Source organism: Pseudomonas delhiensis (assembly GCF_900187975.1).
Classification (GTDB): domain Bacteria; phylum Pseudomonadota; class Gammaproteobacteria; order Pseudomonadales; family Pseudomonadaceae; genus Pseudomonas; species Pseudomonas delhiensis.
This window is the reverse complement of record NZ_FZPC01000035.1, coordinates 1-55,807: the sequence shown is the minus strand read 5'-3', so window position 1 is coordinate 55,807 and position 55,807 is coordinate 1. Positions and strand designations below refer to the sequence as shown.

General features: G+C 69.5%; 50 protein-coding genes and 1 tRNA gene (1 of these 51 cut by a window edge). 35 read left to right on the top strand and 16 right to left on the bottom strand.

Annotation, left to right across the window (positions count from 1 at the left end; genetic code table 11):
* The 14 genes from recB to CHC02_RS25695 form a co-directional block, all read left to right on the top strand.
* Window positions 1-1,273, top strand: the end of a protein-coding gene (gene recB / locus CHC02_RS25760) for an exodeoxyribonuclease V subunit beta (protein WP_089394232.1). The gene continues 2,408 nt to the left of window position 1, outside the view; 1,273 of the gene's 3,681 nt are visible here — the last part of the coding sequence; its start codon lies off the left edge, out of view; it ends in the stop codon at window positions 1,271-1,273.
* On the top strand, window positions 1,270-3,312 hold the full coding sequence (gene recD / locus CHC02_RS25755) for an exodeoxyribonuclease V subunit alpha (protein WP_089394231.1): 2,043 nt from the start codon (window positions 1,270-1,272) through the stop codon (window positions 3,310-3,312). Before recB ends, recD begins: the two co-directional genes overlap by 4 nt.
* 75 nt (window positions 3,313-3,387) lie before the next feature.
* Complete coding sequence (locus CHC02_RS25750; protein ID WP_089394230.1) at window positions 3,388-6,180, top strand: ATP-binding protein; 2,793 nt, start codon at window positions 3,388-3,390, stop codon at window positions 6,178-6,180.
* Window positions 6,177-7,376, top strand: a complete 1,200-nt coding sequence (gene pvrR / locus CHC02_RS25745) for a response regulator cyclic di-GMP phosphodiesterase PvrR (protein WP_371921186.1) — start codon at window positions 6,177-6,179, stop codon at window positions 7,374-7,376. The genes CHC02_RS25750 and pvrR overlap by 4 nt, the downstream gene beginning before the upstream one ends.
* A gap of 108 nt (window positions 7,377-7,484) precedes the next feature.
* The gene (locus tag CHC02_RS25740) at window positions 7,485-10,709 is read left to right on the top strand and encodes a hybrid sensor histidine kinase/response regulator (RefSeq protein ID WP_089394236.1); all 3,225 of its coding nucleotides are present in this window, start codon (window positions 7,485-7,487) and stop codon (window positions 10,707-10,709) included.
* A gap of 62 nt (window positions 10,710-10,771) precedes the next feature.
* A complete protein-coding gene (locus CHC02_RS25735; RefSeq protein WP_089394229.1) occupies window positions 10,772-11,422 on the top strand; it encodes a response regulator in 651 nt (216 codons plus the stop codon).
* A gap of 248 nt (window positions 11,423-11,670) precedes the next feature.
* Window positions 11,671-12,222: a fimbrial protein gene (locus CHC02_RS25730; protein WP_089394228.1), complete on the top strand. Its 552-nt coding sequence runs from the start codon at window positions 11,671-11,673 to the stop codon at window positions 12,220-12,222.
* Between the two features lie 7 nt (window positions 12,223-12,229).
* Window positions 12,230-13,018 carry a fimbrial biogenesis chaperone gene (locus tag CHC02_RS25725; RefSeq protein WP_244160999.1) on the top strand — a complete coding sequence of 263 codons (789 nt, stop codon included), beginning with the start codon at window positions 12,230-12,232 and terminating at the stop codon, window positions 13,016-13,018.
* Between the two features lie 46 nt (window positions 13,019-13,064).
* Window positions 13,065-15,674 (top strand): fimbria/pilus outer membrane usher protein, encoded by a 2,610-nt coding sequence (locus CHC02_RS25720; protein WP_089394227.1) that lies wholly within the window; start codon window positions 13,065-13,067, stop codon window positions 15,672-15,674.
* A gap of 26 nt (window positions 15,675-15,700) precedes the next feature.
* On the top strand, window positions 15,701-16,702 hold the full coding sequence (locus CHC02_RS25715; protein ID WP_089394226.1) for a fimbrial protein: 1,002 nt from the start codon (window positions 15,701-15,703) through the stop codon (window positions 16,700-16,702).
* A 105-nt stretch (window positions 16,703-16,807) separates the two neighbouring features.
* Entirely contained in the window at window positions 16,808-17,179 is a 372-nt protein-coding gene (locus CHC02_RS25710) for a YciI family protein (protein WP_089394225.1), read from the top strand.
* 45 nt (window positions 17,180-17,224) lie between these two features.
* Window positions 17,225-18,007, top strand: a complete 783-nt coding sequence (locus CHC02_RS25705) for a DUF899 domain-containing protein (protein WP_089394224.1) — start codon at window positions 17,225-17,227, stop codon at window positions 18,005-18,007.
* Window positions 18,008-18,022: 15 nt separating this feature from the next.
* Complete coding sequence (locus CHC02_RS25700; RefSeq protein WP_089394223.1) at window positions 18,023-18,451, top strand: YybH family protein; 429 nt, start codon at window positions 18,023-18,025, stop codon at window positions 18,449-18,451.
* A gap of 9 nt (window positions 18,452-18,460) precedes the next feature.
* Entirely contained in the window at window positions 18,461-19,714 is a 1,254-nt protein-coding gene (locus CHC02_RS25695; protein WP_089394222.1) for an RNA polymerase sigma factor, read from the top strand.
* 303 nt (window positions 19,715-20,017) lie between these two features.
* On the opposite strand, the gene CHC02_RS25690 is transcribed toward CHC02_RS25695, so the two are convergent.
* Window positions 20,018-20,710, bottom strand: a complete 693-nt coding sequence (locus CHC02_RS25690) for a Crp/Fnr family transcriptional regulator (protein ID WP_089394221.1) — start codon at window positions 20,708-20,710, stop codon at window positions 20,018-20,020.
* Window positions 20,711-20,873: 163 nt separating this feature from the next.
* Between CHC02_RS25690 and CHC02_RS25685 the strand changes: the two genes are divergently transcribed.
* The 3 genes from CHC02_RS25685 to copD all read left to right on the top strand — a co-directional run bounded on the left by CHC02_RS25685 (window position 20,874) and on the right by copD (window position 23,108).
* The gene (locus CHC02_RS25685; RefSeq protein WP_089394220.1) at window positions 20,874-21,737 is read left to right on the top strand and encodes an SDR family NAD(P)-dependent oxidoreductase; all 864 of its coding nucleotides are present in this window, start codon (window positions 20,874-20,876) and stop codon (window positions 21,735-21,737) included.
* A 125-nt stretch (window positions 21,738-21,862) separates the two neighbouring features.
* Complete coding sequence (gene copC, locus CHC02_RS25680; protein WP_089394219.1) at window positions 21,863-22,228, top strand: copper homeostasis periplasmic binding protein CopC; 366 nt, start codon at window positions 21,863-21,865, stop codon at window positions 22,226-22,228.
* A gap of 19 nt (window positions 22,229-22,247) precedes the next feature.
* A complete protein-coding gene (copD, locus tag CHC02_RS25675) occupies window positions 22,248-23,108 on the top strand; it encodes a copper homeostasis membrane protein CopD (protein ID WP_089394218.1) in 861 nt (286 codons plus the stop codon).
* Between the two features lie 143 nt (window positions 23,109-23,251).
* On the opposite strand, the gene fahA is transcribed toward copD, so the two are convergent.
* Both fahA and hmgA read right to left on the bottom strand, forming a co-directional pair.
* Complete coding sequence (gene fahA, locus CHC02_RS25670; protein WP_089394217.1) at window positions 23,252-24,556, bottom strand: fumarylacetoacetase; 1,305 nt, start codon at window positions 24,554-24,556, stop codon at window positions 23,252-23,254.
* A 5-nt stretch (window positions 24,557-24,561) separates the two neighbouring features.
* Window positions 24,562-25,851: a homogentisate 1,2-dioxygenase gene (hmgA, locus tag CHC02_RS25665; RefSeq protein ID WP_089394216.1), complete on the bottom strand. Its 1,290-nt coding sequence runs from the start codon at window positions 25,849-25,851 to the stop codon at window positions 24,562-24,564.
* Between the two features lie 101 nt (window positions 25,852-25,952).
* Between hmgA and CHC02_RS25660 the strand changes: the two genes are divergently transcribed.
* Window positions 25,953-26,741: an IclR family transcriptional regulator gene (locus tag CHC02_RS25660; RefSeq protein ID WP_089394215.1), complete on the top strand. Its 789-nt coding sequence runs from the start codon at window positions 25,953-25,955 to the stop codon at window positions 26,739-26,741.
* Between the two features lie 449 nt (window positions 26,742-27,190).
* Here CHC02_RS25660 and hppD read toward each other — a convergent pair whose 3' ends face one another.
* From hppD to pobA, 3 genes are all read right to left on the bottom strand, one after another.
* Window positions 27,191-28,267 carry a 4-hydroxyphenylpyruvate dioxygenase gene (gene hppD / locus CHC02_RS25655; protein WP_089394214.1) on the bottom strand — a complete coding sequence of 359 codons (1,077 nt, stop codon included), beginning with the start codon at window positions 28,265-28,267 and terminating at the stop codon, window positions 27,191-27,193.
* Window positions 28,268-28,434: 167 nt separating this feature from the next.
* A complete protein-coding gene (gene maiA / locus CHC02_RS25650; protein ID WP_089394213.1) occupies window positions 28,435-29,064 on the bottom strand; it encodes a maleylacetoacetate isomerase in 630 nt (209 codons plus the stop codon).
* A gap of 128 nt (window positions 29,065-29,192) precedes the next feature.
* Entirely contained in the window at window positions 29,193-30,377 is a 1,185-nt protein-coding gene (gene pobA, locus CHC02_RS25645) for a 4-hydroxybenzoate 3-monooxygenase (protein ID WP_089394212.1), read from the bottom strand.
* Window positions 30,378-30,540: 163 nt separating this feature from the next.
* Between pobA and CHC02_RS25640 the strand changes: the two genes are divergently transcribed.
* From CHC02_RS25640 to pcaC, 6 genes are all read left to right on the top strand, one after another.
* Window positions 30,541-31,413 (top strand): helix-turn-helix domain-containing protein, encoded by an 873-nt coding sequence (locus CHC02_RS25640; protein ID WP_089394211.1) that lies wholly within the window; start codon window positions 30,541-30,543, stop codon window positions 31,411-31,413.
* Entirely contained in the window at window positions 31,410-32,339 is a 930-nt protein-coding gene (gene pcaQ / locus CHC02_RS25635) for a pca operon transcription factor PcaQ (RefSeq protein WP_089394210.1), read from the top strand. Before CHC02_RS25640 ends, pcaQ begins: the two co-directional genes overlap by 4 nt.
* Before the next feature lie 120 nt (window positions 32,340-32,459).
* Window positions 32,460-33,179 (top strand): protocatechuate 3,4-dioxygenase subunit beta, encoded by a 720-nt coding sequence (gene pcaH, locus CHC02_RS25630; RefSeq protein WP_058072712.1) that lies wholly within the window; start codon window positions 32,460-32,462, stop codon window positions 33,177-33,179.
* Window positions 33,180-33,190: 11 nt separating this feature from the next.
* Window positions 33,191-33,796 (top strand): protocatechuate 3,4-dioxygenase subunit alpha, encoded by a 606-nt coding sequence (gene pcaG / locus CHC02_RS25625; RefSeq protein WP_009618058.1) that lies wholly within the window; start codon window positions 33,191-33,193, stop codon window positions 33,794-33,796.
* A 105-nt stretch (window positions 33,797-33,901) separates the two neighbouring features.
* Window positions 33,902-35,251 carry a 3-carboxy-cis,cis-muconate cycloisomerase gene (locus CHC02_RS25620; RefSeq protein WP_089394209.1) on the top strand — a complete coding sequence of 450 codons (1,350 nt, stop codon included), beginning with the start codon at window positions 33,902-33,904 and terminating at the stop codon, window positions 35,249-35,251.
* Window positions 35,252-35,280: 29 nt separating this feature from the next.
* Entirely contained in the window at window positions 35,281-35,676 is a 396-nt protein-coding gene (gene pcaC / locus CHC02_RS25615; RefSeq protein WP_089394208.1) for a 4-carboxymuconolactone decarboxylase, read from the top strand.
* A 445-nt stretch (window positions 35,677-36,121) separates the two neighbouring features.
* Here the strand turns inward: pcaC and CHC02_RS25610 are convergent, their stop codons facing one another.
* Entirely contained in the window at window positions 36,122-37,528 is a 1,407-nt protein-coding gene (locus CHC02_RS25610) for a DUF2252 domain-containing protein (RefSeq protein ID WP_089394207.1), read from the bottom strand.
* 171 nt (window positions 37,529-37,699) lie between these two features.
* Between CHC02_RS25610 and CHC02_RS25605 the strand changes: the two genes are divergently transcribed.
* Window positions 37,700-38,794, top strand: a complete 1,095-nt coding sequence (locus tag CHC02_RS25605) for a DUF1615 domain-containing protein (protein WP_089394234.1) — start codon at window positions 37,700-37,702, stop codon at window positions 38,792-38,794.
* A gap of 19 nt (window positions 38,795-38,813) precedes the next feature.
* Here CHC02_RS25605 and CHC02_RS25600 read toward each other — a convergent pair whose 3' ends face one another.
* From CHC02_RS25600 to CHC02_RS25590, 4 genes are all read right to left on the bottom strand, one after another.
* Window positions 38,814-39,242, bottom strand: coding sequence for a hypothetical protein (locus CHC02_RS25600; protein ID WP_089394206.1), 429 nt, complete (start codon window positions 39,240-39,242; stop codon window positions 38,814-38,816).
* A 124-nt stretch (window positions 39,243-39,366) separates the two neighbouring features.
* Entirely contained in the window at window positions 39,367-39,498 is a 132-nt protein-coding gene (locus CHC02_RS30815) for a hypothetical protein (protein WP_279615564.1), read from the bottom strand.
* Between the two features lie 213 nt (window positions 39,499-39,711).
* Window positions 39,712-40,752, bottom strand: a complete 1,041-nt coding sequence (locus tag CHC02_RS25595) for an aldo/keto reductase (protein WP_089394205.1) — start codon at window positions 40,750-40,752, stop codon at window positions 39,712-39,714.
* A 138-nt stretch (window positions 40,753-40,890) separates the two neighbouring features.
* The gene (locus CHC02_RS25590) at window positions 40,891-41,328 is read right to left on the bottom strand and encodes an Lrp/AsnC family transcriptional regulator (protein WP_089394204.1); all 438 of its coding nucleotides are present in this window, start codon (window positions 41,326-41,328) and stop codon (window positions 40,891-40,893) included.
* A 133-nt stretch (window positions 41,329-41,461) separates the two neighbouring features.
* Here CHC02_RS25590 and CHC02_RS25585 point away from each other — a divergent pair, with 133 nt between their 5' ends.
* Both CHC02_RS25585 and CHC02_RS25580 read left to right on the top strand, forming a co-directional pair.
* The gene (locus tag CHC02_RS25585; RefSeq protein ID WP_089394203.1) at window positions 41,462-42,382 is read left to right on the top strand and encodes a DMT family transporter; all 921 of its coding nucleotides are present in this window, start codon (window positions 41,462-41,464) and stop codon (window positions 42,380-42,382) included.
* A gap of 60 nt (window positions 42,383-42,442) precedes the next feature.
* Entirely contained in the window at window positions 42,443-42,844 is a 402-nt protein-coding gene (locus tag CHC02_RS25580; protein WP_089394202.1) for a hypothetical protein, read from the top strand.
* 478 nt (window positions 42,845-43,322) lie between these two features.
* Here the strand turns inward: CHC02_RS25580 and CHC02_RS25575 are convergent, their stop codons facing one another.
* The 4 genes from CHC02_RS25575 to CHC02_RS25560 all read right to left on the bottom strand — a co-directional run bounded on the left by CHC02_RS25575 (window position 43,323) and on the right by CHC02_RS25560 (window position 47,931).
* Window positions 43,323-44,132, bottom strand: coding sequence for a gamma-glutamyl-gamma-aminobutyrate hydrolase family protein (locus tag CHC02_RS25575; protein ID WP_089394201.1), 810 nt, complete (start codon window positions 44,130-44,132; stop codon window positions 43,323-43,325).
* 390 nt (window positions 44,133-44,522) lie between these two features.
* Window positions 44,523-45,737: a GGDEF domain-containing protein gene (locus CHC02_RS25570; RefSeq protein ID WP_089394200.1), complete on the bottom strand. Its 1,215-nt coding sequence runs from the start codon at window positions 45,735-45,737 to the stop codon at window positions 44,523-44,525.
* Window positions 45,738-46,050: 313 nt separating this feature from the next.
* Window positions 46,051-47,151, bottom strand: coding sequence for a polyamine ABC transporter substrate-binding protein (locus CHC02_RS25565; RefSeq protein WP_089394199.1), 1,101 nt, complete (start codon window positions 47,149-47,151; stop codon window positions 46,051-46,053).
* 216 nt (window positions 47,152-47,367) lie between these two features.
* Window positions 47,368-47,931, bottom strand: coding sequence for a COG3904 family protein (locus CHC02_RS25560; RefSeq protein WP_089394198.1), 564 nt, complete (start codon window positions 47,929-47,931; stop codon window positions 47,368-47,370).
* A gap of 160 nt (window positions 47,932-48,091) precedes the next feature.
* On the opposite strand from CHC02_RS25560, the gene CHC02_RS25555 reads away from it, so the two are divergent.
* The 7 genes from CHC02_RS25555 (at window position 48,092) to CHC02_RS25525 (ending at window position 53,655) form a co-directional block, all read left to right on the top strand.
* Window positions 48,092-48,165, top strand: a tRNA-Gly gene (locus CHC02_RS25555).
* A 186-nt stretch (window positions 48,166-48,351) separates the two neighbouring features.
* Complete coding sequence (locus CHC02_RS25550; protein ID WP_089394197.1) at window positions 48,352-48,636, top strand: type II toxin-antitoxin system HigB family toxin; 285 nt, start codon at window positions 48,352-48,354, stop codon at window positions 48,634-48,636.
* A gap of 8 nt (window positions 48,637-48,644) precedes the next feature.
* Window positions 48,645-49,046 (top strand): helix-turn-helix domain-containing protein, encoded by a 402-nt coding sequence (locus CHC02_RS25545; RefSeq protein ID WP_089394196.1) that lies wholly within the window; start codon window positions 48,645-48,647, stop codon window positions 49,044-49,046.
* Between the two features lie 272 nt (window positions 49,047-49,318).
* A complete protein-coding gene (locus tag CHC02_RS25540) occupies window positions 49,319-50,734 on the top strand; it encodes an amino acid permease (RefSeq protein ID WP_089394195.1) in 1,416 nt (471 codons plus the stop codon).
* 124 nt (window positions 50,735-50,858) lie between these two features.
* The gene (locus tag CHC02_RS25535; protein ID WP_089394194.1) at window positions 50,859-51,395 is read left to right on the top strand and encodes a 2,4'-dihydroxyacetophenone dioxygenase family protein; all 537 of its coding nucleotides are present in this window, start codon (window positions 50,859-50,861) and stop codon (window positions 51,393-51,395) included.
* A gap of 56 nt (window positions 51,396-51,451) precedes the next feature.
* Complete coding sequence (locus CHC02_RS25530) at window positions 51,452-52,339, top strand: LysR family transcriptional regulator (protein WP_089394193.1); 888 nt, start codon at window positions 51,452-51,454, stop codon at window positions 52,337-52,339.
* A gap of 62 nt (window positions 52,340-52,401) precedes the next feature.
* Window positions 52,402-53,655, top strand: a complete 1,254-nt coding sequence (locus tag CHC02_RS25525; RefSeq protein WP_089394192.1) for an aspartate aminotransferase family protein — start codon at window positions 52,402-52,404, stop codon at window positions 53,653-53,655.
* A 309-nt stretch (window positions 53,656-53,964) separates the two neighbouring features.
* On the opposite strand, the gene tatA is transcribed toward CHC02_RS25525, so the two are convergent.
* On the bottom strand, window positions 53,965-54,192 hold the full coding sequence (tatA, locus tag CHC02_RS31010; protein WP_089394191.1) for a twin-arginine translocase TatA/TatE family subunit: 228 nt from the start codon (window positions 54,190-54,192) through the stop codon (window positions 53,965-53,967).
* A gap of 305 nt (window positions 54,193-54,497) precedes the next feature.
* On the opposite strand from tatA, the gene CHC02_RS25515 reads away from it, so the two are divergent.
* Window positions 54,498-55,403, top strand: a complete 906-nt coding sequence (locus CHC02_RS25515) for a SphA family protein (RefSeq protein ID WP_089394190.1) — start codon at window positions 54,498-54,500, stop codon at window positions 55,401-55,403.
* Window positions 55,404-55,807 lie beyond the last annotated feature (404 nt).

The window sequence follows — 55,807 nt, the reverse complement described above, 5'->3', positions numbered from 1 at the left end:
CAAGGTGATCGAGCTGGCGCGCGGCAAGGACCTGGCCGAGGCCGCCTACCGCCTGGCCAACGACGAACGCCTGGGCGAGGACATGCGCCTGCTCTACGTGGCCCTGACCCGCGCCCGCCACGCCCTGTGGCTGGGCGTGGCGCCGCTGGTGGCGGGCAACGCGAAGAACCCCGAGCTGCACAAGGGCGCCTTCGGCTACCTGCTGGGCGGCGGCGCGGCCATCGCCCTGGACGGCTTCGCCGGCTGCCTGCAGGCCCTGGGCGGGGCGTGCCCCGGCATCCGCATCGAGCCGTTGCCGGCGGTGGACGCCACGGCCTACGACGAGACCCGCGCCGGCCAGCTCGGCCAGGCCCGCGAGCCGCAGCGGCGGGTGGCGGAGAAATGGTGGATCGCCAGCTATTCCGCCCTGGCCACCCTGGACGCCGAAGGCGAGGCGCCGGCGCCGGCCAGCGAACCCATCAGCGCCGAGGAGGCCACCCTGCGCGAAGGCGACGCCGACAGCGCCGCGGCCGAACTGGCCCAGGCCGCGCCGGCCGCCGGCAGCCTGCACGCCTTCCCGCGCGGGCCCAACCCCGGCAGCTTCCTCCACGGCCTGCTGGAATGGGCCGCCGACGAAGGCTTCGCCGCCGTGGCGCAGCAGCCCGAGGCCCTGCGCGACCTCATCGCCCGGCGCTGCCAGCTGCGCGGCTGGGAAGCCTGGATCGAACCCCTGGCGCAATGGCTGCCGGCCTACCTGCAGGCCGGCTTCGCGCTGCCCGATGCCGCGCCGGTGCGACTGGCGGCCCTGGCCAGCTACCAGAAGGAAATGGAGTTCTGGTTCGCCGTGAAACCCACCGACAGCGCCCGCCTGGACGCCGCCGTGCGCGCCCAGGTGCTGCCCGGCGAGGCGCGCCCGGCGCTGCAGCCGACGCAGCTGGGCGGCATGCTCAAGGGCTTCATCGACCTGGTCTTCGAACACGAGGGGCGCTACTACGTGGCCGACTACAAATCCAACTGGCTCGGCCCGGACGCCGCGGCCTACACCCCGCCGGCCCTGCGCGCGGCCGTGCTGGAGCACCGCTACGACCTGCAGTACGCGCTCTACCTGTTCGCCCTGCACCGCCTGCTCAAGGCGCGCCTGGCGGACTACGACTATGACCGCCACGTGGGCGGCGCGCTCTACCTGTTCCTGCGCGGCGGCGAGCAGGGCGTGTTCCACGAACGCCCGCCCAGGGCGCTGATGGAGGCGCTGGAAGCGCTGTTCAGCCACGCCGCCGAGGAGGTGCCGGCATGACCCGCGACCAGCTGCTCGAACTGCTCGGCCAGTGGGCCGGGCGCGGCTGGCTGCGCGAGCTGGACCGTGCCTTCGCCGCCTTCCTGGTGGAACAGGCGCCCGACGCCGAGCCGCTGCTGATCCTCGCCGCCGCCCTGGCCAGCCACCAGCTGGGCCGCGGCCACGTGTGCCTGGACCTGGCCGCGACCCTCGCCGACAGCCGCTTCGCCCTGTCGCTGCCGCCGGACGGCGAGCTGGAAGGCACGCCGCTGACGCTGCCCGGCGAGCTGCTCGACGGCCTCGACCTGGCCGCCTGGCAGGCCGCCCTGGCCGACCCGCGCCTGGTGGGCGAGGGGCCCGGCGCCACGCCGCTGGTGCTGGCCGGCCCGCGCCTGTACCTGCGCCGCTACTGGCAATACGAACGCGAGGTGCGCGCCGGCATCGACCAGCGCCTGGCGCGCGGCGAGGCCCTGCGCGCGGCGCTGCCGGTGGGCGCGCTGCGCCAGGCGCTGGATGCGCTCTTCCCGAAAAAGCCGGGCGCCCCGGCGGACTGGCAGAAGCTGGCCTGCGCCCTGGCCGCCGGCAACGCCTTCGGCATCGTCACCGGCGGCCCCGGCACCGGCAAGACCACCACCGTGGTGCGCCTGCTGGCGCTGCTGCAGAGCCTGGCCCTGGGCGGCGAGGGCGGGCGGCCGCTGCGTATCCGCCTGGCCGCGCCCACCGGCAAGGCCGCGGCGCGGCTCAACGAGTCCATCGCCAACGCGGTGGACCGCCTGGACCTCGGCGCCTTCGCCAACGGCGAGGAAGTGCGCAAGCAGGTGTCCAAGGAAGTCACCACCCTGCACCGCCTGCTCGGCAGCCGCCCGGACAGCCGCCAGTTCCGCCACCACCCCGGCAACCCGCTGGCGCTGGACCTGCTGGTGGTGGACGAGGCCTCCATGGTCGACCTGGAAATGATGGCCGCGCTGCTCGGCGCGCTGCCTGCCAATGCGCGGCTGATCCTGCTCGGCGACAAGGACCAGTTGGCCTCGGTGGAGGCCGGCGCGGTGCTCGGCGAGCTGTGCAGCCGCGCCCGCGAGGGCCACTACCGCCCGGCCACCCGCGACTGGCTGCAGGCGGTCAGCGGCGAGCCCGTCGACGACGACCTGCTCGACCCCCGGGGCCAGCCCCTGGACCAGGCCGTGGCCATGCTGCGCCACAGTCACCGCTTCAGTTCCGCCAGCGGCATCGGCCAGCTCGCCGAGGCGGTCAACGCCGGCGACGTGGCGGCCATGCGCGCGGTCTGGGAACAGGGCTACGCCGACCTGGCGCGCCTGGCCCTGGACGCCCGCGACGACCGCGGCCTGCGCGAACTGGTGGTGGAGGGCGGCGGCCGCTACTTCCTCGACGCTGCCGGCCGCGAAGGCGTGGCGCCGCCCCAGGGCTACCGCCACTACCTGCAGGTGCTGCGCGACACCCGGCCGGCCCTGGACGCCGCCCAGGCCGACTTCGACGCCTGGGCCGCGCGGGTGCTCGCCGCCCACGGCCAGTTCCAGGTGCTCTGCGCCCTGCGCCGCGGGCCCTGGGGCGTGGACGGGCTGAACCTGCGCATCGCCGACCTGCTGCAGGACGAAGGGCTGATCCAGCCCCACGGCGGCGCCTGGTACCTCGGCCGCCCGCTGCTGGTCACGCGCAACGACTACGGCCTGGGGCTGATGAACGGCGACATCGGCATCACCCTGGCGCTGCCCCGGGAAGAGGCCGGCGAGCGCAAATGGCCGCTGCGCGTGGCCTTCGCCGACGGCCGCGGCGGCATCAAGTGGGTGCTGCCCAGCCGCCTGCAGGCGGTGGAGACGGTGTTCGCCATGACCGTGCACAAGTCCCAGGGCTCGGAATTCAGCCATGCCGCCCTGGTGCTGCCCGACGCCCTCAACCCCATCCTCACCCGCGAGCTGGTGTACACCGGCATCACCCGCGCGCGCAGCTGGTTCAGCCTGGCCAGCGCCGGGCGCGGCCAGTGGGTGCTGGAAGCGGCCATCGAGCGGCGGGTGCAGCGGGCCAGCGGGTTGCTGGAGGGGTGAGCACAGTGTTGTGATGGCTATCACAATTAGAATTGTCTGATGGCAGAGTGAGGTCAGTGCCTACAAGCTGGCCGGATGAAGTTAGGACAATTCCTTCGGCCGCTGGACACTTCCTTTTCCACCCCCAGCGCCGCCCGCAAGCTGCTGCGCCTGCTCAGCGGCGCACTGTTGCTGTGCCTGTTGTGCAGCCTGGCGTTCGCCCTGAGCATGGCCTTCAACCATGAGGTGTCCATCCGCCGCCGCGAGATGAACGCCGCCATGTACGAGGCGCAGCTGTATTTCAGCCAGCACGAGGCCCTGCTCGAGAACCTGGCGCGGGGGCTGGTGCCGGTGGCGGCGCGCACCGCCGGCGCCGAGCTGCCCGCCTGGCCGGACGAGCCGCGGGCGCCGATACTCCTGCCGCTGCCCGGCGCCGTCCAGGCGCTGCTGCTGTTCCACCGGGACCTGGCCGAATTGCGCGAGAAGCGCCTGGGGCTGCTCCACGTCATGCCCGGCGCCGCCCCCCAGGTCAGCCGCCTGAACGAGGCTGGCCAGCCGGAATCGCCCCTGCCGGGCGCTGTGCTCCAGGCGCTGGCGCGGGCCACTTCCGGGCAGCCGGGCATACGCTGGCTGTCCGATGCCGGCGACCCCCTCGGCCGGCTGTTCCTGTTCACGCGCCTGGATACCGGCTGGCTGGGGCTGGAAATCCGCGGCGACGACCTGGACGCGGCGCTGCGCACGCCCGCCGCCGGCGACTACCTGCTGCTCGACGGGCGCCACCGGGTGGCCTTCGCCGCGGCTCCCGGCGCCGACGCCCGGGCCCTGCGCAGCTTGTGGGACAGCGACAACTTCGACTTCATCGGCATCGGCCCGATCCCCCTGCAGGTGGCCCTGCTCAAGCACCTGGGGGGCTCGAACTGGGCCCTGGTCTACCAGCAGGGCGTGGGCCAGCTGCTGGCCGCGCTCTGGTTGCCGATCCTGCTGGCGGCCGTCCTGGCGATGGTCGCCGGCCTGCTGCTGCAACGCCTGGGGCGGCGCATCGACCACCGCCTGATCCGCCCTGCCCAGCAACGCCTGGCGGCGCTGCTGGAGAGCGAGGCGTTCTCCCGCGCGGTCATCCGCGCCGCGCCCGTGGCTCTTTGCGTGCTGCGCCGCGCCGACGCCTCGGTGGTGCTGGAGAACCCCCAGGCCGAGCAATGGCTGGACGCCGGCCAGGTGATCCCGCGGCATGCCTCGCGCTGGATCACCCAGGCCTTCGCCGGGGACGGCGGCGCGGCCTGCGAGGAGCTGGCGGTGGATGGCGGGCGCCACCTCTACCTGAGCTACACGCCCACCCGCTACAAGGGCGAGGACGTGCTGTTCTGCGCCTTCAGCGACATCAGCACGCGCAAGCAGGCCGAGGCCGAGCTGTCCCGCGCCAAGCAGCTGGCCGATGCCGCCAACGCCGCCAAGACGCTGTTCCTGGCCACCATGAGCCACGAGATCCGCACCCCGCTGTACGGCGTGCTGGGCACCCTGGAGCTGCTCGGCCGCACCACCCTGGACCAGCAGCAGACCGGCTACCTGCAGGTGATCCAGCGCTCCTCGGCGACCTTGCTGCAACTGATCAGCGACGTGCTCGACGTGTCCAAGATCGAGGCCGGGCAACTGGTCCTGGAGCCGGTGGAATTCTCCCCCCTGGAATTGACCGAGGAGGTGGTCCAGTCCTTCGCCGGCGCGGCCCGCGCCAAGGGCCTGCAACTGCTCTGCTGCATCGATCCGCAACTGCCGCTGCGGGTATCCGGCGACGCCGCGCGCATCCGCCAGATCCTCAACAACCTGCTGAGCAATGCGCTGAAGTTCACCGACAACGGCCGGGTGCTGGTGCGGGTGCGCCAGGATGCCGAGGAGGGCCGGCGGCTGAGGCTGTCCTGGCAGGTGATCGACAGCGGCATCGGCATCGCCGCCGAGCAGCAGGGCCACCTGTTCGAGCCCTTCTACCAGGTCGGCGGCAGTGCCCGCCAGGCCGGCGGCACGGGCCTGGGCCTGTCGATCTGCCAGCGCCTCACCCAGTTGATGCACGGCCGCCTGCGGGTGGTCAGCGACCTGGGCCTGGGCAGCAGCTTCACCCTCGGCCTGTCGCTGGAGCGGGTCGCCGCGCTGGTGCCGGCGCCGCTGCTGGAGGCCGCGCCGGTGCTGGTGATCTCGCCCATGCGTGAGCTGGGCGAGGCGCTTTGCGGCTGGATAGTGCGCTGGGGCGCGCGGGCGCGCCTGGCGACCCCCCAGTTGCTGGCCGAGGCCGATGCCGAGTGCGTACTGGTGGAGGTCCGCCTGCACGATGCGGCGGCGCAGCCGGTGGCGCGCTGGCCCGGCTGCCGGGTGGTGCTCAGCGCCGAAGGCCACCTGCAGCCCGCGCTGCAGGGCTGCGACTGGCTGGTGGGCCTGCACAGCCTGGAGGCCTTGAGCCGGGCCCTGTGCCTGGCCCAGGGCTGCCACGGCGGCGGCGCCCCGCGCGAGCGCCCGCCCGGGGCCGTGCGCGACCTGGATGGCCTGCGGGTGCTGGTGGTGGAGGACAACCAGATCAACCAGTTGATCCTCAGGGACCAGCTGGAGGCCCTGGGCTGCCAGGTGGAACTGGCCGGCAATGGCCTGGAGGGCCTGCAGCGCTGGCGCGCCGAGCGCTTCGACGTGGTGCTCACCGACCTCAACATGCCGCACATGGACGGCTACCGGCTGGCCACCGAGCTGCGCCTGCGCGGCTGCCACCAACCCATCATCGGCGCCACCGCCAATGCCATGCGCGAGGAGCGCGAGCGCTGCCTCGCCGCCGGCATGGACGATTGCCTGCTCAAGCCGGTCGACCTGGATTCGTTGTATTGCTGCCTGGCGGCGGCAAAGGAGATTTCATGAACATCCTGCCTTATCGCGTACTGGTCGTCGAAGACCAGGCCTTCCAGCGCGAGTACCTGCTGGAGCTGCTCCGCGAGCAGGGCGTGGCCCACCTGGAGGCGGCCGCCGACGGCGCCGAGGCCGTCGAGCGCCTGGAGCGCCAGCACTTCGACCTGGTGCTCAGCGACCTGCTGATGCCGGGCATGGACGGCGTCCAGCTGATCCAGCACCTGTCGGCCCTGGAGTACCGCCCGCAGCTGGCGCTGATGAGCTCGGCGCCGCGCCGCGTGCTCGGCGGCGCCTGCCAGGCGGCCCGGGAACTGGGCCTGACGGTGGTCGACCTGATTCCCAAGCCGGCGATGCCGGCGGCCATCGCCCGGCTGCTGGAGCGCCTCGGCCGGCGCCAGGGCCATGAGCCCTCGCCGGCGCAACAGGTGCCCGGTTTCAGCCGTTCGCAACTGCTCCTGGGGCTGGCGCGCGGCGAGCTGCAGGCCTGGTTCCAGCCGAAGAAGTCACTGCGCGACGGGCGCATAGTCGCGGCCGAAGCACTGGTGCGCTGGCTGCATCCGGAGCACGGCCTGCTGCTGCCCGGCAGCTTCATCGACGACCTGGGCCGCTACGGCCTGGAGCAGGTGCTGCTGTGGACGGTGGTCGAGCAGTCGCTGCGGGCCCAGGCGACCTGGCGCGAGCAGGGCTACCACATCCCGGTGTCGGTGAACCTGCCGCCGCACCTGCTGGACGATCCCGGCCTGCCGGACCGCCTGGCCGACTTCGTGCTCCACCAGGGCGGCGAGCCGGCGGCGCTGTGCTTCGAGCTGACCGAGGGCAGCACCACGCGCCAGCCGGGCAGCTACCATGCCGGCGCCTGCCGCCTGCGCATGAAGGGCTTCGGCCTGGCCCAGGACGACTTCGGCCAGGGCTACAGCTCGCTGTACAACCTGGTGTCCACGCCCTTCACCGAACTGAAGATCGACCGCGCCCTGGTCCATGGCAGCGTCGAGGACGAGGCCCTGGCCGCCGCCCTGGAAAGCACCGTGGCGCTGGGCCGGCGGCTGGGCCTGGAAGTGGTCGCCGAAGGCGTGGAGAGCGCCGCGGAGCTGAGCCTGCTGCGGCGCCTGCAGTGCGACCGGGTGCAGGGCTTCCTGATCTCCGAGGCGGTCAGCGCCCAGGCCTTCGATCGCCTGTTGCGCGAAGACGGTCCGGCGGTGGCGCCCTGAACCCTTTCCGGCGCCGCCGTGGCGGCACCCCCTCGCAGGCTTGCCGCGGCCCATCTACAGTCAGCGAATCATGCGCGGGATGTTTTTGTGTGCGAGGCCAACGGCACCATGGAACATGACGACGGCTCGATCGGCAAACTGGCCAGGACTTCGCAGCGCCTGAACCTCTGGCTGTTCGGGTTGCTGCTGCTCAGCCTGGCGCTGGTCGGCATCAGCTTCTGGGCGATCAAGCGCGTCCTGCAGGAAGAACAGGACAAGATCGACTTCCACTTCGCCCGCCTGCTGGGCGATATCCGCGAGCACGAGGCGTTCCTGCAACGCATCGCCCGGCAGAGCGACGAAGCCACGCGCCGGCGCGACCAGGACGTGGTGCCGCTGCAGCTCACCCTGCAATGGCGCGAGGGCCCGGTGGAGGTCTACGAGGGCCGCGAGTTCTCCTTCGCCATGCCCTTCGCCCTGGCCACCCGCGACCATTCCCCGGCGGAGGGCGACTCTGCCGGGCCCTTCACCCTTGGCATCATGCTGGCGAACTTCTATTCCAGCTTCTGGAGCACCTCCAACTACCCGGCGCCCCAGTCGCTGGTGTTCGACCTGGATGGCGCGACCAGCATCGCGGTGCCGGCGCTGGACAGCTCGCCCGGGCGCGGCGGGCTGGCCCGCGACACCTTCCTCGAAGTGGTCGAGCGGATGCTCGGCGGCGTCCGCGAGTACCCGCCGGGGGAGCAGGACTACCAGGTGCGCTGGGGGCGCGCCGACACCTACCACGGCGACGGCCGCTCGCTGCTCGGCTACGTGACCGTCGACCTGCCGGACAGCCTCTGGTGGGAGGGCCGGCAGCGGCGCCACGTGATCGCCGCCAGCCTGCTGGACCTGAACCGCATCAACGACTACGAGCAGACCCTGGCGCGGCCGCTGTTCGGCGAGCTGAGCCTGCTGGCGCCGGATGGCCGGCAACTGCTCGGCCCGCCGCGCGACGCCAGGCTGGCCGACGGCCTGAGCCTGGGCACCGAGGGCATGCTGTTCAAGCTGCACAGCCAGGCGCACGGCGGTTGGGTGGCCGTCTACGGCATCAGCTACGCGCTGTTCTTCCGCAACCTGAAATGGATATTGCTGAGCCTGCCGGCCCTCCTGCTGGTGGGGTTGGCCGGCGGCTGGTATTGCCTGCGCTGGTACTCGCGGCGGGTGGTGGGGCCGGCCAGCGTGGCGCACCGCCAGGTGGTGGAGAGCGACGCCTTCAGCCGCACGGTCATCGACACCGCGCCGGTGGCCCTCTGCGTGCTGGGCTGCGAGGGCCGCCAACTGGTCATCCATAACCAGCTGGCGGCGCAGTGGCTGGGCAGCGAGGCGGATATCCTCGACCTGGCCCGCGGCTGGCACATGTTCGACGGCGCCTGGCACAACGGCGAGGTGTGCATGCGCAACGACGGACGCTACCTGCAGGCTTCCTTCGCGGCCACCCGCTACCACGGCGAGGATGCGCTGCTGTGCGTGTTCCGCGACATCACCGCCTACCAGCAGGCCCAGGGCGCGCTGGCCGAGGCCAAGCGCGCGGCGGACTCGGCCAACGCCGCCAAGACGCTGTTCCTGGCCAGCATGAGCCATGAGATCCGCACGCCGCTGTATGGCGTGCTGGGCACCCTGGAACTGCTCGCCCTGACCGACCTCGACGTGCAGCAGCGCGGCTACCTGCAGGCCATCCAGGGCTCCTCGACGACCCTGCTGCAACTGATCAGCGACATCCTCGACGTGTCCAAGATCGAGGCCGGGCAGATGCTGCTGACCCAGGAGGACTTCAGCCCCCTGGAACTGGCCGAGGAGGTCATGCGCGGCTTCGCCGTGGGCGCCGCCGCCAAGCACCTGCAATGGTACGCCTGCATCGACGCCGAGGTGCCGGCACGGCTGTACGGCGACGCCGCGCGCCTGCGCCAGGTGCTCAACAACCTGCTGAGCAACGCCCTGAAGTTCACCGACGTCGGCCGCGTGGTGCTGCGCCTGAAGGTGCTGGGCCGCTCGGGGCGGCAGGTGCAGCTGCAATGGCAGGTCACCGACACCGGCATCGGCATTCCCGAGCACCTGCAGCCGCGCCTGTTCGAGCCCTTCTTCCAGATCGCCGACGGCCAGGGCGGGCTGGGTGGCACCGGCCTGGGGCTGGCCATCTGCTGGCGCCTGACGCAGCTGATGGGCGGCGAGCTGCGGGTCGTCAGCGAGCCGGGCCTGGGCAGCAGCTTCTCGCTGTTCCTGGGCCTGCCCGACAGCAGCGACGGCAGCGGCGCCCTGGCCGACGTGCAACTGCAGCCCGGCCCGGTGTACCTGCGCAGCCCGCTGCGCGAACTGGCCAGTTGCCTGGAGGCCTGGCTGCAGCGCTGGGGCTGCGTGGTGTTGCCCGGCGAGCCGCCGGCCGGCAGCGAGGCGACGGCGGTGCTGCTGGAAGTATTCCCCGAGACCCTGGCCCCCTGCGACTGGCGCGGCCCGCGGGTGCGCGTGGCGGCCGATGCCGCCGGCCAGCCGCAGTACGAGCGGGGCGTGTGGAGCGTCAGCCCGCTGAGCCTGCGCGGCATCGCCCAGGCCCTGGCGCTGGCGCAGAATGGCGAGGTGCAGCTGCCGGCGGTGGCGGAGCCGCCGCGCTTCGGCAAGCTCGGCCTGCGCGTGCTGGTGGCCGAGGACAACCCCATCAACCAGGTGCTGCTGCGCGAGCAGCTGGAGGAACTGGGCTGCGAGGTGCGCCTGGCCAGCGACGGCAAGGAGGCCCTGCTGCAGTTCGAGGGCGAGTCCTTCGACGTGCTGCTCACCGACGTCAACATGCCGCGCTGCAACGGCTACCAGCTGACCCGCGAGTTGCGCGAGCGGGGCGTGGACATCCCGATCATCGGCGTGACCGCCAACGCCATGCGCGAGGAGGGCGAGCGCTGCCAGGCGGTGGGCATGAACGCCTGGCTGGTCAAGCCGCTGAGCCTGCGGCTGCTGTACGACGCCTTGCGCGGCCTGGCCGCCGCTACCCGGGCGCCGCTCGCCGGGCCCGGGGCCGGCAGCGAGGCGCCCGCCGCGCCGGCGCCGGAGGCGCTGCAGGTGCCGGCGCACATGCGCGAGCTGTTCGTGGAGACCATGCGCAACGACCTGCAGGCGGCCGAGCAGGCCAGCGCCGAGGGCGACGTCCAGGCCCTGGGCCAGGCGCTGCACCGTATGGCCGGGGCCCTGGCGGTGGTGCGCGGGCAGGCCCTGGTGCGCAGTTGCCGGTTGCTCGAGGAGGGCCTTGGCGAGGGACGGGTACAGAGCGACGATCCACGGGTGGCGCGCCTGCTGGCGCGAATCGGGAGAGCGTTGGGCGGCCTGTGAGGGCTAAGCTGGAACGCAAGGCCCGTCGCCGCGACGGGCAATACGCATACCAAGAGACAGTTATGGAAAAACTCAGAATCGTGGTGGCCGACGATCATTCGATCGTAAGGATGGGGGTGCGTGAAGTGGTGCAGGCGGACCCGCGCTTCTCCATCGTGGGCATGGCGGCCAACTCCAGCGAACTGGTGCGGATGTACGGCGAGCTTTCGCCGGACATCGTCATCACCGACTACAACATGCCCGGCGACGAGCACTACGGCGACGGCCTCAAGCTGACCAGCTACCTGTTGCGGCAGTTCCCGCGGACCCGCGTGCTGATCTACACCATGCTCAGCAACAACCTGATTTTCTCCAGCCTGTACGACCTCGGGGTGGCCGGCGTGGTACCCAAGAGCAGCGATCCGGAGGAGATTCTCGTGGCGCTCGACGCCATCGCCCGCGGCCGCGTCTACCGCGGCGCCTGGATGCAGGACCCGAACAGCGTGGTGGCCGGCGGCGACGACGTCGAGGGGCGCATCGCCAGCCTGTCCACCAAGGAGTACGAAGTGCTCCGTCATTTCGTCTCGGGCCTGAGCGTGCGCGACATCGCCCGGGTGCTCAACCGCAGCGTGAAGACCGTCAGCGCGCAGAAGATCGCCGCCATGCGCAAGCTGGAAGTGGACAGTGACCAGGCCCTGCTGACGTTCTGCATCAAGTCCGATCTCTTCCAGTGAAACGGCGGGTGCGTGCGCTGATTTACATGTACGAATTTTCTCGAATTCCTTTGAGATTTGTCTGATTCATTGCCGTCGGCGCATTCCCTAGAGTACTCGGCGTCGAGGCTGCCGGCTCTCCAGGCCCCACTCCAGCGCTTGTGCGTTGACTGGCCGCAGCGAAGAACCTTCCAGATGGCTCGGGTTCCTCGGACAGGTGTCCTCCTCGACGGGCAGCCAGCGCAACCGCAACGAATTGGAGTTCGATCATGCAAAAGAAACTGCTCGCCGCCATGCTGGCCCTGGTGGGCACCGGCGCGTCTCTGGCCGTGTCCGCAGCGCAGACCGGGCAGATCACCATCACCGGCAAGGTGATTGACACCACCTGCGTGGTGGATGCCGGCTCGGGCAACGTCCAGGTGACCTTGCCCAACGTCGACAAGTCGCTGCTGCAGAACCCCGGCAGCTACACCGGCATCACCCCGTTCTCGGTCAAGGTGTCCGGCTGCACCGGCAGCTCCGGCACCGGCGCCGACACCGTGTCCATGGCCTTCGTCCCGGACAGCAACGTCGACATGAACGGCAACCTGGCCAACACCGGCAGCGCCACCGCCGTGGCCGTGCAGCTGCTGGACAAGAACCAGCAGCCGATCAACGTCCGCAACGACAGCTACAGCGCCCAGGTGGCCCGCGGCGAGTCCACCGACGTGGCCGGCGGCGACGTCAACCTGAACTACTACGCCCGCTACTTCTCCGCCGCGGGTGGCGCCACTGCCGGTACCGTGGCTTCCCAGGCCAACTTCCAGCTGATCTACCAGTGATCCACCCGTGATCGACCTGCCCGGCGGCTCCGCCCCGGGCATCGAGGTACCCATGATGCAAGGTTTCCCCTCGCTGCGGCCGGCATGGCTCGCGGCCGGCCTCCTGCTGCTCGCGCTCGGCGCGCCCCTGGCCCACGCCGGGGTGGTCATCGACGGCACGCGGGTGATCTACCCGGCGAAGGAACGCGAGGTCACCGTCCGCCTGACCAACCAGGGCAGACAACCGGTGCTGATGCAGGTCTGGGCCGACCGGGGCGACGAGCGCTCCACGCCGCAGACCGCCAACGCGCCCTTCCTCATCACGCCGCCGATCTTCCGCCTGGACCCGCAGAAGGGCCAGAGCGTGCGCCTGATGTTCACCGGCGAAAAGCTGCCGCAGGACCGCGAGTCGCTGTTCTGGTTCAACAGCCTGGAAGTGCCGCCGATACCCGCCGGCGCCGACAGCAACTACATGCAGATCGCCGTGCGCTCGCGGCTGAAGCTGTTCTACCGGCCCGCCGGGCTGCCCGGCGACCTGGACGGCGCCGTGGGCCAGGTGCGCTGGCAACTGGTGCGCCAGGGCGCGGGCTATGCCCTGCGCGGCGACAACCCCAGCCCCTACCACCTGTCCTACAGCGGCCTGACCCTGGCCCAGGGCGGCCGCGACTACACGGCGGCGGGCGGCATGATCGCGCCCTTCGCCAGCCAGACCTTCGCCCTCGACGGCTTCGCCGGCGGCGCGGGCGCCGGGCAGGTGCGCTACCGCTGGCTGAGCGACTACGGCGTCGCCCCGGAACGAACCGCGAACCTGCATTGACCCCGGCCGCGCTGGCGCGCGAGGGCCGATTCGACAAGGTGTATCGATGTCTCGTCATTCCCGTCGTACCCCCGCCGGGCGCCGACGCGCCTGGCCGTGCCCGGGGCCCCTGGCCCTGGCGATCGCCGCCGTCTGGGCCGCCGTCCCGGTGGAGCCGCCGCGGGCTGCCGAGGACGCACTCTACGCCGCCTTCAACCCGGCCTTTCTGCGTGGCCCCGACGGCCGCCCGCTGGACGTCTCGCGCTACGAGCGCGGCAACCCGGTCACCCCGGGCAGCTACCGGGTGGACGTCTACGTCAACCAGACCTGGACCGGCCGCGAGGAACTGCGGGTACGCGGCGGCGAGGGCGACACCCCGGCCAGCTACTGCTTCAAGCGCAGCCAGTTGCCCGGCCTGGGCTTGGACACCGGCAAGCTGCCGGACGCCAAGGCCACCGAACGGGCCCTGGCCGACGCCGACTGCGTGGACATCGAGCGCCTGGTGCCCGGCGCCCGCGCGGACTTCGCCCAGGGCGATCTGCGCCTGGACCTGAGCATTCCCCAGGCCTACCTCAGCCGCGTCTCGCGCGGCTACGTCGACCCGCGCGACTGGGACCGCGGCGTCACCGCGGCCTTCGTCGACTACAACGCCAACGCCTACCGCACCGAGGCCGGCGGCACCCAGGACCAGTACTACGCCGGCCTCAACGCCGGGCTCAACCTGGGCGACTGGCGCCTGCGCCACAACGGCAGCTACAGCCAGAGCCAGGGCGACCGGCAGAAGAGCACGCGGCACTACGACGCCATCAGCAGCTACGCCCAGCGCGACATCACCGGGCTGAAGTCGCAGCTGACCCTCGGCGAGTACTTCACCCCCGCCGACCTGTTCGACAGCGTGCCCTTCAGCGGCGTCCAGCTGGCCTCCGACGACCGCATGCTGCCCGACTCGCAGCGCGGCTTCGCCCCGGCCATCCGCGGCACCGCCGAGACCAACGCCAAGGTCACGGTGCGCCAGGGCGGCAACGTCCTCTACGAGACCAGCGTGGCGCCCGGGCCCTTCGTCATCGACGACCTGTACAACTCCGGCTACGCCGGCGACCTGGAGGTCACCGTGACCGAGGCCGACGGCCGCGTGCGCCAGTTCACCGTGCCCTTCGCCAGCGTGGCGCAACTGCTGCGCCCGGGCGTGTCGCGCTACAGTGTGAGCGCCGGCCAGTACCGCGACGACCGCCTGGACGACACCCCGAACTTCGTCCAGGGCACCTACCAGCGCGGCATCTCCAACCTGTGGACCGGCTACACCGGCAGCATCGTCGCCGAGAACTACCTGGCGGTGCAGGGCGGCCTGGCCCTGAGCACGCCGATCGGCGCCTTCGCCTTCGACGTCACCCAGTCCCACGCCAGCGGCCTGAAGGCCGGCGACCAGGGCAGCAGCGCCAGCGGCCAGAGCTTCCGCCTGAGCTACAGCAAGCTGCTGGAATCCACCCGCACCAACTTCGCGGTGGCGGCCTACCGCTTCTCCAGCGACGGCTACCTGAACTTCGCCGACTTCGCCTACGCGCGCTCGCCGGAGGACGCCGACTACACCGCCTGGCGCCAGCGCAACCGCTTCCAGGTCAACCTCAGCCAGCCCCTGGGCGAACGCCTGGGCAGCCTGTACCTGAGCGGCTCGGCGCAGAACTACTGGAACGCCGGCAAGGGCAGCGACATGAGCTACCAGGCCGGCTACTCCAACAGCTTCGGCTGGGGCAGCCTGAGCCTGTCGGCCAACCGCACCCGCGGGCTGTCCGGCGAGACCGACACCCAGTACATGCTCAACCTCTCGCTGCCGCTGGGGCGCTCCAGCCATGCGCCGTACCTGAACAGCACCACCACGCGCAACAGCAACGGCGACCTCAACAGCCAACTGAGCGTGGCCGGCTCGCTGGGCGACTACAACCAGTTCAACTACGGCGTGTACGGCTCGCGCAGCCGCGTCGACGGGCAGAGCAGCAACGCCGGCGGCGCCAACGTGCAGTACCGCGCGCCGCAGACCAACCTGTCGGCCAGCTACAGCGAGGGCGAGGGCTACCACCAGTACGGCCTGGGCCTGTCCGGCAGCGTGGTGGCGCACCCGGGCGGCGTCAGCTTCAGCCAGGCCCAGGGCGAGACCCGCGCGGTGATCGAGGCCAAGGGCGCGGCCGGCGCGGCGCTGGTCAACAGCAGCGGCGGGGCGGTCGGTGGCAACGGCTACGGCGTGCTCTCCAGCCTGATGCCCTACCGCGAGAACCAGGTGGTGCTCGACCCCAAGGGCCTGCCCGACGACGTCGAGCTGCAGACCACCTCGCAGAACGTGGCGCCGCGCTACGGCGCCGTGGTGATGCTCAAGTACCCCACCGTCAGCGGCAAACCGCTGCTGCTGCGCCTGCTGGACGAGCAGGGCAACAACCTGCCGGTGGGCGCCGAGGTGCTCGACGCCCAGGGCAACAGCCTGACCCTGGTGGGCCAGGGCAGCCAGGTGTTCCTGCGCCTGCAGGAAACCCGCGGCGAGCTGCAGGTGCGCTGGGGCGAAGGCCCGCAGCGGCAGTGCCGGGCACGCTACCAGGTGGCCGCCGCCGCCGCCGACGGCAAACCCTTCCAGCAGGCTGATGCGGTGTGCAGGCGCGCGCCGGCCAGCGGTGAACTGGCGGCCCGCTAGGCGCGGCCGCCTTCGACGAGGTACCCATGAAGAAGATTTTCCTGTTCTGCCTGCTGCTGCTCGGCGGCCTGTCGACCTCGGCCTGGGCGAGCTGCAGCTTCGACTCCGGCTACATGACCTCGCAACTGAGCATGAGCCTGCCGGCAACCATCAGCGTGCCCGCCGATGCCACGCCGGGCACCGAGCTGTGGAGCAGCGGCTGGGTGGCCGCCAGCGGCAACAACATCACCTGCAACAGCAACGGCAGCGTGTCCGGCGTGCTGGCCGCCGGCATCGGCGCCGCCGTGCCCGGCTTCACCAACAGCAGCGGCTACCCCTCGGTGTTCAAGACCAACATCGAGGGCATCGGCATCTCGGTGTACTGGTGCAACTACAACAGCTGCAACCCGAACTACAACAACGTCACCCCCATCCCCAGCCTGGCCTGGTCGGTGACCGGCGTCCAGTACCCGCTGAAGAACTCCTGGTGGGTGCGCCTGGTGAAGACCGGGCCGATCCTCAATGGCGGCCAGTTGCAGGTCAGCGGCACCTCCACCGTTTCCTACCAGAACCTGGCGGTGGCGCGGCTGACCTTCAGCGGCGCCACCGCGGTCACTTCGCGGGCCTGCGAGATCAACCCCGACAGCCAGAGCATCACCGTGCCGCTGCCCACGGTGCTCAGGACCGATTTCCCCAGCGGCCTCGGCGTGCTGGCCGACAACGGCAAGGCCCGCGCCTTCAGCATCAACATGCAGTGCGACAGCGGGGTGAAGATCTGGTACCGGGTCGACGGCGCCAGTAGTGGCAACAACGTGCTGGACAACGCCACGGGCGCCGGCATGGCCAGCGGCGTCGGCGTCCAGCTGTTCTATGGCGACGCCAGCAGTACCCAGGTGCTGCCCCTGGCCACCAAGCAATTGCGGGGCAGTACCGGCAGCGCCACCCTGCCGGTGAGCATCCCGCTGGCGGCCAAGTACTACAAGACCGCCAGCACGGTCACGGGCGGGCAGGTGGCGGTTACCGCGACCTTCACCCTGACCTACGAGTGAGCGACCGTTCGTCCGCCGGCACGGGAAAAAACCGACCTGCTGTCGATCCCTGCCGGCCCGGCACGACTATAGGTATCTGCGTCCCAACGCCCGGAGGAGCCGAGGATGAAATACCTGTGCCTGATCTACCTGGACGAGAAAGCCGCCGCGCAGTTGCCCGCCCATGACTACCGCGCCGTGGTGGAAGAATGCCTGGGCTACGAGCAGCAGTTGCGCGAGCGCGGCCAACTGGTGGCGGTGGAGGCCCTGCAGTCGGTGGACACCGCCACCACCCTGCGCCACCGCGACGGCCAGCTGTCGGTCACCGACGGGCCCTTCGCCGAGACCCGCGAGCAGCTCGGCGGCTTCTACCTGATCGAGGCGCGCGACCTCAACGAGGCCATCCAGATCGCCGCGAAGATCCCGCCGGGGCGCCTGGGCTGCATCGAGGTGCGGCCGATCCGCGACTGGGAACAGCACTTCGCCGCCCAGGCCTGAGCCCCGCCGGCCGGCCGGCGACCCCCGCGAAGAGGAGGAACGCCCATGAAAATCGACAACTTCACCCTACCGCCCGTGGTGAGCCGCGAAGACTGGCTGGCCGCGCGCAAGCGCCTGTGGCAGCTGGAGCGCGAGGCCACCCACGCCCGTGATGCCCTGGCCGCCGAGCGGCGCAGGCTGCCGCTGGTGCGCATCGACAAGGACTACCGCTTCGAGGGCCCGGACGGCCCGCTGCGCCTGCTCGACCTGTTCGAGGGCCGGCTGCAGCTTATCGTCTACCACTTCATGTTCCACCGCGACCGTGGCGAGGGCTGCGAGGGCTGCTCGTTCCTGGTCGACAACCTCGGCCGCCTGGAGCACCTGCACGCCCGCGGCACCACCCTGGCCCTGGTGTCCCGCGCGCCCCTGGCGGAAATCGCCCCGTTCCGCACGCGCATGGGCTGGCGGCTGCCCTGGTACTCGTCCTTCGGCAGCGACTTCAACTACGACTTCCACGTCACCCTCGACGAGAAGGTGGCGCCGATCGAATACAACTACCGCGACCTGGACGAGCTGCGGCGCCTGGGCCAGGACTACCATATCCAGGGCGAGCAGCCCGGCATGAGCGTGTTCCTGCGCGACGGCGACAGCGTCTACCACAGCTACTCCGCCTACGGCCGCGGGCTGGAGGCGCCGCTGTTCACCTACCATCTGCTCGACCTCACGCCACTGGGCCGCGGCGAGGGCTGGGGTGGCATGGCCGACCTCGACGGCAAGGGCATGAACTGGCTGCGCTACCATGACCGCTACGATGACGAGCAACCGCCGCACGGCTGCTGCGCGTCCTGAAAAGGAGGAATCGCCATGGGCAGTCCCATCGACCCGGCCATCCAGCGCCTGCTGGACGGCTGGCTGGAAGCGGTGCAGGCCGGCGACGTCGAGGCCATCGTCCGCCACTACAGCGACGACGTGCTGGCCTTCGATGCCGTGGGCAAGCTGCAGTTCGTCGGCCGCGAGGCCTATGCGCAGCACTGGCGCGCCTGCCTGCTGGCCTGCCAGCAGACGCGCTTCGAGCGCCACCACCTGGCGGTGGAGCAGGGCGGCGACGTCGCCTTCGGCCACTACCTGTCGTACTGCGGCGGCAGGGACGAGCAGGGCGAGGAAAAGGCCTCCTGGGCGCGGGTGACCTTCGGCCTGCGGCGGGTGGACGGGGAATGGAAGATCGTCCACGAGCACTTCTCCATTCCTTTCGACATGCACAGCGGGCAGTTGCTGTTCGACGCCCAGCCATGAGCCGGCCGCATGCATGACTACGCGCCGCCTTCGCTGCGGGACAGGGTGGATGACATCTACCGCCGCGAATCGCGGCGCGTGCTGGCCACGCTGATCCGCCTGCTGGGCGACTTCGACCGCGCCGAGGAGGCGCTGCACGACGCCTTCGCCGCCGCCGTGGAGCAGTGGGGGCGCGATGGCCTGCCGCACAACCCGCGGGCCTGGCTGGTCTCCGCCGGACGCTTCAAGGCCATCGACCACCTGCGCCGGCGGGTGCGCTTCGACGCCTCGCTGGAGCAGATCGCCCGCCAGCTGGAGATCGACGCCCAGGGCGAGGAAGAGGCCGGGCACGAGGGCCTGGAGGACGACCGCCTGCGCCTGGTCTTCACCTGCTGCCACCCGGCGCTGGCCGCCGACGCCCAGGTGGCGCTGACCCTGCGCGAGGTCTGCGACCTGCGCACCGAGGAGATCGCCCGCGCCTTCCTCGCGCAGCCGGCGACCATCGCCCAGCGCATCGTCCGCGCCAAGCAGAAGATCCGCGATGCGCGCATTCCCTACCAGGTGCCGGAGCCGGCCGAGCTGCCGCAGCGCCTGACCAGCGTGCTGCGGGTGGTGTACCTGGTGTTCAACGAGGGCTACGCGGCCTCCAGCGGCGAATCCCTGACCCGCGCCGAGCTGTCCGGCGAGGCCATCCGCCTCGGCCGGCAACTGCTGGAACTGCTGCCGGAGCCGGAAGTGATGGGCCTGCTGGCGCTGATGCTGCTGCAGGAATCGCGGCGCGCCGCGCGCAGTGACGAGAACGGCGAACTGGTGCTGCTGGAGCACCAGGACCGCTCGCGCTGGGACGCCGGGCTGATCGCCGAGGGCCAGCGCCTGGTCGGCCTGGCCCTGGCCAGCCGCCGCTTCGGCCCCTACAGCCTGCAGGCGGCCCTGGCCGCGGTGCACGCCGAGGCCGCCGACCTGGCCAGCACCGACTGGCCGCGCCTGGTGGCGCTGTACGACGCCTTGCTGCAACTGCAGCCCTCGCCGGTGGTGGAACTCAACCGGGCAGTGGCCCTGGCCATGCGCGATGGAGCGCAGGCCGGGCTGGACGCGGTGGACGCCATCCTCGCCCGCGGCGAGCTGGCCGACTACCACCTGGCCCACGCCGCCCGCGCCGACTTCTGCCGCCGCCTGGGCCGCGCCACCGAGGCCCGCGAGGCCTACGAGCGGGCGCTGGAACTGGTGCGCCTGGAGCCGGAGCGGCGCTTCCTCGAACAGCGTTTGCGGGCGTTGGAGGCATGACCAAGCCCGACCGTGCCGTAGGGCGAATAACCGTTCGCGGTTATCCGCCGATTGGCCCATGCCGCAGCCGGGGCCCAGGTCGCCCCTGGAGCCGCCTGGAAGCGAGGTTAAACGGCGGATAACGCGGAGCGTTATTCGCCCTACGCCAAGCTCGACCGTGATGTAGGGCGAATAACCGTTCGCGGTTATCCGCCGATTGCTCCATGCCGCAGCCGACGTCCAGGTCGGCCTTGGAGCTGCCTGGAAGCGAGGTTAGACGGCGGATAACGCGGAGCGTTATTCGCCCTACGCCAAGCCTGACCGTTACGTTTGCGCCGCCATTTCGCGCAGCTTTTCCAGCGACAGGATGCGCAGTTGCCGGTAGCCCAGCGCCAGCGCGCCGCCGGCCACCAGCTCGCGCAGTTCCAGGGACAGCGTCTGGCGGCTGATGCCGAGCATCATCGCCAGCTCGTCCTGGCTGATGCGCACCACCTGGCGCTGCTCGCCGTCGATGCTGCCGTCGCCGCGCGCCAGTTGTTCCAGGCGGCTGGCGATGCGGGCGCGGGTGGAGCGCAGCATGGCGTCTTCCAGCAGGCGGTAGACCAGGCGCGTGTGCTGCGCCTGGAGCACGCAGACGGCGCGGGCGAAGCCGTTGTCGAGCATCAGCCGGTCGAAGGTCGCCTGGTCCACGCCCAGCACTTCGCTGTCACGGCTGGCGATCACGTCGTGGGTGCGCGGCAGGCCGTCGAGCATCGAGGCCTCGCCGAACCAGTGGCCGGGCTCCAGCACCGCGAGGATGGCCTCCTTGCCGTCCTCGCGCAGGGTCGAGGCCTTCAGCTTGCCCTGCAGCAGGGTGAGGAAGTGCTCGCCGCGGTCGCCCTGGCGGAACACGAACTCGCCGGCGCGCAGCTGCTGGCGCCGGCCTTCGCTGGCCAGGGTGCGGCGCACCGCGGGGGCCAGGCGGGCGAACCAGGGGTTGGCGCCCAGTTGCTGCAGGAGGTCTTCGGTATCGGGCATGGGGCGGGGTTCGGGCAGGTGACCGCAGCACTTTGACCGCCTTGCCCGGCCGCTGCAAGCCATGGGCAATTGTCGGGTTTCCGGCAGTCCTGCGCCGCCTGCTGGCCTAGCCTGCCTGGCAACGCGGGCGGCGTGCGCCCGCAGGCCAAGGAGAACAACAACGATGAGTTTCGCAGCCAAGGTAGTGTGGATAACCGGCGCCTCTTCCGGCATCGGCGAGGCGCTGGCGCTGGCATTGCTGGAGCAGGGCGCCGAGGTGATCCTCTCCGGGCGCCGCGTCGAGGCCCTGCAGGCGCTGGCCGGGCGCGCCCCGCAGCGCAGCCTGGTGCTGCCCTTCGAAAGCACCGACTACGAGCGCCTGCTGGCCCTGGTGGAGCAGGCCTGGGCCTGGCGCGGGCGCATCGACCTGCTGGTGAACAACGCCGGCGTCAGCCAGCGCAGCCTGGCCCTGGACACCGGCCTTGCGGTGTACCGGCAACTGATGGAAGTGGACTACCTGGCCCCCGTGGCCCTGACCCAGGCCCTGCTGCCGCGCCTGGTGGAACAGCGCGGCGGCCAGCTGGCGGTGGTCAGCTCGGTGGCCGGCAAGGTGGGCGCGCCGCTGCGCACCGGCTACTGCGGCGCCAAGCACGCGGTGGTCGGCTACTTCGAGGCGCTGCGCGCGGAAGTGGAGGCGGCCTATGGCATCGGCGTCAGCGTGATCCTGCCCGGCTCGGTGCGCACCGCCATCGCCCTGAACTCCCTGGAAGGCAACGGCAGCCAGCGCGGCCGCTCGGACACCAACATCGACAACGGCATCGACCCGGCGGTGGCGGCGCAGACCATCCTTGCCGGCCTGGCCGCGCGGCAGCATGACATCGTGGTGGCCGAGGGGATGGAGAAGCTGGCCCTGCAACTGCGCCAGGCCGACCCGGAGAAGCTCTTTGCCTTGACGGCGCAGGAAGGGGCTCGTCTGGCGCAGCAGCGCGAGGAACTGGGGGCTGGGGCGTCCATCGATCCGGGGGATGTGAACCGGTTGCAGGGGTGAGACCGGCGCGGCCGGGGGCAATCGCGGACTCCGTCCGCGATCATCCGCCCAGGGGCGCGCGGGCGATACGCGGTGGGGCGTCTTTGCTAAGCTGCCGGGCGCTGCAATCCATTCGAGGTTCCGCCATGCGCAAATCCCCCCTGCTCGCCGCCCTCGGCCTGCTCGCCATCCTCAACGCCCCCGCCGTCTTCGCCCACGCCCACCTGAAGAGCGAAACCCCCGCCGCCGACAGCACCGCCACCGCTCCCAAGGAACTGCGCCTGAGCTTCTCCGAAGGCGTCGAGGCGAAGTTCACCAAGGTCACGGTCACCGCCGCCGACGGCAAGGCCGTGAAGGTGACCGGCATCGCCACCACCGAGGGTGATGCCAAGGTGCTGGTGGTGACCTTCGACCAACCGCTGCCGGCCGGCGAGTACAAGGTGGAATGGCACGCCGTTTCGGTGGACACCCACAAGAGCAACGGCAGCTACGTCTTCAAGGTCGCGCCCTGAACCATGAGCCGCATCCGCCATGGATGACGCCCTGGTCTTCTGTCGTTTCCTGCACCTGCTGCTGACCCTCACGCTGTTCGGCGTGGGGCTGTTCCGTGCGGTGCTGCGCCGCCAGGAGGGCGCCGTGCTCGCCACGCTGGATGGGCGGGTGCTCGCCGGCTTGCGTGGCGCCGCCGCGCTGGCGCTGCTCGGTGGCCTGGCCTGGCTCGGCCTGGTGGCGGCGAGCATGGCCGGCGAGTGGTCCGCCGCGCTGGACGGACCGACGCTGCGGCTGGTGCTGGGGCAGACCTTCTTCGGCCAGGTCTGGGCCTGGCACCTGCTGGCGAACGTCGCATTGCTGGTGGCGCTGTGCCTGCCCCTGTCGGCGGACAACCCGCTGCGCGTGCTGCTGGCCGGGGCCGTCCTGGCCAGCCTGGCGCCGGTGGGCCACGGCGCCATGCTCGACGGCTGGGCCGGTGTCGGCCTGATGCTCAACCAGGCCCTGCACCTGCTCTGCGCCGGCGCCTGGCTCGGCGGCCTGCTGTTGCTGGCGGCGCTGCTCTACCGCGCGCCGGGCTCCACCCATGGCGAGGCGCTGCGGCGCTTCAGCGGCGTGGGCTACCTGCTGGTGGCCGGGGTGGCGGCCAGCGGGCTGGTGAACGTCTGGGCGCTGGTCGGGCAATGGCCGGACCCGCGGGTTTCCACCTTCGGTTTCGTGCTGACCATCAAGTTGCTGCTGGTGGCGGGGATGCTCGCCCTGGCGCTGCTCAACCGCGTGGCCCTGGCGTTTCGCGAGAAGCGCCTGCTGGCGTTGCGGCGCAGCGTGATGCTGGAGTGGGCGTGCGGGGTGGCGGCGGTGGCGGCGGTGTCGTTGCTGGGGACCTTGTCGCCGGCGGGGTAGGGGCGCCAAGGTCAGGCGGCGGATAACCGCGAACGGTTATCCCCCTACGTGATGGGTGAGCCTGGCGTAGGGCGAATAACGCCTACGGCGTTATCCGCCGTTTGACCTTGCGCCCAGGCGGCCCCGAGGTTGACCTTGGCTGTTCAACGCGCCGGCAGGATCACCCCGCGGCACTCGCCGAAGCCGATGCGCGGGTAGCCTTCGCGTTCGCACCAGGCGCGGAAGATCACCTCGTCGCCGTCCTGCAGGAAGGTGCGCTGCTCGCCGCCGGGCAGTTCCAGCGGCTGCTTGCCGCCGAAGGTGCTCTCCAGCAGGCTGCCGAAGGCTTCCGGCTGCGGCCCGGAGAGGGTGCCGGAGCCGAACAGGTCGCCGGCCTGCAGCTTGCAGCCGCCGACGCTGTGGTGGGCGACCATCTGCGCCACCGTCCAGTACATGTTCCGGGTGTTGCTCAGTGCCAGGCGCACGGGCTCGACGCCCTGCTCGCGCATGGCCGCCGTCTGCAGCAGCACTTCCAGCTGGATGTCGAGGGCGCCGTGGGCCTGGTCGTGCTCGTCCAGCAGGTAGGGCAGCGGCTGCGGGTCACCCTCGGGGCGCGGCGGCTGGGCCTTGCGGAAGGGCGCCAGGGCCTCGGCGGTGACCACCCAGGGCGACACGCTGGTGGCGAAGTTCTTCGCCAGGAAGGGGCCCAGCGGCTGGTATTCCCAGGCCTGCACGTCGCGCGCCGACCAGTCGTTGAGCAGGCAGTAGCCGGCCACGTGCTGCTCGGCCTGGCCGATGCCGATGGCCTCGCCCATGGCGTTGCCCGGGCCGATCCAGATGCCCAGTTCCAGTTCGTAGTCCAGGCGCTTGCTCGGGCCGAAGGTCGGGGCCTCGGCGCCGGGCGCCAGGGTTTGGCCGTTGGGCCGGCGCACCGCGGCGCCGGAGGCGACCACGGTGGAGGCGCGGCCGTGGTAGCCGATGGGCACGTGCTTGTAGTTGGGCAGCAGCGGGTTGTCCGGGCGGAACAGGCGGCCGACGTTGTTGGCGTGGTGGATGCCGACGTAGAAGTCGGTGTAGTCGCCCACCTGGGCCGGCAGGTGCAGCTGGCAGCTGGCCTGGGCCGGCAGCAGCGTGGCGCCCAGTTCCTGCATCCGCGCCTGGCGCGGGCTGCCTTCGGCCAGCAGCGCCTGCAGCTGCTCGCGCAGCACGCGGCGCGGGCCGGCGCCGAGGGCGAAGAAGGCGTTGAGGCTGGCGCCGCTGGCGGCCTCCGCGGCGTGGCGGGCCTCGCCCTCGAACAGGTCGGCGGCCAGCGCCGCCTTCAGGTCGAGGATGTGCTCGCCGATGGCCACGCCGCCGCGCGGCTCGCGGCCGGGGCTGCTGAACACGCCCAGCGGCAGGTTCTGCAGGGGGAAGTCGGGGTGGCCGTTGGCGGATTCGATCCAGCTGCGGCGGTTGTCTGCCTGGTTCATGGGGTTCAGTTCCTCTGGAAGGTCTTGGCCATGCCGCTCCAGCAGGCGTCGTAGTCGCGCTGCAGCTGCGGGCATTCGAGAGCGTAGCGGGTCGGGCGCAGGACGCGGCCGGTCTCGAACATGAAGGCCATGGTGTTGTCGATCTTGTGCGGCGCAAGCTGGGCGGCTATGGCCTGCACGGTGGTGGCGTTGTCCGGGCCGTGGGCGCTCATGCAGTTGTGCAGCGAGGCGCCGCCCGGGGCGAAGCCGTCGGCCTTGGCGTCGTAGGCGCCCTGGATCAGGCCCATGAATTCGTTCATCAGGTTGCGGTGGAACCACGGCGGGCGGAAGGTGTTCTCGGCCACCATCCAGCGCGGCGGGAAGATCACGAAGTCGACGTTGGCCATGCCGTGGGTGTCGCTGGGCGAGGTGAGCACGGTGAAGATCGACGGGTCCGGGTGATCGTAGCTGACCGTGCCGATGGTGTTGAACAGGCGCAGGTCGTACTTGTAGGGCACGTTGTTGCCGTGCCAGGCGACCACGTCCAGCGGCGAGTGGTCCAGCTCGCAGGCCCACAGTTCGCCGAGGAACTTCTGCACCAGCTGCACGGGGGCGTCGATGTCCTCGTAGTGGGCCACCGGGGCGAGGAAGTCGCGCGGGTTGGCCAGGCCGTTGCTGCCGATCGGGCCCAGGTCGGGGATGCGCAGGGCGGCGCCGTGGTTCTCGCAGATGTAGCCGGCGGCGGTGGCGTCGAGCAGTTCGACGCGGAACTTCATGCCACGCGGGATCACCGCGATCTCCAGCGGCTCGATGTCCAGCCGGCCCAGCTCGGTGGCCAGGCGCAGGCGGCCCTGCTGCGGGACGATCAGCAGCTCGCCGTCGGCGTCGAAGAAGGCCCGGTCCATGGAGCGGTTGGCGCGGTACAGGTGCACGCTCACCCCGCTGGCCTGCTCGGGGTCGGCGGTGGCGGCGAGGGTCAGCAGGCCGTCGATGAAGTCGGTGGGCTCGGCGGGGATGTCCTGGGGGTTCCAGCGCAGGCGGTTGGGGTTGACCTGGCCCGGCTCGCGGCCGGGGACCTGCCGCGCCAGGCGTTCGAAGCGCGGGTGGCTGGCCGAGGGCTTGATGCGGTACAGCCAGGTGCGCCGGGCCTCGCTGCGCGGCACGGTGAAGGCGGTGCCGGAGAACTGCTCGGCGTACAGGCCGTAGGGCGCCTGCTGCGGCGAGTTCTGCCCGTGGGGCAGGGCGCCGGGCAGGGCTTCGCTGGCGAACTGGTTGTTGAAACCCGACAGGTAGGCGAGGGATTCGACGGACGACATGGCGACCTCTTTGTTTTTGTAATCGAATTACGGATAACGTAATTTGAACGCCGGAAGGGGTCAAGCTATAACAGCGCCTCCATCGACGAACGAGTCATTGCATGGCCATTCCCAGGGACACCGGCGACGCGCCGAAACGCCAGAAAGTGCAGGCCGCCGAAGTCGGCACGGACATCCTCAGGGGCCTGGCCGACCTGGCCCCGGCCACCTCGCTGTCGCGCCTGGCCGAGCACGTGGGCATGCCCGCGGCCAAGGTCCACCGCTACCTGCAGGCGCTGATCGCCAGCGGCTTCGCCGAGCAGGACGCGGCCACCAACCATTACGCCCTGGGGCCGGAGGCGCTGTTCGTCGGCCTGGCCGCCATCGGCCGGCTGGACGTGGTGCGCGCGGCCACGGCGCACCTGAGCGCCCTGCGCGACGAGCTGAACGAAACCTGCTTCCTCGCCGTGTGGGGCAACAAGGGCCCGACCGTGGTGCAGGTGGAGCAACCGCTGCGCGCGGTGACCCTGGTCACCCGCGTGGGCTCGGTGCTCCCTCTATTGGGCTCGTCCACCGGCCTGGTGTTCAACGCCTACCTGCCCGACGGCGAGACCGCGCCGCTGCGCGCGGAAGAGGCGGGCACGCCCGGCGCGCTGGACGAGGCGGAACTGCACAAGCAGACGGCGGAAATCCGCGCCACGGGCCTGCACCACGTGCACGGCCTGCTGATGCCGGGGGTGAATGCGCTGTCGGCGCCGGTGTTCGCGGTGGGCGAGCAACTGGCCGGGGTGGTGACGGTGGTGGGCGCGGCCAGCGCCTTCCGCGCGGAAACCCAGGGGCGGGCGGCGGAGTTGCTGAAGGAAGCGGCGGCGGCGATTACCGCGCGGATGGCGGGGCGTAGGCCGGAGTAGGGGCGCTTTTCGTAGGAGTGAGCTTGCTCGCGAATGGGGTTCCATCGGGCAGGTTCGGTGCGCATCCTCAAGAGCGCCCTCTCCCCAACCCTCTCCCGCAAGCGGGAGAGGGGGCTGTCCGGTATGAACGCGGAGTTCAGCTTCAACCTGTAGGAGCGCGCCCTGCGCGCGAGTCGCGGGCAGGGCCCGCTCCTACAATTTGCCGCGAAGCACGGGCTCCCCGTAGGAGCGGACTCCGTCCGCGAATGGTGTTCGCCGGCGGCACTGTGCTTTGGATTGACGCCTTCCCCTCTCCCACAAGCGGGAGAGGGGGCTGTCCGGCATGAACGCGGAGTTCAGCTTCAACCTGTAGGAGCGCGCCCTGCGCGCGAATCGCGGGCAGGGCCCGCTCCTACAATTTGCCGTGAAGCACGGGCTCCCCGTAGGAGCGGACTCGGTCCGCGATGGGCTTATTTCGCCTCCAGCACCCCGCGGCGGATCTGGTCGCGCTCGATGGATTCGAACAGCGCCTTGAAGTTGCCCTCGCCGAAGCCGTCGTCGCCCTTGCGCTGGATGAACTCGAAGAACACCGGGCCCATCAGGGTTTCCGAGAAGATCTGCAGCAGCAGGCGGCGCTTGCCGCCCTCGGAGGTGCCGTCGAGGAGGATGCCGCGGTTGCGCAGTTCCTCCACCGGCTCGCCGTGGTTGGGCAGGCGCTCTTCGAGCATCTCGTAGTAGGTCGCCGGCGGCGCGGTCATGAAGCGCATGTTCAGGCCCTTGAGGGCGTCCCAGGTCTTCACCAGGTCGTCGGTGAGGAAGGCCACGTGCTGGATGCCCTCGCCGTTGAACTGCATGAGGAATTCCTCGATCTGCCCGGCGCCCTTGGAGGATTCCTCGTTGAGCGGGATGCGGATCATGCCGTCCGGCGCGGTCATGGCCTTGGAGGTCAGGCCGGTGTACTCGCCCTTGATGTCGAAGTAGCGGATCTCGCGGAAGTTGAACAGCTTCTCGTAGAAGTCCGCCCAGTAGGCCATGCGCCCGCGGTACACGTTGTGGGTGAGGTGGTCGATGATCTTCAGGCCGGCGCCCTTCGGGTGGCGGTCCACGCCTTCGATGAACTCGAAGTCGATGTCGTAGATCGACGAGCCCTCGCCGAAGCGGTCGATCAGGTACAGCGGCGCGCCGCCGATGCCCTTGATCGCCGGCAGGCGCAGCTCCATCGGCCCGGTGGGGATTTCCACCGGCTGCGCGCCCAGCTCCAGGGCGCGGGCGTAGGCCTGGTGGGCGTTCTTCACGCGGAAGGCCATGCCGCACACCGAGGGGCCGTGCTCGGCGGCGAAGTAGGCCGCCAGGCTCCTGGGCTCGTTGTTGAGGATCAGGTTGATGTCGCCCTGGCGGTACAGGTCCACGTCCTTGGAGCGGTGGCTGGCCACCTTGGTGAAGCCGAGGCTGGCGAAGATGGGTTCCATCACGCCGGGGGTGGGGGAGGCGAATTCGATGAATTCGAAGCCCATGAGGCCCATGGGGTTGTCGAAGAGGTCTGCCATGTCTGTGTTCCTCGCGGTGGGCGCGCGCGGCGGCACGCCCGGGATTCGGAAAGTCGTGGGGTCAGCTGCGCGGCTGGCGCGGTGGCGAGCAGGGCACGCCGCGTACGCTGCGGGCGAGGAAGTCGCCGATGGTGACTTTGAATCCGAGGCTGTGCATGGCGCGCTCCTCAGGCCGGCTTGTCGGCCTGGACGTCCGGGTGGGCCTGGCGGAAGGCCGGGTGCTCCAGGGCCAGGCGCTCTACCCTGAGTATGCGCGGGAATCCTGCCAGGTCCACCTTGAAGCGGCGGGCGGCGTACAGCTGCGGCAGCAGGTAGACGTCGGCCAGGCCCGGCTGCGGGCCGCAGCAGAAGCCCGCGTCGCCGATCAGCGCTTCCACGGCCTTGAGGCCTTCGCCGACCCAGTGGGCGATCCATTGCTCGACGCCGTTCTCGTCGATGCCCAGCCCGCGCAGGCGGTTGAGCACGGCGACGTTGTGCAGCGGGTGGATGTCGCAACCGATGAGCGCCGCCACGCCGCGCTGGTGCGCGCGCTGCAGGGCGTCGGCCGGCAGCAGGGCGGGTTCGGGGTAGCGTTCTTCCAGGTATTCGATGATCGCCGGCGACTGGACCAGCAGCTCGCCTTCGTCGGTGCGCAGGGCCGGCACGCGGCCTTGCGGGTTCAGGGCCAGGTAGGCGCCCTGGCGGTGCTCGCCCTGCAGCAGGTTCACCGGCAGCTGCCGGGCTTCCAGCCCCTTCAGGGCCAGGGCGATGCGCACCCGGTAGGAGGAGGTGGAGCGGTAGTAGGTGTAGAGGTCCATGAACCGGCACTCGCAGGCAGCGTGCCCGTCGTGGCGGACACTGTTGTTTTCGTAATGGACTTACACTCTGCGTAATTTTTCCGCCGAGGGCAAGCCCCCGCGTTCCACGGGGGCTCGCGGCGGCGGCGCTACTCGATCGTCTCGAAGGGCAGGCCCACGTAATTCTCGGCGATGCAGGTGCGCCCCGCCAGGGAATCGAGGAAGTAGGCCAGTTCGGTGTCGAGCATCTTCTGGGTGAAGGCGTCGTTGTCGGGGAACTTGTGCAGCATGCTGGTCATCCACCAGCTGAAGCGCTCGGCCTTCCAGATGCGCCGCAAGGCGACTTCCGAGTAGCGCTGCAGCAGCTCGACGCGGCCCTCGCCGTAGACCTTCACCAGGATGCGGTACAGGGCGTCGACGTCGCTGGCCGCCAGGTTCAGGCCCTTGGCCCCGGTGGGCGGGACTATGTGCCCGGCGTCGCCGACCAGGAACAGCTTGCCGTACTGCAGCGGCTCCACCACGAAGCTGCGCAGCGGGGCGATGCTCTTCTCCAGCGACGGCCCGGTGACCAGGCGCGCCGCGGCGTCGGCCGGCAGGCGGCGCTTGAGCTCGTCCCAGAAGCGCGCATCCGACCAGTCCTCGACCTTCTCCTCCAGGCCCACCTGCAGGTAGTAGCGGCTGCGGGTGGCCGAGCGCATGCTGCTGAGGCTGAAGCCGCGCTCGCTGCTGGCGTAGATGAGCTCGTGGTTGACCGGCGGGGTGTCGCTGAGCAAGCCGAGCCAGCCGAAGGGGTAGACGCGCTCGTAGGTCTTGAGCCTGTCCGCCGGGATGGTCTGCCGCGACACGCCGTGGAAGCCGTCGCAGCCGGCGATGTAGTCGCAGTCCAGGCGGGCGGCCTCGCCGTCCTTGGTGAAAGTGACGTAGGGCTTCTCGCCCTGCACCTCGTGCAACTGCACGTCGCCGGCTTCGTAGATGCTCAGGGCGCCGCTGGCCTGGCGCGCCTCCATGAGGTCGCGGGTGACTTCGGTCTGGCCGTAGACCATCACGCTCTTGCCGCCGGTCAGGTCCTTGAGGTCGATGCGCTCGCGGTGGCCGTCCAGCACCAGCTCGAAGCCGTCGTGGGGCAGGCCCTCGGCGTCCATGCGGGCGTGGGCGCCGGCTTCGCGCAGCAGGTCCACGGTGCCCTGTTCCAGCACCCCGGCGCGGATGCGCCCGAGCACGTAGTCCGGGCTCTGGCGTTCGAGGATGACGTTGTCGATGCCGGCACGCTGCAGCAGCTGGCCGAGGAGCAGCCCGGAAGGGCCGGCGCCGATGATGGCAACCTGGGTTTTCATTGTTGTTTTCCTCGTCGTCGCGGGCCGGGGCCTGGTCGTAGGCACGCCCCCTGGCCGCGTAGTTGTTATTGGCTCCTGCATTTTTGGTGGATGAATCGCTGCGCAGAAGGCAATATCCAACAGATAACCTGGATTTTTCGTGGATAGCTTCGGCGGCCTATAAATGCACAAGACGCCCGCTTCGAACCCGGTCCCGGTGTTCCAGCTCTACGGCGAGACCCACGCCTGGCCGACACCCGACCCCCTGCACTGCGAGACCATCCCTTCGCGCAGCAGCCTCTACGACTGGGAGATCCGCCCGCACCGCCACGCCGACCTGGTGCAGCTGCTCTACGTGCGCGCCGGCGAGGCCGAGCTGGAGGTGGAGGGCAGCGTCACCCACGTGCGCGAGGCCACCCTGCAGGTCTCGCCGCCGCTGTGCGTGCACGGCTTCCGCTTCACCGCGCAGATCGACGGCTACGTCATCAGCCTGGCCCAGCCCTTCGCCGAGGAACTGCTGCGCCAGTTCGACCGCGCCGTGCTGGAACAGCCGCAGTGCTACGCGGTGGGCGAGGACGAGCGCTACCTGAGCACCCTGTTCGAGTCCATCGAGCGCGAATACACCCGCCAGGAGCCGGGCCGCGAGCTGATGCTGCGCTCGCTGGTCAGCGCCCTGCTGGTATGGCTCGGCCGCCGCCACCTGCAGGCCAGCCATGCCGCCAGCGCCACCCCGGACCGCGGCCGCGAGCACCTGCAGGCGTTCCGCCGGCTGGTGGAGCAACGCTTCCGCGAGCACCTGCCGATCGAGCGCTACGCCGAGCGCCTGGGCATCAGCGCGGCGCACCTCAACGCCCTGTGCCGGCGCCTGGCCGGCGCCTCGGCGCTGCAGCTGATCAACCAGCGCCTGCTGCTGGAGGCCAAGCGCAACCTGGTGTACACGGACATGACCGTGCAGGAGGTCTCCGACCAGCTGGGCTTCTCGGAGCCGGCGTACTTCTCGCGATTCTTCAAGCGCGGCACCGGGCAGTCGCCCAGGGCCTTCCGGGGTAACCGATGAACATCGACTCACGCATCAAGTTCCGCCACCTGCTGTGCTTCCTCGAGGTGGCCCGCCTGGGCAGCCTGGCGCGCGCCGCCGACCGCCTGGCGGTGAGCCAGCCGGCGGTGTCCAAGACCCTCAAGGAGCTGGAGGAGGTGCTCGACGCCAGCCTGTTCGAGCGCGGCAAGGGCGGCGCCACGCTGACCGAGGCGGGCATCGCCTTCCTGCGCTACGCCGGGCCCTGCGTGCAGGCCCTGCGCGACGGCGTGGAGAGCCTGCGCGGCGGCGAGTACGCGGCCAGCAGCGCGCGCCTGGGCGTGCTCTCCACCGTGGAGGGCGCCTTCCTCCCGGAGGTGGTGCGGCGCCTGCACGAGCGCCACGGGGCGCTGGTGGTCAGCGTGGTCACCGGGCCCAGCGCGCACCTGCTCTCGCAGTTGCGCGTCGGCGAGCTGGACCTGGTGGTCGGGCGCATGACCGACAGCCCGCAGATCCAGGGCCTGACCTTCGAACACCTGTACAACGAACCGCTGACCCTGGTGGTGCGCGCCGGCCACCCGCTGCTGGGCCGGCCGCTGGACGCCGGCGAGCTGGAGCACTACCCGCTGGTGCTGCCGACCCTCGGCACCACCATCCGCAAGCGCATCGACAGCCTGTTCGTCGAGCATGGCCTGCGCCAGTCGTCGCGGCGGCTGGAGACCCTCTCGCTGAGCCTGAGCCGGCGCTACGTCGACGACAGCGACGCGGTGTGGATGGCGCCGCTGGACGCGGTGCGCGCGGCCCTGGGCAAGGGCGAGCTGGCCGAGCTGGCGCCGCAGCTGCAGGAGGCCGGCGGTTCGGTGGGCATCTGCAGCAACGCCTCGCTGCCGCTGTCCCTCGGCGCGCACTGGTGCCAGGAGGTGCTGCGCGAGGTGGGCCAGGAGTACCGCGACGGGGTTTATCCATAACCAATTGGTTAAGGGTGGCGGGCAGTTTTTCAATTTTCCTGCGCGCCGAGGTGGCGGAAACTGCGGAGCACATGCCTGGTGCCCTACAGGCTCCTATAACTCCAACAACAGGAGACCGCCATGTCCGAAGTGGACAGCAGCCGGTTCGTCATCCGTGACCGCAACTGGCACCCCAAAGCCCTCACCCCCGACTACAAGACCTCCGTCGCCCGCTCCCCGCGCCAGGCGCTGGTGAGCATCCCGCAGTCGATCTCCGAGACCACCGGCCCGGACTTCTCGCACCTGAAGTTCGGCGAGCACGACAACGACCTGCTGCTCAACTTCAACACCGGCGCCCTGCCCATCGGCGAGCGCATCGTCGTCCATGGCCGCGTCGTCGACCAGTACGGCAAGCCGGTGCCCAACACCCTGGTGGAAATGTGGCAGGCCAACGCCGGCGGCCGCTACCGGCACAAGAACGACCGCTACCTGGCGCCGCTGGACCCGAACTTCGGCGGCGTCGGCCGCGCCATCACCGACAGCGACGGCCGCTACATCTTCCGCACCATCAAGCCCGGCCCCTACCCGTGGCGCAACGGCCCCAACGACTGGCGCCCGGCGCACATCCACTTCTCCATCAGCGGCCCGTCCATCGCCACCCGGCTGATCACCCAGCTGTACTTCGAGGGCGACCCGCTGATCCCCATGTGCCCCATCGTCAAGTCGATCGCCAACCCCGAGGCGGTGCAGAGCCTGATCGCGCGCCTGGACATGGGCATGGCCAACCCCATGGACTGCCTGGCCTACCGCTTCGACATCGTGCTGCGCGGCCAGCGCCAGACCCACTTCGAGAATCGCTGAGGAGGTTCGCCATGCCCGTTCAACTGCTCCCCGAAACCCCCTCGCAGACCGCCGGTCCGTATGTACACATCGGCCTGGCCCTGGAAGCGGCCGGCAACCCGACCCGCGACCTGGAAATCTGGAACCAGATGGCCAAGCCCGGCGCCGCCGGCGAGCACATCCTGCTGCTGGGCCACGTCTACGACGGCAACGGCCACCTGGTGCGCGACTCCTTCCTGGAGTTCTGGCAGGCCGACCACGAAGGCAACTACGACAGCCGCTACGACGCGGAGAAGGCGTTCAACGGCTTCGGCCGCACCGCCACCACCTTCGACGCCGGCGAGTGGACCCTGAAGACCATCAAGCCAGGCGTGACCAAGGCCGCCGACGGCCGCCCGCAGGCGCCGCACATCAACGTGTCGCTGTTCGCCCGCGGCATCAACATCCACCTGCAGACGCGCCTGTACTTCGAGGACGAGGCCGAGGCCAACGCCAAGGACCCGGTGCTCAACCTGATCGAGCAGGCGCCGCGCCGCGAGACACTGGTGGCCCGCCGCTGCGAAGTGAACGGCCAACTGGCCTATCGTTTCGACATCCGCATCCAGGGCGAAGGCGAGACGGTGTTCTTCGATTTCTGATGCGTTCCAGCGCCTGAACGGGCGGGCCGCGCGAGCGGTCCGCCCGTCGGCGTTCACGGCATGGCGTAGGCTGTGCCTGATGACGAAGAAAACTGGAGCCCTTGCGTGAGCAACCGACTTTTCGACGCCTACTTCACCCAGCCGGCGATGCGCGAGCTGTTCTGCGACCGCGCGCGCCTGCAGGGCATGCTCGACTTCGAGGCCGCCCTGGCCCGCGCCGAGGCGCGCTGCGGGGTGATCCCGGCCAGCGCGGTGGCGCCCATCGAGGCCGCCTGCCGCGCCGAGCTGTACGACTTCGACGCCCTGGCCGCGGCCATCTGCAGCGCCGGCAACTCGGCCATCCCCATGGCCAAGGCGCTGGGCCGGCAGGTCGCCGCCGGCGATGCCGAAGCCGAGCGCTACGTGCACTTCGGCGCCACCAGCCAGGACGCCATGGACAGCGGCCTGGTGCTGCAACTGCGCGCCGCCATCGGCCTGCTGGAGGACGACCTGGCGCGCCTGGGCGCGGCCCTGGCCGAACAGGCGCGCCGGCATGCCGACGTCCCCATGGCCGGGCGCACCTGGCTGCAACACGCTACCCCGGTGACGCTGGGCATGAAGATCGCCGGCTGGCTCGGCGCGCTCACCCGCCACCGCGAGCGCCTGGCCGAACTCAAGCCGCGCCTGCTCAGCCTGCAGTTCGGCGGCGCCTCCGGCAGCCTGGCGGCGCTGGGCGACGACGGCTTCGCCGTGGCCGAGGCGCTGGCCGAGGAGCTGCGCCTGCAACTGCCGGAACAGCCCTGGCACACCCAGCGCGACCGCCTCGCCGAATTCGCCGCCTGGCTCGGCCTGGTGGCCGGCAGCCTGGGCAAGCTCGGCCGCGACCTGAGCCTGCTGATGCAGACCGAGGCCGGCGAAGTCTTCGAACCCTCGGCGCCGGGCAAGGGCGGCTCCTCGACCATGCCGCACAAGCGCAACCCGGTGGGCGCCGCCGTGCTGATCGGCGCCGCCACCCGCGCGCCGGGCCTGGTGGCGACGATGCTGAGCGCCATGCCCCAGGAACACGAACGCAGCCTCGGCCTGTGGCACGCCGAATGGGAAAGCCTGCCGGAGCTCTGCTGCCTGGTCTCCGGCGCCCTGCAGCAGGCGCTGCTGGTGGTGCCGGGCCTGGAGGTGGACGCCCAGCGCATGGCCCGCAACCTCGACCTGACCCGTGGCCTGGTGCTGGCCGAGGCGGTGAGCATCGCCCTGGCCCGGCGCATCGGCCGCGACGCCGCGCACCACCTGGTGGAGCAGTGCTGCCGCCAGGCCGTGGCCGAAGGCGCGCACCTGCGCCAGGTGCTGGGCGGCAACGCCGAGGTCCGCGCGCAACTGAGCGACGCCGAGCTGGACCGCCTGCTCGACCCGGCCCACTACCTGGGCCAGTGCCGCCGCTGGGTGGAACGCGCCCTGGAAGAACACGTACGCCTCGGCTGAGGCACGATAGACAAGCGAGAGAGAACCCGATGGACGAGAAACAACGCTACGAAGCCGGCATGCAGGTCCGCCGCGCGGTGCTGGGCGACGCCCACGTCGACCGCAGCCTGAACAACCGCACCGCCTTCAACGAAGAATTCCAGGAAATGATCACCCGCCACGCCTGGGGCGACATCTGGACCCGCCCCGGCCTGCCGCGCCACACCCGCAGCCTGGTGACCATCGCCATGCTCATCGGCATGAACCGCGAGGGCGAACTGAAGCTGCACCTGCGCGCCGCCCGCAACAACGGCGTGAGCCGCGAGGAGATCAAGGAAGTGCTGCTGCAGAGCGCCATCTACTGCGGCATCCCGGCGGCCAACGCGACTTTCCACCTGGCGGAGGAGGTGTGGAACGAACTGGGGACGGAGTCGCTGGAGGGCTGAGGCGGCTTCGAAGCCTGGGTGTAGCGGCGGATAACCGCGAACGGTTATTCGCCCTACGTCACGGTTTGGCGTAGGGCGGATAACGCCCCGCGTTATCCGCCGTTTGGCCCTTGTCCTGGGCGTAGCGGCGCTTTTCGTAGGATCGAGGGGGACGCCTGGTTCTTGCTCGCGAACGGGGCTAGCCGGGTGTTTCGGTACTGGGCCCGATGCCGTTCCCTCTCCCTAACCCTCTCCCTGAAGGGAGAGGGGACCGTTGGGCAGAAGCGGATACCCCGCAGTCAGCCGGCTACTCCAGGAGGGGCCGGCGAACGCCACGATTTCCACTGGCACGGACAAGCCCCCTCTCCCGCTTGCGGGGGAGGGTTGGGGAGGGGGAGCGGCGTCAACCCGAAACACCAACGTCACCGGGGAGCCCCGTTCGCGAGCAAGCTCGCTCCTCCCCCTTTCAAGGCATCCGATCCGCCGTGAAATCCGCCTCCGAGCGCGCCTCCAGCTGGCCCTTGCGGCAGGCGCGCTGGAAGCGTTCGAAGTCGCGTTCGTTCTGCAGCGCGTAGGCCTTGGCGTAGTGCAGCAGGGCGTCGCTCAGCGCCTCGCTCTTGCCGATGTAGCCGGCAATCCGCGCCGCCTGGCCGCCGGACTTGGCGTGGGCGCAGGCCAGGGCGCGGCCGCAGACCCGCGCGTAGGCGGCGAAGGCTTTCTCGTCGAAGGTTTCCAGTTCCGCCGAGACCTTCATGTCGCGCAGCTGGCGAACGTAGAAGTGGCGGCCGCCGGGGCCGGTGGTCCAGCCGAGGAAGAGGTCGCTGGCCGACTGCATCAGGCGCTGGCCGTCCACCACCCGCTGGCCCTGGTGGCGGGTGCGCAGCTTGCTGCGCACGTAGGCGGCCAGCACCGAGGGACGGGCCTCCTTGAACTGCAGGAACAGCGGCTGCTCCTGGGGATCGATGAGCAACGCCACCAGGCAGCGGGTGCCGACGCTGCCCACGCCCACCACCTTGAACACCAGGTCCTGCACCTCGAAGCGGTCGAGCAGTTCGCGGCGGTCGGCCTGCAGGGTGGTGCGGTAGTCGCGGATGAAGGTGTCGTGCAGATCCTGCCAGTGATCCAGGCTCATCCAGTCGTCGTCCTCGTCCAGCAGGCTGGTCGCGGAGTGCAGGTGGAAGATCTCCGGCAGGTCGTCGCGGATCTCCAGGCGGCCCTGGGCGTCGCGTTCGGCGATCTTCGGCAGCAGCTCGGCATGGGTGCGCCGGTTGGCCTTCTCGATGGCGCGCTGCACGTGCTCGCGCAGGTCCTTCTCGCGCTCCTGCTCCAGCGCCACCTCGTAGTCGATGCGCCCGTACCACAGCTCCAGGGCGCCCATCTCGGCACATTCGGCGATGTTCTGCTGGTAGGACAGCACCAGCTGGCGGCAGACGTCCTCTTCCACCGCCTCGCCGTGGCGCAGGTCGCGGGCGGCGATCAGGAAGCTCGCCACCAGGCGCTTGAGGTCCCATTCCCAGGGGCCGGGGTGGACCTCGTCGAAGTCGTTGACGTTGAATAGCAGGTTGCGCTCGGGGGAGGCGAAGCCGCCGAAGTTCATCAGGTGGCAGTCGCCGCAGATCGGCAGTTCCATGCCCATGTCCGGGGTGCCCGAGAGGTCGTGGGCCTGGAGCAGGGCGCTGCCGCGGAAGAAGGTGAAGGGCGACACCAGCATGCGCCCGTAGCGCAGCGCCACCAGGGACCGCACGCGGCCGGCGCTGGAGGCCTCGATCAGCGGCAGCGGGTCGCGGTCGATCTTCCCGGGTTCGGCGTGGCTGCTGCGTGGGCACTTGTCGCGGGCGTCCTTGCCCTGTTTGCGCAGGTCCTTGATGTCCATCGTTCACCTCGAATCCGGGGGCCATGGATTCGAGCTTAGAGGCTGGCCGGGGGCCTGCAAGTCGGCGCGTTGGGCTGGCCTGGAAAGGGCATTTCTGCGATGGTCGCGGCGTCTCGTCGTCAGGAAGCGCCCATGTCCTCCACCGCCATTCCGCTCGCCCGTCCCGCCAGAATGCCCTGGCGCGCCATGGGCATCGCCCTCGGCCTGCTGGCCCTGGCCGGTTGCAGCTCGCAGTCCGCCCGCCAGGCGCCGGAGCCGACCCCGGCCCAGGTGCGCGCCACCCTGGCGCAGCTGCTGCCGGCCAGGGTGAGCGACCGCAGCGGCTGGGCCACGGACATCCAGGTGGCCTTCGCCGCCCAGCGCATCCGCCCGAGCAAGGAGAACCTCTGCTCGGTGCTGGCGGTGACCGAACAGGAGTCGAACTTCCAGGCCGACCCGCAGGTGCCGGGCCTGGGCCGCATCGCCCGCGACGAGATGAAGAAGCGCGCCGCGCGCCTGCACGTCCCCGGCTTCGTGCTCGACGCCGCGCTGGCGCTGAAGTCGCCCAGCGGCAAGAGCTACAGCCAGCGCCTGGACGCGGTGCGCAGCGAGCGCGAGCTGAGCGCCATCTTCGACGACTTCATCGGCATGGTGCCGCTCGGCCAGCAACTGTTCGGCCGCTTCAACCCGGTGCGCACCGGCGGGCCCATGCAGGTCAGCGTGGCCTTCGCCGAGCAGCACGCCGAGGGCTACCCGTACCCGCTCAAGGGCAGCGTGCGCCAGGAGGTGTTCAGCCGCCGCGGCGGCATGTACTTCGGCATCGCCCACCTGCTGGGCTACCCGGCGGACTACGAGCGGCCGCTGTACCGCTTCGCCGACTTCAACGCCGGCTGGTACGCCAGCCGCAACGCCGCCTTCCAGCGCGCGGTGAGCCTGGCCACCGGCATCCCCCTGGCGCTGGACGGCGACCTGATCCGCTACGACTCCAGCGCCGCCGGCGCCACCGAGCTCGCGGTGCGCACCCTGGGCCCACGCCTGGGCCTGAGCGACAGCCAGATCCGCCGCGACCTGGAGCAGGGCGAGCGCGCGGAGTTCGGCGAGACTAGGCTGTATGCCAAGGTCTTCGCCCTGGCCGAGAAGAACGAAGGCAAGCCGCTGGCCCGGGCGGTGCTGCCAGGCATCACCCTGCACAGCCCGAAGATCACCCGCAACCTCACCACCGCCTGGTTCGCCCAGCGCGTGGACGAGCGCTACCAGCGCTGCCTGGCGCGGGCGGGGAAAGGTTGAAGGGGAGGGGCCGCGTCGATCAGTCGGTGCCGTACTTCCTGTCGATCTTGCGCTTTTCCAGCGTGTAGGCGGCAACGTCGATCTGACCGGTTTTCAGTTGGTCGTCCAGAGCGTTGAGCTCCTTCTCTTCCTTCGCCTCGATGCTGGCACGGGTAGCCTGGTAGTTGATCGATTTGGCGGCGTCATAGCCGCTGACCGGATCCCAGAGAATCGACAGCGGCCACAGCAGCAGGTTGATCACGCCGAAGCCGTACTCGCGGCCGTAGAAGGAGCCACCTCCAGGCAGCAGGCCGAGCGCGGCGCCGGTGCCGGGATTCTTTTCCTCGACCAGCAGGCCCTTGGCTTCGTAGCGGGTGTATTCCACCTTCTGATGGCTGTTGAGGCCGGTTGCGCAACCGCTGCACAGGGCTGCCAGCACGGCCCCTACAAGAACTCGTTTGACGAACATCCTGTCACTCCATGTCTTGTTTCAAGGCGCCCTCGCGGGCGGCGGCGAAGACTAGCATTGAGTGGTGGCTAGTGGCCATATCCTTGGGTGTGAAATCAGTGTCGTCCTGATTAGAGCGAATGCTCTAGATTGCTGCGGGCAATGACCTTGGCTCGCCGTCGGCGGCCGCGGCGAGGAGTTCGCCAGCCTGGTCGCGGGCCAGGGGCAGGAGTTCGGCATGCTCTCCGATGAGGGCGGGGTAGGCTGGGATGGACATGCTCGCGGCTCCTGGAGGGGAGCCGCGAGCTTGCCGGTTTCGCCCGCGCCTGGAAAGCCGGGGCGGAGGCTGCGAATCGCGCGCAGGGCGCGCTCCTACAGGAGGCGTGAGGTGGCTTTCGCAGGATGGGTTGAGTTTTTGCGAAACCCATGCGGTCGTGGCGATGGGTATCGCTGCGCTCCACCCATCCTACGAGAAGCCATGCTTGCCTGCTTAGCGCTCGGCCAACTGGCCGCGGCGGTACTCGCCCTGGCGCTCGAGCATCCAGCCGGGGTACTCGGCCGGCAGCGCGCTGGCCTGGTCGAGGGTGGCCAGTTCATCGGCGCTCAGCTCGACGCGGGTGGCGGCGATGTTGTCCTCCAGTTGCTCCAGGCGCTTGGCGCCGATGATCACGCTGGTCACCACCTCCTGGTGCAGCAGCCAGGCCAGGGCCACCTGCGCCACCGACACGCCCTTGGCCCCGGCGATGCCGCGCATGGCGTCGATGCAGTCATAGGCGCGCTCGCGGTTCACCGGCGGGAAGTCGAACTGGGTGCGCCGGCTGCCGGCCTCGGCTTGCTGGTCGCGGCCGTACTTGCCGCTGAGCAGGCCGCCGGCCAATGGGCTCCAGACCATCAGGCCGACCTTCTCGCTGCGCAGCAGCGGCACCAGTTCGCGCTCCAGGTCGCGCCCGGCGATGCTGTAGTAGGCCTGCAGCGAGTCGAAGCGGGCCAGGCCCAGGCGCTCGGACGTGCCCAGGGCCTTCATGATCTGCCAGGCCGCCCAGTTGGAGACGCCGACGTAGCGCACCAGGCCCTGGCGCACCAGGTCGTCGAGGGCGCGCAGGGTCTCTTCCACCGGGGTGGCCGGGTCGAAGCCGTGCACCTGGTAGAGGTCGATGTGGTCCAGCTGCAGGCGCTCCAGGCTGGCCTGCACGCCGCCGGCGATGTGGTAGCGCGACAGGCCGCGGGAGTTGGCGCCGCGGGTGCCGGTCTCGCCGAATACCTTGGTGGCGATCACCACGTCCTCGCGGGGCACGCCGAGGTTCTTCAGGGCCTGGCCGGTGATGACCTCGGAGCGGCCTTCGGAATACACGTCGGCGGTGTCGATGAAGTTGATGCCGGCCGCCAGGGCCGCGCCGACCAGCTGCTCGGCCTCGGCCTGCTGCAGCTTGCCGATCTGGCTCCAGAGCTGGCCTTCGCCGCCGAAGGTCATGGTGCCCAGGCAGAGTTCCGAGACGAACAGACCGGTGTTGCCGAACTTTCTGTAGCGCATGGCGAGCAATCCTCGGGAAAGGGCAGGGGAAGCTGCCGCTGCCTTGCGCAGCGGCGGACGCCACCAGTATGGGCGCCGTGCCCCGGAAGAACGGCGCTCGATGCTGCCGGATTCTTGCCTATTGCTGCCGCCGCCGCGTCAGGCCATGGGCGGCAGGCGGCGCTTGACCGGGGTCTTCTTGACGATGGCGGTGCTGGTCTCGGCGTAGGCGTTGAGGCGGTCGAGCAGGGTGTCCAGCTGTTCCATGTCGCGCACGCACAGGCGGGCGACGAAGCAGTCGTCGCCGGTGATCTTGTCGCACTCGGTGAACTCGGGGATGGCCTGGATCTGCCGTTCCACCTCGTGCAGCCGGCCGGGCAGGGGGCGCACGCGGACGATGGCCTGCAGCAGGTAGCCGAAGGCCTTCGGCTCCACCTCCAGGGTGTAGCCGCGGATCACCCCGCGTTCCTCCAGCTTGCGCAGGCGTTCGCCGACGCTGGGGGCGGACAGCCCGCTGACCTGGGCCAGGGCCTTGAGCGAGAGGCGCGAGTCTTCCATCAGGGCGGCGATCAGCAGCTGGTCGATTTCGTCGGTCATGGTCGGCTCGTTAGGTGATTGCGGGTGAATGCCTTGATAGTAAAGGCGGCATTCCGATTGTGCCTTCGGTTTGCGATGGAAGGGCGGGGTGATGCCTTGTCATGCTGTAGGCACACCTTGCAGGAGGAACCCCATGGACAAGTCCATTCAGCGCGGCACCCTGGAGATGACCGCGGCCATGCTGATCTGCGGCACCATCGGCTGGTTGGTGCTGGTGTCCGGCCAGCCGGTGCTGGACGTGGTGTTCTGGCGCTGCGTGTTCGGCGCCGCCACCCTGCTGCTGGCCTGCGCCCTGCTCGGCCTGCTGCGCCCGGGCGTGCTGAGCCTGTCCGCCTTCGGCCTGGCGCTGCTCAGCGGGGTGGCCATCGTCGGCAACTGGGTGCTGCTGTTCGCCTCCTACTCACGGGCATCCATCGCCATCGGCACCGCGGTGTACAACACCCAGCCCTTCATGCTGGTGCTGCTGGCCGCGGTGTTCCTCGGCGAGAAGCTCAGCGCGCGCAAGCTCGGCTGGCTGGCGCTGAGCTTCGCCGGCATGCTGGCCATCGTCGGCGCCCACGGCAGCGGCGGGCCGGGCAGCGACTACCTGGCGGGCATCGCCCTGGCCCTGGGCGCGGCGCTGCTGTATGCCTTCGCCGCGCTGATCGTCAAGCGCCTGCAGGCGGTGCCGCCGCACCTGATCGCGCTGGTGCAGGTGTGCAGCGGCGTGCTGCTGCTGGCGCCCCTGGCCAACCTTTCGGCGCTGCCGCAGCAGCCGTCGGCCTGGGCCTGCCTGGCCACCCTCGGCATCCTCCACACCGGGCTGATGTACGTGCTGCTCTACGGCGCCATCCAGAAGCTGCCGACGGCGCTGACCGGCGTGCTGTCGTTCATCTACCCGGTGGCGGCGATCCTGGTGGACTGGGTGGTATTCGGCCACCGCCTGGGCCTGGCGCAGTGGCTGGGCGTGGCGGCCATCCTTCTGGCCGCGGCGGGCATGCAGCGGAACTGGGGGCTGCCGCGGCGGCTGGCCGCGCGCTTCGCGTTGCATGGGACGGATTACGGAAAACACTGAGGCATGGGAATTTTTCCCCTTGTGGCGACTCCAACTCGCACCAAGTCTCGCCATGGGTGAATGATGAACTACAAGCTGTTGCCAATGATCGGTGTCGCCGTGCTGCTCGGCGCCTGCGGTAGCAAGGAAGCGGAGGTGTGCGCCAGCAAGGACATGCGCGACCAGTTGGTGAAGGTCTTCACCGACGGCCCGCTGGCCGGCCGCGGCGACCTGCTCAAGGACGTGGAGCTGCGCGACGCGGCCATCCTCGAGAAGGACCCGGACAGCGGCGTGCTCGAATGCGTGGCCACCTTCCGCGTGCCGGTGGGCCAGCAGGTGGTGCAGGGGCCGCTGGAATACCGCATCGCCCCGGCGGCCAAGTCCGACCATGACTACCTGCTGCTGTTCACCAAGAGCGAGCGGGCATTGGCGCTGGCCGAGCGGATCCAGCGGGTGTTCCCGGCGGCGGGGACGTCGCAGTGATGATGAGGGTGTAGGCGCGAGCTTGCTCGCGAATGGTACTTCCTGGCGGCTGCGGTGTATTCGGTTGACTCCGGTTCCCTCACCCCAGCCCTCTCCCAGAGGGAGAGGGGGCCGTTTGGAGCGAGCGGGGAACCCGGGGTCATCCTGGAACGCCTACCTATCCTCGCGTTCACGGGAATGACGAGGGGGAAGGATGATGCCTGACTTCCAGGCCGCTCAGGACAGCCCCCTCTCCCGCTTGCGGGAGAGGGTTGGGGAGAGGGGGCTCTTGAGCCTGGCACCTACGCCACCGGCAGACTCCATTCGCGAGCAGGCTCGCTCCTACGAGAAGCCGTGCTCGCCTGCAACGTAGGACTCCGTCCGCGATTGGACCCGCAGGCCCCGCCAGCCCCAGCAGTGGCACGAACGCCCACAAACGAAAAAGCCGCTCCTCCGTCAGGGAGGAGCGGCTTTTTCATCACCGCCTGGCGCTACCCGCTCAGGCAGCGTTGCCGTAGCGGGCCTGCTTCTTCTTGACCTGCTGGCGGCACGCGTCGCCGAAGGCCTGGAAGATCTTCACCGAATCGGGGTTCTTCAGCGCCTGCCATTCCGGGTGCCACTGCACCGCGAAGAGGAAGGGCGACAGGCTTGGCGCGTGGACCGCCTCGACCAGGCCGTCTTCGGCGTGGGCGATGGCCTCCAGGCCCTTGCCGAGGGTCTTCAGGCCCTGGCCGTGCAGCGAGTTGACCTGGATCGAGTCGGCCTGCAGCAGCTTGTGCAGCCAGGTGTTCGGCGCCACGCGCACGCTGTGCGCCGGGGCGTACTGCACCTCGACCGGGTCTTCGGGGTTTTCCCGATGGTCGTTGAAGCCGGGCTCGGCGTAGACCTTCTGGTACATGTCGCCGCCCAGCGCGACGTTGATTTCCTGCATGCCGCGGCAGATGCCGAAGATCGGCAGGCCACGGGCGATGGCGGCCTTGACCAGGGGCAGGTCGAAAAGGTCGCGCTGCTTGTCCTGGGCCTTGCCGGGGGTTTCGTTTTCCTGGCCGTAGAGGGCCGGGTCGATGTTGCTGCCGGCACCGGTGAGGTAGACGCCGTCGGCCATGTCGAGGTACTGCTCGAGATCGTCGGTGCCGCAGCAGGTCGGCACCAGGACCGGCACGCAACCGGCGATATCGGTGATCGGGGTGATGTACTTGTGGGTCATCACCTGATAGTCGTGGCCCTTGCGTTCCTGGGCGCCCATGGACATCAGGACGACGGGCTTGCGGAGTTTCTGATTGTTATTGCCAATGTTGCTGTTGGACATATGTCACCTTGGGACAGGCTCGGCCTGTCGTTTATGTGCAGGCGCGGCCGGGAGGGGCGCTACCTGGGGCTCCGAGCACTGCCGCGGCGGGGCTGGAGGCGCCCGCAAACGGTCGAAGCCTGCCCACCAGCCTGCCAGAGCCGTAAAATATGTCAAACAATTTCGCTTTCGATCGTCAAAAATAATGGCCGAAATGTATGGCGGTTTCGTTTTTAACTATATGTTTTTAAAGTGTTTTTAAGTTAATTCGATAAATATCGGTCCAATATTTTTTACGCAATCGGCGCTTTCGTGAAAATTATACTGAACATTTTCACGGGCGCTCGCCACGCGCACGCCAGCTGCACCCTTGAGCGGGCGCTGCGTTTGCAGCCTTGTGCGCAGGGGGCGTCAGTTGGGCAGGCAGGGTTGGCCCGGCGGCAGCGGCGCCTTGGCCGGGTCACCGCTGAAGGCTTCCACCCGGTTGCGCCCGCCATGCTTGGCGGCGTACAGGGCCACGTCGGCGTTGCCCACCAGGGCTTCCTGGCTGGCCACCGGGCCCTGGGCGGTGGAGGCCACGCCGATGCTCACCGTCAGGTGGCCGCGGGCGGCCCAGGCGTGGGGCAGTTGCAGGGCCTCGACGGCGGCGCGGATGCGCTCGCCGATGGCGCAGGCGGTGGCCAGGTCGGCGCCGGGCATGACCACGGTGAACTCCTCGCCGCCGAAGCGGGCGACGAAATCGCAGTGCTCGCGCACGTTATTGCGAATGGCCTCGGCCACGCGGCGGATGCCGACGTCGCCGGCGAGGTGGCCGTAGCCGTCGTTGTAGAGCTTGAAGTGGTCGATATCCAGCATCAGCACGCTCAGCGGCTCGGCGTGCCGGGCGCAGCGGTGCCATTCGCGCTTGAGCGTCTCGTCCAGGTGGCGCTTGTTGGCGATGCGGGTGAGGTCGTCGGTGCGGCTGAGCACCGCCAGCTCCTGGTTGGCCAACGCATACTTGTGCGCCAGCACCTGGTGTTCCCAGGCCAGCTTGAGCGCCTCGTTGAAGCGGATCTGCAGGCGCCGGCCCATCTCCGCGATGAACGGGCAGACCACCCAGGCGGAGACCGCCAGGAAGGTCGCCTGGGGTTCGGGGTCGTGGAAATAGGCGATGCCCAGGAAGAGGAACATGGGCACGTGGAAGGCCAGGTGCGCCGGCCAGTAGGACACGTTGCTCATGGCCACCATCACCGAGGCCAGGGCGATGCAGCCGTAGATCACGTCCTCGTAGGGCGTGCCGTAGCTCATCAGCCAGGTGGCGCCGATGCCCCAGGCCAGCCCCACCGCGCCGCACTGCAGCATGGTCAGGCGCGCCCAGGTATGCGGCGCCAGGCGCTGCGGGTCGCGCCGCCAGGCGTACACCAGGCCCAGGCGCACGCTCATCAGCAACACCAGCACGGCGAGCCACAGGCAGCGCCCGGGCAGGGGCGCGCTGGCATGGTAGACGCCGAACACCATGGTGCCGGAGAACACGTTGCCCACCGCGGTGGACGGGCTGGTGGAGAACAGCGTGGCGACGCGCTCGGCGAGGTAGTCCTCGGCGGGGCGCTCGGGCAGCGGCGGGGTGGTGTCGGCGTAGGCGCTCATGCCTGGGCTCCTGGGGGCGCCCCGGGACGCTACGGCGGGGGTGGGCACGCGCCGGCCCGGCGCGCTGGCGCCTCGGTCCATGGCGGTGCGGTTGCCCGGCCCGACCGATGGCTTCCGTTGCGCAGTGAAATGCAGTGATGTCTTGTGGCCATCATGCCTGGAGTGCGGATCGAATTCGAGCCCGCGGACGACGGAAGGCAGCGCCGCCGGGCGGGAAGCGCAAAGCGGCACGCCCCCTCTCGCTGGGCGAAAAGGGGGCGTGCCTGTCTGTTGCGCACCATATGGGTGCGTCAGGTGTTCCGCAAGGCGCGGCTTACTTGCCGGTCTTGATGGTGGTCCAGTTGCGGGTCATCAGGCGCTGGGTATTGGCCGGCAGGTCCGGGAAGGCGTACAGCTTCTTCATCACCTCTTCCTTCGGATAGATGCCCGGGTCGTTGCGGATTTCCTCGTTCACCAGCGGGGTGGCCGCGGCGTTGCCGTTGGGGAAGGAGGTGACGTTGCTGATCTCGGCGATGACCTGCGGCTCGAGCAGGAAGTTGAGCCACTGCAGCGCGCCTTCGGGGTTCTCGGCGTCCTTCGGAATGCCCACGGTGTCGAAGAAGGCGCCGGCGCCTTCCTTCGGAATGTTGTAGAGCACGTGGACGTTGTTCTTCGCTTCGGCGGCGCGGGCCTTGGCCTGGTAGACGTCGCCGGAGTAGCCGACGGCCACGCAGATGTTGCCGTTGGCCAGGTCGGAGATGTACTTGGAGGAGTGGAAGTAGGTGATGTACGGGCGGATCTTCTGGTACAGCGCGGTGGCCGCCTTGATTTCCTTCGGATCGTTGCTGTCGGGCTTGTAGCCCAGGTAGTGCAGGGCCGCCGGCAGCATCTCGGTGGGCGAGTCGAGGAAGCTCACGCCGCACTGCTTCAGCTTCTGGATGTTCTCGGGCTTGAACACCAGGTCCCAGGAGTCCACCGGGGCGTTGTCGCCCAGCACGGCCTTGACCTTGTCGGGGTTGTAGCCCAGGCCGATGGTGCCCCACATGTAGGGGATGGCGAACTTGTTGCCCGGGTCGCTGATCTCGAGGGTCTTCATCAGGTCCGGGTTGAGGTTCTTCCAGTTCGGCAGCTTGGAACGGTCCAGCGGCTGGTAGACGCCGGCCTTGATCTGCTTGGCGAGGAAGTTGTTCGACGGCACCACCACGTCGTAGCCCGACTTGCCGGCCAGCAGCTTGGCCTCCAGCACCTCGTTGCTGTCGTAGACGTCGTAGACGACCTTGATGCCGGTGGCCTTGGTGAACTTGTCGACCGTGTCAGGGGCGATGTAGTCGGACCAGTTGTAAACGTGCAGCACTTTGTTGTCCGCCTGCGCCATACCAGCCACAGCGCCCGCCAGAGTCACGGCGAGCAGGGTCTTGCCGAAGGTCTTGAACATGCAGGTTGCTCCGATTTTCTTCTATCCGTGCGGTAAGTTGGGTCTTCCGCATGGATCGACAGCAAGAACCATTCCCGATAATGGCTCCCGGCCATTGCCCGGCCGCCGGCCCGCGGCGGCTCTAGCCTGGAGGTCAGGGGCGGAAATCGGGCTGGCGGGCGCGGCGACGGAATTCCGGCACCGCCTGTTACAAGGCGTACCGTCGTGCCAGGTGGCTCAGTCGAGCCGGTAACGCGCGAGGTCCTGCGCGGAAAGCACGCGCATGCGCCCTGGCTCGATGGCCGCCATGTCGTCCAGCAGGGCGGTGGGCACGTCCATCTCGCGCAGGTAGGCGGCCGGGCTGTAGCGGCTGGCGCCGTCGGCCAGCCAGGAATCGCCGCCGGGGAAATAGGGGCGGTGCAGGCCAACGTAGCCGCGCACCCGGCGCGTATGCCCGGCGGCCAGCAGGTAGACGCAGGTGCCCTGGCACACACTGTTGCGCGGCACCCAGGTGTCGAACCCGGCCTCGCGCAGCAGCCGGCCCATCTTGATGGCCTCGCCCAGGCTGCCGCCGATGGAGTCGAGCAGGGCGATCTTGCGGGCGAACTTGCCGGGGTTGCGCTTCAGCCCCTGCAGCAGGCGCTCGTAGTCCCCCGGCGCGATGTCCTCGGTGATGCGCACCGCCAGGGTGAGCCCCAGCGACTTGTTCTGCACCGGCGCAACCTCGACCCGCGCGAACGCCGCCGTCGAACACAGCAAGGAAAGGCCGAGCACGGCCGCACGCACCAGGGTATTGCCCATGAACCTGCCTCACCCCCAACCCGGGGAAATCGATGGGAGCGGAAGATACCGCCGATGCTGGCATTTGGCACCACCCGCCGCCTCCGAATCGGCGAATGCCCCCAATTGAAGCACCAAGGCTTCACTCCGCCCGCGCCTTCTGGTAAAAAGGCACCCCCAAGCGGGCGTCGTATAATGGCATTACCTGAGCTTCCCAAGCTCATGACGAGGGTTCGATTCCCTTCGCCCGCTCCAGAATCCTTGCAAAGCCCCCGGCAGCGTCAGTTGCCGGGGGCTTTGCTTTTGGGGCTGGAAAGTTCCGAAGGAAGACTGAGGGCAGAAACTACGGGCTGATCCTCACCGCCTGACTATCGCAGTTTGCTATGCTGTCGGTATTGCCATAGCATATCGAACATAGCATTTTGCGATGAAACGTCAGGCATGCACGTCATCACCCAAAAGCGCATCTGGGAGGCCCGGCAGAAGTGGCCCCACGCGGCCACTGCCCTGGAGGCCTGGTACCGGCTGATGCGCCGTGTGGAGCCGGGGGATTTCGCCGCCATGAAGCAGGCTTTTCCCAGTGTCGACAAGGTCGCGGACAAGCATGTGTTCGACATCGGCGGCAACAAGCTGCGCCTGATCGCCGTGGTGGATTATCAGTTCAAGAAGGTCTTCATCCGCGCCGTGCTCGATCACAAAGAGTACGACCGCGACCAGTGGAAGTGAGGTGGACAATGAGTGCGATCCTGAAGCAGGCGATGGAGCACTGGCGCTATGTCGCCCCGCTGCTGTCGCCGCCGCAGAGCGAAGCCGACTACGATGCCCTGGTCGCCACCCTGGATGAACTGCTCGATGAAATCGGCGGGGTGGAAGGCCACCCGCTGGCGGGCCTGGCGGCGCGCATGGGCGATCTGGTCAGCCAATACGACCTCGAGCACTACCCCATCCCCGATGCGCCAGGGCACGAGGTGCTGCGCTTCCTGATGCAGGAGCATGGCCTCCACCAGGACGATTTGCCCGAGGTAGGGCCGCAGTCGGTGGTCTCGGCGATCCTGGCCGGCAAGCGCCAGCTCAACGTACGCCACATCCGCGCCCTGGCTGCCCGCTTCAACGTGCCGGTGGACGTGTTCTTCTGAGTTTGGAACGCTGACAGGCCGGATCAGTGAACGGCACCTGGCGTACCTAGGCGGCGCCCACGCACCCGATCTCTTCCTCCCGACGAGGGCTTGGTGACACACGACCACCAGGCCTGGACCTCCGTCGCCTCCCTGGCTGTGAACTGCATTCACACCCCCTATGCCCCCAACAGGGATTATCAGCCCACCGCAAGCTCCCTACCCTGCGCAGACCAAGGCCCATGAGGTCCTGGACAATCACAAGAACAATCCTGCGTGCCGAGGTGCTGTCGATGAACGCGACGCCTGAGAACCCACCCAAGAACCGCCTGGGCCACGGCCTGAAGAGCCGCCAGGTGACCATGATTTCCATCGGCGGCGTGATCGGCGCCGGGCTTTTCGTCGGTTCCTCCAATGCCATCGCCACCGCCGGGCCGGCGGTGCTGCTGGCTTATCTGCTGGCTGCGGTCATCGTCGTGCTGGTGATGCAGATGCTCGGCGAGATGGCCACCGCGCGGCCGGACACCGGTTCCTTCTCGGCCTATGCCGACCAGGCCATGGGGCGCTGGGCCGGGTTTTCCATCGGCTGGCTGTACTGGTGGTTCTACGTGCTGGTGATCAGCATCGAGGCCATAGTCGCCGGCAACATCCTGGCGCCCTGGCTGGGCGTCGCGCCCTGGGTGGCGGCGCTGGGCATCACCCTGGCGCTGACCTTGTGCAACTGCCTGAGCGTGGGCAACTTCGGCGAGCTGGAGTACTGGCTGGCGTTGTTCAAGGTGGTTTCCATCGTCGGCTTCATCGTCCTCGGCGTGCTGGCGATCCTCGGCTTGCTGCCGGGCTCTTCCACCTCCGGCGTCCGGCACCTGTATGCCGACGGCGGCTTCATGCCCAAGGGGCCGGTGTCGGTGGTGGCCGCCATGCTCACGGCGATGTTCAGCTTCCAGGGCAGCGAGATCGTGACCATCGCCGCCGCCGAGACCAGGGAGCCGCGCGCCAACATCCGCAAGGCGATCCGCGCCGTGGTCTGGCGCCTGGGGCTGTTCTACCTCGGCTCGATGCTGGTGGTGGTGTGCCTGGTGCCGTGGAACGCGCCGGGGCTGGCGCAGGGTTCGTACCAGTCGGTGCTGGCGGCGATGAACATCCCCTATGCGCCGCAGATCATGAGCGTGGTGGTGCTGGTGGCGGTGAGCAGTTGCCTGAACTCGGCGATCTACACCGCCTCGCGTATGGCCTATTCGCTGGCCTACCGGGGCGACGCGCCGCGCGCCTGGGGCCGCACCAGCCACCGCGGCGTGCCGCTGGCCGCGGTGCTGAGCACAGCCGGCGTGGCCCTGCTGGCGCTGGGCGCGAACTACCTGCTGCCCAAGGAGGTGTTCGACTTCCTGCTCGCCTCCAGCGGCGCCATCGCCCTGCTGATGTACCTGGTGATAGCCATCACCCAGCTGTGCATGCGCCGCAAGCTGCGCGCCAGCGGCGAGCCCCTGGCGGTGGAGATGTGGGCCTTCCCCTGGCTGACCCTGGCGACCATCGCGCTGATCGTCGGCATCCTGGCGATCATGTCGGTGTTCCCCGGCCACCGTGGCGAGTTGCTCACCACCCTGGGCCTGAGCGCCTTGCTGGCGGGCATCGGCCTGTACCTGCAGAAGCGCCAGCCGCAGCTCTCCGCGCAGCGCGCGCAGGGCGGCTTCGGCGAGCTGGCGGTGCAGTGACGCCGCTTCACAGCGCCTGTGCCGGTGGCCCGGTTTTTCCGCCGCAGGCATACACCTAACCTGCCCGTGGCGGGGCTCCTCGGGCCCGCCGCGGACTTTCCAACTGCCTGATAGAGAGTGATCCATGAGCATCGCGATGAAGCCGGACGAACTGGCGATCCCCTACCAACTGCCGCAGGTGCCCTTCATGGCGCCGGATATGGTCCTGCCCGGCGTGCTGGACCAGTGGCTGGAAGACGACCAGCTGTGGGTCCCGGTGACCGCCAGCGTGTCCTTCAAGCCGTTGCTGCTGAGCGTGAGCGGCGGCTACTACATCAACCTGCTGCGTGTGCGCCAGAGCGGTGTGCTGTCGCGCCACCGCCACACCGGCGGGGTGCACGCGCTGGTGCTCAAGGGCCGCTGGTGGTACCTGGAGCACGACTGGACCGCCGAGCAGGGCTCCTTCGCCTTCGAGCCGCCGGGCGAGACCCACACCCTGTACGTGCCCGACGACGTCGAGGAGATGATCACCTGGTTCCATGTCCAGGGCGGCTACACCTACGTCGACCCGCAGGGCGTGGCGGTGGGCTACGAGGATGTCTTCACCAAGCTGGAGGCGGCGCGCCGGCACTACGCGTCCATCGGCCTGGGCGAGGACTACGTCGAGCGCTTCATCCGCTGACGCAGGCCGGCGCGGCGGGCGCTATGCTCGCCGCCACGGCGCATCGAGGATCGGACATGGACAACTATTCGCAACTGCTGGCCTTCATCTGGGCGGTCGAGCACGGCAACTTCTCCGCCGCGGCGCGCGCCCACGAGATGACGCCTTCGGCGGTCAGCAAGCTGATCAGCCGCCTGGAGGACCGCCTGCGGGTGCGCCTGTTCCAGCGCGGCACGCGGAGCCTGACGCTGACCGAGGAAGGCGCCGCCTACCTGCGCAGCGCCCGCGCCGTGGTGGAGGCGATGGCCGAGGCGCTGCCGACGCGGGTCAGCGGCACCCTGCGGATCCACACCATGACCACCTTCGCCAAGCACCAGATAGCGCCCTGGCTGCCGGAGTTCCTCGACCGCTACCCGGCGCTGCAGGTGGAGATCCAGGTCGGCGCGCAGTACGTCGACCAGTTCGAGCAGGGCCTGGACCTGGCCATCCACAGCGGCGTGCTGCCGGACTCCAGCCGGGTGACCCGGCGCCTGGGCGAGACCCAGTGGATCACCTGCGCCGCCCCGGCCTACCTGGCGCGCTGCGGCACGCCCCGCCACCCGCGGGACCTGCTGCAGCACCGCTGCTTCCAGTTCAGCTTCGACAGCCCGTGGAACCGCTGGAGCTTCCGCGCAGGGGCCGAGCGCCTGAGCGTGCCGGTGGCCCCGGCGGCGACCTTCGCCCAGGGCGACCTGCTGCGCGACATGGCCCTGGCCGGCGCCGGCATCGTGCGCCTGGCCGACTTCCACATCGGCGCCGACATCCGCGCCGGCCGCCTGGTGCAGGTGCTGGAGGAATACCCCAGCGACCTGCGCGAGCCGGTGTACCTGATCTATGCCAACCGCAAGCACCTGAGCCCGAGGATCAAGGTCTTCCGCGACTTCCTCGAACAGCGCCTGCGCGAGGCCCCCTGGAGCCTGCCCTAGGGCAGGCCCTTCCGACCCAATCACGAGGCGCCCGCCCGGCGGGCGCGATGCAGGAGTAGACCATGGCCCATCTGGTGGGTGACGTATCCAGCGCCGCGCGCATTCTTCCCGACCTGGACGGCGAGAAGCTGTTCATCCAGCGGGGTAGGGGAGCCTACCTCTGGGACGACCGGGGGCGGCGCTACATCGATACCGCGCTGGGCTTCGGCGCGGTGCTGCTCGGCCATTCGGAACCGGCGGTGATCGAGGCGGTGGGCGCCGCCCTGCAGGACGCCGCCGCGCCGTCCTGGGCCCACGTGCGCGAGCACGCCGCCGCCGATTGCCTGGCGCGCCACGGCGGCGCGCTCGACAAGGTGATCTTCACCAACTCCGGCAGCGAGGCAGTGCACCTGGCCTGCCGCGCCGCGCGCGCCCATACCGGCCGCCCGCGCATCGCCAAGATGGCCGCGGGCTTCGACGGCTGGTTCGACGAGGTGACCCTGGGCAACGTCGGCTCCGCCGAGGCCACCTTCGCCCCCGGCCAGCGCCCGGCGAGCGAGCGCATGACGCTGCTGCGCTACAACGACTTCGACGACGTCGAGCGGCTGTTCGCCGAGCACCGGGACATCGCCGCCGTGCTGCTCGAACCCATGCTGGCCAACGCCGGCTGCATCATGGCCGCGCCCGGCTACCTGGCGCACGTGCAGCGCGTGGCCCATGCCCACGGCGCGCTGGTGATCAGCGACGAGGTGCTGATGGGCTTCCGCCGCCACCCCGGGCTGAGCAGCCTGTACGAGGGGCTGGACCCGGACCTGGCCAGCGTCGGCAAGGCCATCGGCAACGGCGTGCCGGTCTCGGCCGTGCTGGGCAAGGCGCACATCCTGGCCGGCTTCGAGGAAGGCCGGGTGCTGCGCGGCGGCACCTTCAGCGGCAACCCCATGGCCTGCGCGGCGGTGCAGGCGACCCTGGACCAACTGGCGAGTGCCGACTACCCCGCCCTGGTGGCACGCGGGGATGCCCTGCGCGCCTGGCTGGTGGAGCTGTTCGAGCGCCACGGCCTGCCCCTGGCCACCAGTGGCTACGGCAACGTCTTCGGCCTCTGGCCGGCCGAGCGGGCGCCGGGGGACTTCGACGAAGCCGCGCGCATCGCCAACCCTGGCTTCAGCAAGGCGCTGCATCTGGAACTGCGCCGCGCGGGCCTGCTGCTGATGCCGTCGCCGTACGGCCGGCTGTACCTGTCCTTCGCCCACACCGATGCGGTGGTGGAGGAGATGAAGGTGGCGTTCGAGCAGGCGGTGGGGCGTTTGGCCGAAAAGCCGTGCTCGCCTGCAACGTAGGAGCGGAGCTTCTCCGCGATAGCCGGAGGCTCCGGCGCGATTCGCGGATAAGATCCGCTCCTACGCTGCCCCACCTGCGCCATTCCCTTGTAGGAGCGCGCCCTGCGCGCGAAATCGCGGGCAGGGCCCGTGCGGGAATGCGTGGTGTTTTTCCCGTAGGAGCGGAGCTTCTCCGCGATAGCCGGATGTATCGGCGTGCTTCGCGGATGAGATCCGCTCCTACGCTGCCCCACCTGCGCCATTCCCCTGTAGGAGCGCGCCCTGCGCGCGAAATCGCGGGCAGGGCCCGCTCCTACAGGTTGTGGGCTTTCAGGCTTGCTGACGGGCGCTTTCCTGCAGCCGCCTGGGTTCGGCGACGGTTTCCTCGCCGGCCAGCTTCTGCGCCGCCGTCGGCTCGTCCTCGGCGTTGACCGAGCGGCGGAAGCCCTTGATGGCTTCGCCGAGGTCGCTGCCCAGGTGCTTCACCCGCTTGCTGCCGAATACCAGCAGCGCCACCAGCAGCAGGACCAGCCAGTGTTTCCAGTCGAATATGCCCATCACCATGCCTCCAGGTCGCGGTTTGGTGGTCGTTATTGGCGCCTGCATTCTTGGTGGGGGGGCCCTGGCGCAGAAGGCACTATCCAACAGATAACCTGGACTTTTCATGGATGGCGCGGGCGGCTGGAGACTTTTCCGCGGAGAGCGGAATTTTCTTAAGAGTATTTACTTGGCTTATTCGAGGTTTATTTTCAACTAATTGATTTTAAATGATTTATTGTCTGGCATGGTAATTGATTCAGGTCGCCGGCACGGCATGCGGAAGCGGTCGTGCGCCACTTCAATAACAACAAAGGCCGGCACTCATGTTCGACAAGACCCTTCGCCTTCGCGCATCCCGCCTCGCTTGCGCCCTGTTCCTGGCTGGCGCCGCCACCTCGGCCCTCGCCACCGAGGGCGGCACCTCCTCCTGGCCCATGGGCATCGAGATCTACGGGATGGGCATCCTTCCACCGCCTGGCACCTACGCCCAGCTGTTCGCCGGCAACTACCTGGCCGATACGCTGCGTGACAATGGCGGCCACAAGGCCGCCGACATCGACCTGCGGGTCTCCACCCTGGTGCCGCGTTTCGTCTGGGTGACGGAGCAGAAGGTGCTGGGCGGCGACCTCGGGTTCCACGCCCTGCTGCCGCTGACCGACATGCGCCTGAACATCAAGAATGGCCCCCACGACCACAAGCGCGGCATCGGCGATGCCCACCTGGGGCCGGTGATCGGCTTCCACCCGAGCGAGAAGTTCCACGTGGCCACCGGCGTCGACTTTGTGCTGCCCACCGGCAGCTACGACAAGGACGACATCATCAACCTGGGCACCCACTACTACACCGTGCAGGCGGTGCTGGCGATGACCTACGTGGACCCGGCCGGGCCCAATGCCGACATCCGCCTGATGCACGACTACAACTTCGAGAACCGCGCCACCGACTACCAGTCCGGGCGCGAGCTGCACGCCGACTACACCCTCGGCTGGGGCATGGGAAATGGCTGGGTGCTCGGCGTCGGCGGCCACGCCTACCAGCAGATCAGCGACGACAAGCTCGATGGCCACGAGGTCGAGGATTCCCGCGGGCGAAGCTTCTCCATCGGCCCCGCGGTGCAGTACGCGAGCAAGGACGGCTGGTTCTTCAGCGCCAAGTGGCAGGACGACTCGGGCGTGCGCAACCGCCCGGATGGGCAGACCTTCTGGTTCAAGTTCACCACGCCGCTCTGAGGGGGCAGGGTGCGTGTAGGGGCGGACCTTGTCCGCGATGGCCGGAGGTACCGGCGCGATTCGCGGATGAGATCCGCTCCTACGCTGCCCCACCCACGCAATTCCCCTGTAGGAGCGGGCCCTGCGCGCGAAATCGCGGGCAGGGCCCGCTCCTACGGGTCCAGGGGAGCACGGTCGTAGGGCGCATAACGCCTATGACGTTATCCGCCATTTTTCTCGGGCACCGGCATCCCGGCCGGCGGCGGATAACCGCGAACGGTTATTCGTATATGGACTCCTCCCGTTTTGCCAGCGACCGACGTGCTTTTTCGAACTTGGGTACGACTGCTGCCGTATATCCGGCTTCATGGAGCGATACATCCGCTCCCGAGCCCTGATGAAAATCCGCTCATGTGCGCCTGATC

What these genes read in the sequence shown, in the direction of transcription:
- recD (WP_089394231.1), top strand. Translation starts at nt 1,270, where the DNA reads ATGACCCGCGACCAGCTGCTCGAACTGCTCGGCCAGTGGGCCGGGCGC.
- CHC02_RS25750 (WP_089394230.1), top strand. Translation starts at nt 3,388, where the DNA reads ATGAAGTTAGGACAATTCCTTCGGCCGCTGGACACTTCCTTTTCCACC.
- pvrR (WP_371921186.1), top strand. Translation starts at nt 6,177, where the DNA reads ATGAACATCCTGCCTTATCGCGTACTGGTCGTCGAAGACCAGGCCTTC.
- CHC02_RS25740 (WP_089394236.1), top strand. Translation starts at nt 7,485, where the DNA reads ATGGAACATGACGACGGCTCGATCGGCAAACTGGCCAGGACTTCGCAG.
- CHC02_RS25735 (WP_089394229.1), top strand. Translation starts at nt 10,772, where the DNA reads ATGGAAAAACTCAGAATCGTGGTGGCCGACGATCATTCGATCGTAAGG.
- CHC02_RS25730 (WP_089394228.1), top strand. Translation starts at nt 11,671, where the DNA reads ATGCAAAAGAAACTGCTCGCCGCCATGCTGGCCCTGGTGGGCACCGGC.
- CHC02_RS25720 (WP_089394227.1), top strand. Translation starts at nt 13,065, where the DNA reads ATGTCTCGTCATTCCCGTCGTACCCCCGCCGGGCGCCGACGCGCCTGG.
- CHC02_RS25715 (WP_089394226.1), top strand. Translation starts at nt 15,701, where the DNA reads ATGAAGAAGATTTTCCTGTTCTGCCTGCTGCTGCTCGGCGGCCTGTCG.
- CHC02_RS25710 (WP_089394225.1), top strand. Translation starts at nt 16,808, where the DNA reads ATGAAATACCTGTGCCTGATCTACCTGGACGAGAAAGCCGCCGCGCAG.
- CHC02_RS25705 (WP_089394224.1), top strand. Translation starts at nt 17,225, where the DNA reads ATGAAAATCGACAACTTCACCCTACCGCCCGTGGTGAGCCGCGAAGAC.
- CHC02_RS25700 (WP_089394223.1), top strand. Translation starts at nt 18,023, where the DNA reads ATGGGCAGTCCCATCGACCCGGCCATCCAGCGCCTGCTGGACGGCTGG.
- CHC02_RS25695 (WP_089394222.1), top strand. Translation starts at nt 18,461, where the DNA reads ATGCATGACTACGCGCCGCCTTCGCTGCGGGACAGGGTGGATGACATC.
- CHC02_RS25690 (WP_089394221.1), bottom strand. Translation starts at nt 20,710, where the DNA reads ATGCCCGATACCGAAGACCTCCTGCAGCAACTGGGCGCCAACCCCTGG.
- CHC02_RS25685 (WP_089394220.1), top strand. Translation starts at nt 20,874, where the DNA reads ATGAGTTTCGCAGCCAAGGTAGTGTGGATAACCGGCGCCTCTTCCGGC.
- copC (WP_089394219.1), top strand. Translation starts at nt 21,863, where the DNA reads ATGCGCAAATCCCCCCTGCTCGCCGCCCTCGGCCTGCTCGCCATCCTC.
- copD (WP_089394218.1), top strand. Translation starts at nt 22,248, where the DNA reads ATGGATGACGCCCTGGTCTTCTGTCGTTTCCTGCACCTGCTGCTGACC.
- fahA (WP_089394217.1), bottom strand. Translation starts at nt 24,556, where the DNA reads ATGAACCAGGCAGACAACCGCCGCAGCTGGATCGAATCCGCCAACGGC.
- hmgA (WP_089394216.1), bottom strand. Translation starts at nt 25,851, where the DNA reads ATGTCGTCCGTCGAATCCCTCGCCTACCTGTCGGGTTTCAACAACCAG.
- CHC02_RS25660 (WP_089394215.1), top strand. Translation starts at nt 25,953, where the DNA reads ATGGCCATTCCCAGGGACACCGGCGACGCGCCGAAACGCCAGAAAGTG.
- hppD (WP_089394214.1), bottom strand. Translation starts at nt 28,267, where the DNA reads ATGGCAGACCTCTTCGACAACCCCATGGGCCTCATGGGCTTCGAATTC.
- maiA (WP_089394213.1), bottom strand. Translation starts at nt 29,064, where the DNA reads ATGGACCTCTACACCTACTACCGCTCCACCTCCTCCTACCGGGTGCGC.
- pobA (WP_089394212.1), bottom strand. Translation starts at nt 30,377, where the DNA reads ATGAAAACCCAGGTTGCCATCATCGGCGCCGGCCCTTCCGGGCTGCTC.
- CHC02_RS25640 (WP_089394211.1), top strand. Translation starts at nt 30,541, where the DNA reads ATGCACAAGACGCCCGCTTCGAACCCGGTCCCGGTGTTCCAGCTCTAC.
- pcaQ (WP_089394210.1), top strand. Translation starts at nt 31,410, where the DNA reads ATGAACATCGACTCACGCATCAAGTTCCGCCACCTGCTGTGCTTCCTC.
- pcaH (WP_058072712.1), top strand. Translation starts at nt 32,460, where the DNA reads ATGTCCGAAGTGGACAGCAGCCGGTTCGTCATCCGTGACCGCAACTGG.
- pcaG (WP_009618058.1), top strand. Translation starts at nt 33,191, where the DNA reads ATGCCCGTTCAACTGCTCCCCGAAACCCCCTCGCAGACCGCCGGTCCG.
- pcaC (WP_089394208.1), top strand. Translation starts at nt 35,281, where the DNA reads ATGGACGAGAAACAACGCTACGAAGCCGGCATGCAGGTCCGCCGCGCG.
- CHC02_RS25610 (WP_089394207.1), bottom strand. Translation starts at nt 37,528, where the DNA reads ATGGACATCAAGGACCTGCGCAAACAGGGCAAGGACGCCCGCGACAAG.
- CHC02_RS25605 (WP_089394234.1), top strand. Translation starts at nt 37,700, where the DNA reads ATGCCCTGGCGCGCCATGGGCATCGCCCTCGGCCTGCTGGCCCTGGCC.
- CHC02_RS25600 (WP_089394206.1), bottom strand. Translation starts at nt 39,242, where the DNA reads ATGTTCGTCAAACGAGTTCTTGTAGGGGCCGTGCTGGCAGCCCTGTGC.
- CHC02_RS30815 (WP_279615564.1), bottom strand. Translation starts at nt 39,498, where the DNA reads ATGTCCATCCCAGCCTACCCCGCCCTCATCGGAGAGCATGCCGAACTC.
- CHC02_RS25595 (WP_089394205.1), bottom strand. Translation starts at nt 40,752, where the DNA reads ATGCGCTACAGAAAGTTCGGCAACACCGGTCTGTTCGTCTCGGAACTC.
- CHC02_RS25590 (WP_089394204.1), bottom strand. Translation starts at nt 41,328, where the DNA reads ATGACCGACGAAATCGACCAGCTGCTGATCGCCGCCCTGATGGAAGAC.
- CHC02_RS25585 (WP_089394203.1), top strand. Translation starts at nt 41,462, where the DNA reads ATGGACAAGTCCATTCAGCGCGGCACCCTGGAGATGACCGCGGCCATG.
- CHC02_RS25580 (WP_089394202.1), top strand. Translation starts at nt 42,443, where the DNA reads ATGATGAACTACAAGCTGTTGCCAATGATCGGTGTCGCCGTGCTGCTC.
- CHC02_RS25575 (WP_089394201.1), bottom strand. Translation starts at nt 44,132, where the DNA reads ATGTCCAACAGCAACATTGGCAATAACAATCAGAAACTCCGCAAGCCC.
- CHC02_RS25570 (WP_089394200.1), bottom strand. Translation starts at nt 45,737, where the DNA reads ATGAGCGCCTACGCCGACACCACCCCGCCGCTGCCCGAGCGCCCCGCC.
- CHC02_RS25565 (WP_089394199.1), bottom strand. Translation starts at nt 47,151, where the DNA reads ATGTTCAAGACCTTCGGCAAGACCCTGCTCGCCGTGACTCTGGCGGGC.
- CHC02_RS25560 (WP_089394198.1), bottom strand. Translation starts at nt 47,931, where the DNA reads ATGGGCAATACCCTGGTGCGTGCGGCCGTGCTCGGCCTTTCCTTGCTG.
- CHC02_RS25550 (WP_089394197.1), top strand. Translation starts at nt 48,352, where the DNA reads ATGCACGTCATCACCCAAAAGCGCATCTGGGAGGCCCGGCAGAAGTGG.
- CHC02_RS25545 (WP_089394196.1), top strand. Translation starts at nt 48,645, where the DNA reads ATGAGTGCGATCCTGAAGCAGGCGATGGAGCACTGGCGCTATGTCGCC.
- CHC02_RS25540 (WP_089394195.1), top strand. Translation starts at nt 49,319, where the DNA reads ATGAACGCGACGCCTGAGAACCCACCCAAGAACCGCCTGGGCCACGGC.
- CHC02_RS25535 (WP_089394194.1), top strand. Translation starts at nt 50,859, where the DNA reads ATGAGCATCGCGATGAAGCCGGACGAACTGGCGATCCCCTACCAACTG.
- CHC02_RS25530 (WP_089394193.1), top strand. Translation starts at nt 51,452, where the DNA reads ATGGACAACTATTCGCAACTGCTGGCCTTCATCTGGGCGGTCGAGCAC.
- CHC02_RS25525 (WP_089394192.1), top strand. Translation starts at nt 52,402, where the DNA reads ATGGCCCATCTGGTGGGTGACGTATCCAGCGCCGCGCGCATTCTTCCC.
- tatA (WP_089394191.1), bottom strand. Translation starts at nt 54,192, where the DNA reads ATGGGCATATTCGACTGGAAACACTGGCTGGTCCTGCTGCTGGTGGCG.
- CHC02_RS25515 (WP_089394190.1), top strand. Translation starts at nt 54,498, where the DNA reads ATGTTCGACAAGACCCTTCGCCTTCGCGCATCCCGCCTCGCTTGCGCC.